The 57,156-nt window shown below is 56.9% G+C and carries 53 protein-coding genes, 1 tRNA gene and 1 pseudogene (2 of these 55 running past the window's edge); 19 read left to right on the top strand and 36 right to left on the bottom strand.

What is annotated here, in order from left to right; genetic code table 11:
- The 18 genes from secF to ACTZWX_RS03570 all read right to left on the bottom strand — a co-directional run.
- Positions 1-223, bottom strand: the start of a protein-coding gene (gene secF / locus ACTZWX_RS03485; protein ID WP_444712753.1) for a protein translocase subunit SecF. Its footprint begins 731 nt before the window's first position; 223 of the gene's 954 nt are visible here — the first part of the coding sequence; the start codon lies at positions 221-223; its stop codon lies off the left edge, out of view.
- Positions 216-2,090: a protein translocase subunit SecD gene (secD, locus tag ACTZWX_RS03490; protein WP_444712754.1), complete on the bottom strand. Its 1,875-nt coding sequence runs from the start codon at positions 2,088-2,090 to the stop codon at positions 216-218. Before secD ends, secF begins: the two co-directional genes overlap by 8 nt.
- Before the next feature lie 93 nt (positions 2,091-2,183).
- Positions 2,184-2,546 (bottom strand): preprotein translocase subunit YajC, encoded by a 363-nt coding sequence (yajC, locus tag ACTZWX_RS03495; protein ID WP_444712755.1) that lies wholly within the window; start codon positions 2,544-2,546, stop codon positions 2,184-2,186.
- A 43-nt stretch (positions 2,547-2,589) separates the two neighbouring features.
- Positions 2,590-3,711 (bottom strand): tRNA guanosine(34) transglycosylase Tgt, encoded by a 1,122-nt coding sequence (gene tgt / locus ACTZWX_RS03500; protein WP_444712848.1) that lies wholly within the window; start codon positions 3,709-3,711, stop codon positions 2,590-2,592.
- A gap of 14 nt (positions 3,712-3,725) precedes the next feature.
- Positions 3,726-4,811: a tRNA preQ1(34) S-adenosylmethionine ribosyltransferase-isomerase QueA gene (gene queA / locus ACTZWX_RS03505; RefSeq protein WP_444712756.1), complete on the bottom strand. Its 1,086-nt coding sequence runs from the start codon at positions 4,809-4,811 to the stop codon at positions 3,726-3,728.
- Positions 4,812-4,851: 40 nt separating this feature from the next.
- Positions 4,852-4,938, bottom strand: a tRNA-Leu gene (locus ACTZWX_RS03510).
- An 82-nt stretch (positions 4,939-5,020) separates the two neighbouring features.
- Entirely contained in the window at positions 5,021-6,268 is a 1,248-nt protein-coding gene (gene flgL / locus ACTZWX_RS03515) for a flagellar hook-associated protein FlgL (protein WP_444712757.1), read from the bottom strand.
- A gap of 16 nt (positions 6,269-6,284) precedes the next feature.
- A complete protein-coding gene (flgK, locus tag ACTZWX_RS03520) occupies positions 6,285-8,315 on the bottom strand; it encodes a flagellar hook-associated protein FlgK (RefSeq protein ID WP_444712758.1) in 2,031 nt (676 codons plus the stop codon).
- 6 nt (positions 8,316-8,321) lie between these two features.
- Positions 8,322-9,317 carry a flagellar assembly peptidoglycan hydrolase FlgJ gene (gene flgJ, locus ACTZWX_RS03525; protein WP_444712759.1) on the bottom strand — a complete coding sequence of 332 codons (996 nt, stop codon included), beginning with the start codon at positions 9,315-9,317 and terminating at the stop codon, positions 8,322-8,324.
- An 8-nt stretch (positions 9,318-9,325) separates the two neighbouring features.
- Positions 9,326-10,420, bottom strand: a complete 1,095-nt coding sequence (locus tag ACTZWX_RS03530) for a flagellar basal body P-ring protein FlgI (protein ID WP_061332137.1) — start codon at positions 10,418-10,420, stop codon at positions 9,326-9,328.
- Positions 10,417-11,118, bottom strand: coding sequence for a flagellar basal body L-ring protein FlgH (gene flgH / locus ACTZWX_RS03535; protein WP_444712760.1), 702 nt, complete (start codon positions 11,116-11,118; stop codon positions 10,417-10,419). Before flgH ends, ACTZWX_RS03530 begins: the two co-directional genes overlap by 4 nt.
- Positions 11,119-11,121: 3 nt before the next feature.
- On the bottom strand, positions 11,122-11,910 hold the full coding sequence (gene flgG / locus ACTZWX_RS03540; RefSeq protein WP_444712761.1) for a flagellar basal-body rod protein FlgG: 789 nt from the start codon (positions 11,908-11,910) through the stop codon (positions 11,122-11,124).
- Between the two features lie 78 nt (positions 11,911-11,988).
- Positions 11,989-12,741, bottom strand: coding sequence for a flagellar basal body rod protein FlgF (locus ACTZWX_RS03545; RefSeq protein ID WP_444712762.1), 753 nt, complete (start codon positions 12,739-12,741; stop codon positions 11,989-11,991).
- Positions 12,742-12,814: 73 nt separating this feature from the next.
- A complete protein-coding gene (locus ACTZWX_RS03550) occupies positions 12,815-14,716 on the bottom strand; it encodes a flagellar hook protein FlgE (protein ID WP_152438291.1) in 1,902 nt (633 codons plus the stop codon).
- A gap of 28 nt (positions 14,717-14,744) precedes the next feature.
- Positions 14,745-15,422: a flagellar hook assembly protein FlgD gene (locus ACTZWX_RS03555; protein ID WP_072677156.1), complete on the bottom strand. Its 678-nt coding sequence runs from the start codon at positions 15,420-15,422 to the stop codon at positions 14,745-14,747.
- Between the two features lie 17 nt (positions 15,423-15,439).
- The gene (gene flgC / locus ACTZWX_RS03560) at positions 15,440-15,892 is read right to left on the bottom strand and encodes a flagellar basal body rod protein FlgC (protein ID WP_072677155.1); all 453 of its coding nucleotides are present in this window, start codon (positions 15,890-15,892) and stop codon (positions 15,440-15,442) included.
- A gap of 32 nt (positions 15,893-15,924) precedes the next feature.
- Positions 15,925-16,323 (bottom strand): flagellar basal body rod protein FlgB, encoded by a 399-nt coding sequence (gene flgB / locus ACTZWX_RS03565; protein WP_444712763.1) that lies wholly within the window; start codon positions 16,321-16,323, stop codon positions 15,925-15,927.
- 234 nt (positions 16,324-16,557) lie between these two features.
- Entirely contained in the window at positions 16,558-17,133 is a 576-nt protein-coding gene (locus ACTZWX_RS03570; RefSeq protein WP_444712764.1) for a nitroreductase family protein, read from the bottom strand.
- Positions 17,134-17,309: 176 nt separating this feature from the next.
- Between ACTZWX_RS03570 and ACTZWX_RS03575 the strand changes: the two genes are divergently transcribed.
- Positions 17,310-18,749, top strand: coding sequence for an adenylate/guanylate cyclase domain-containing protein (locus ACTZWX_RS03575; protein WP_444712765.1), 1,440 nt, complete (start codon positions 17,310-17,312; stop codon positions 18,747-18,749).
- Here ACTZWX_RS03575 and queF read toward each other — a convergent pair whose 3' ends face one another.
- Genes queF through ACTZWX_RS03590 form a run of 3 tightly spaced genes read right to left on the bottom strand, consistent with a single transcriptional unit; the run spans position 18,750 to position 21,307 of the window.
- On the bottom strand, positions 18,750-19,568 hold the full coding sequence (gene queF, locus ACTZWX_RS03580) for an NADPH-dependent 7-cyano-7-deazaguanine reductase QueF (RefSeq protein ID WP_444712766.1): 819 nt from the start codon (positions 19,566-19,568) through the stop codon (positions 18,750-18,752). It lies immediately after the preceding gene.
- A gap of 18 nt (positions 19,569-19,586) precedes the next feature.
- A complete protein-coding gene (locus tag ACTZWX_RS03585; RefSeq protein WP_342630553.1) occupies positions 19,587-20,360 on the bottom strand; it encodes an ABC transporter permease in 774 nt (257 codons plus the stop codon).
- Positions 20,357-21,307, bottom strand: coding sequence for an ABC transporter ATP-binding protein (locus ACTZWX_RS03590; RefSeq protein WP_444712767.1), 951 nt, complete (start codon positions 21,305-21,307; stop codon positions 20,357-20,359). The genes ACTZWX_RS03585 and ACTZWX_RS03590 overlap by 4 nt, the downstream gene beginning before the upstream one ends.
- 253 nt (positions 21,308-21,560) lie before the next feature.
- Here ACTZWX_RS03590 and ACTZWX_RS03595 point away from each other — a divergent pair, with 253 nt between their 5' ends.
- A complete protein-coding gene (locus tag ACTZWX_RS03595) occupies positions 21,561-22,679 on the top strand; it encodes an organic solvent ABC transporter permease (protein WP_444712768.1) in 1,119 nt (372 codons plus the stop codon).
- On the opposite strand, the gene ACTZWX_RS03600 is transcribed toward ACTZWX_RS03595, so the two are convergent.
- From ACTZWX_RS03600 to ACTZWX_RS03610, 3 genes are all read right to left on the bottom strand, one after another.
- Positions 22,669-23,976 carry an HD-GYP domain-containing protein gene (locus tag ACTZWX_RS03600; protein WP_444712769.1) on the bottom strand — a complete coding sequence of 436 codons (1,308 nt, stop codon included), beginning with the start codon at positions 23,974-23,976 and terminating at the stop codon, positions 22,669-22,671. The genes ACTZWX_RS03595 and ACTZWX_RS03600 overlap by 11 nt on opposite strands.
- Before the next feature lie 177 nt (positions 23,977-24,153).
- A complete protein-coding gene (locus ACTZWX_RS03605) occupies positions 24,154-24,750 on the bottom strand; it encodes a hypothetical protein (RefSeq protein WP_444712770.1) in 597 nt (198 codons plus the stop codon).
- A 73-nt stretch (positions 24,751-24,823) separates the two neighbouring features.
- A complete protein-coding gene (locus tag ACTZWX_RS03610) occupies positions 24,824-25,102 on the bottom strand; it encodes a PilZ domain-containing protein (RefSeq protein WP_152438299.1) in 279 nt (92 codons plus the stop codon).
- Between the two features lie 180 nt (positions 25,103-25,282).
- Between ACTZWX_RS03610 and ACTZWX_RS03615 the strand changes: the two genes are divergently transcribed.
- Together ACTZWX_RS03615 and ACTZWX_RS03620 are read left to right on the top strand one after the other, a co-directional pair.
- Positions 25,283-26,296 carry a Fe(3+) ABC transporter substrate-binding protein gene (locus tag ACTZWX_RS03615; RefSeq protein ID WP_444712771.1) on the top strand — a complete coding sequence of 338 codons (1,014 nt, stop codon included), beginning with the start codon at positions 25,283-25,285 and terminating at the stop codon, positions 26,294-26,296.
- A 180-nt stretch (positions 26,297-26,476) separates the two neighbouring features.
- On the top strand, positions 26,477-28,165 hold the full coding sequence (locus ACTZWX_RS03620; RefSeq protein ID WP_444712772.1) for an ABC transporter permease: 1,689 nt from the start codon (positions 26,477-26,479) through the stop codon (positions 28,163-28,165).
- Positions 28,166-28,252: 87 nt separating this feature from the next.
- Here the strand turns inward: ACTZWX_RS03620 and ACTZWX_RS03625 are convergent, their stop codons facing one another.
- Positions 28,253-29,920 carry an AMP-binding protein gene (locus ACTZWX_RS03625; RefSeq protein WP_444712773.1) on the bottom strand — a complete coding sequence of 556 codons (1,668 nt, stop codon included), beginning with the start codon at positions 29,918-29,920 and terminating at the stop codon, positions 28,253-28,255.
- A 252-nt stretch (positions 29,921-30,172) separates the two neighbouring features.
- Here ACTZWX_RS03625 and ACTZWX_RS03630 point away from each other — a divergent pair, with 252 nt between their 5' ends.
- From ACTZWX_RS03630 to ACTZWX_RS03640, 3 genes are all read left to right on the top strand, one after another.
- On the top strand, positions 30,173-31,147 hold the full coding sequence (locus ACTZWX_RS03630; RefSeq protein ID WP_152438302.1) for an ABC transporter substrate-binding protein: 975 nt from the start codon (positions 30,173-30,175) through the stop codon (positions 31,145-31,147).
- Between the two features lie 66 nt (positions 31,148-31,213).
- Entirely contained in the window at positions 31,214-32,116 is a 903-nt protein-coding gene (locus ACTZWX_RS03635) for an ABC transporter permease (protein WP_444712774.1), read from the top strand.
- 9 nt (positions 32,117-32,125) lie between these two features.
- On the top strand, positions 32,126-32,920 hold the full coding sequence (locus tag ACTZWX_RS03640) for an ABC transporter ATP-binding protein (RefSeq protein ID WP_061332101.1): 795 nt from the start codon (positions 32,126-32,128) through the stop codon (positions 32,918-32,920).
- A gap of 65 nt (positions 32,921-32,985) precedes the next feature.
- On the opposite strand, the gene ACTZWX_RS03645 is transcribed toward ACTZWX_RS03640, so the two are convergent.
- A complete protein-coding gene (locus ACTZWX_RS03645) occupies positions 32,986-33,795 on the bottom strand; it encodes a DUF6160 family protein (protein WP_444712775.1) in 810 nt (269 codons plus the stop codon).
- A gap of 573 nt (positions 33,796-34,368) precedes the next feature.
- Between ACTZWX_RS03645 and ACTZWX_RS03650 the strand changes: the two genes are divergently transcribed.
- The 8 genes and pseudogenes from ACTZWX_RS03650 (at position 34,369) to ACTZWX_RS03685 (ending at position 41,846) form a co-directional block, all read left to right on the top strand.
- Entirely contained in the window at positions 34,369-36,507 is a 2,139-nt protein-coding gene (locus tag ACTZWX_RS03650) for an adenosylcobalamin-dependent ribonucleoside-diphosphate reductase (protein ID WP_444712849.1), read from the top strand.
- A gap of 30 nt (positions 36,508-36,537) precedes the next feature.
- Positions 36,538-37,236, top strand: coding sequence for a TSCPD domain-containing protein (locus ACTZWX_RS03655; protein WP_444712776.1), 699 nt, complete (start codon positions 36,538-36,540; stop codon positions 37,234-37,236).
- 169 nt (positions 37,237-37,405) lie between these two features.
- A complete protein-coding gene (locus ACTZWX_RS03660; RefSeq protein WP_444712777.1) occupies positions 37,406-38,296 on the top strand; it encodes a glycosyltransferase family 2 protein in 891 nt (296 codons plus the stop codon).
- A gap of 40 nt (positions 38,297-38,336) precedes the next feature.
- Positions 38,337-38,612 (top strand): annotated as a pseudogene (locus ACTZWX_RS03665) (hypothetical protein); the annotation flags it as partial.
- A gap of 180 nt (positions 38,613-38,792) precedes the next feature.
- Entirely contained in the window at positions 38,793-39,164 is a 372-nt protein-coding gene (locus ACTZWX_RS03670) for a hypothetical protein (RefSeq protein ID WP_444712854.1), read from the top strand.
- Positions 39,165-39,268: 104 nt separating this feature from the next.
- Positions 39,269-40,267, top strand: coding sequence for a serine hydrolase domain-containing protein (locus ACTZWX_RS03675; protein ID WP_444712778.1), 999 nt, complete (start codon positions 39,269-39,271; stop codon positions 40,265-40,267).
- A gap of 3 nt (positions 40,268-40,270) precedes the next feature.
- A complete protein-coding gene (locus ACTZWX_RS03680) occupies positions 40,271-41,182 on the top strand; it encodes a histone deacetylase family protein (protein WP_444712779.1) in 912 nt (303 codons plus the stop codon).
- Between the two features lie 178 nt (positions 41,183-41,360).
- Entirely contained in the window at positions 41,361-41,846 is a 486-nt protein-coding gene (locus ACTZWX_RS03685) for a GNAT family N-acetyltransferase (protein WP_444712780.1), read from the top strand.
- Positions 41,847-41,898: 52 nt separating this feature from the next.
- On the opposite strand, the gene ACTZWX_RS03690 is transcribed toward ACTZWX_RS03685, so the two are convergent.
- Together ACTZWX_RS03690 and ACTZWX_RS03695 are read right to left on the bottom strand one after the other, a co-directional pair.
- Positions 41,899-42,777 (bottom strand): metal-dependent hydrolase, encoded by an 879-nt coding sequence (locus tag ACTZWX_RS03690; protein ID WP_444712781.1) that lies wholly within the window; start codon positions 42,775-42,777, stop codon positions 41,899-41,901.
- A gap of 126 nt (positions 42,778-42,903) precedes the next feature.
- Entirely contained in the window at positions 42,904-44,958 is a 2,055-nt protein-coding gene (locus tag ACTZWX_RS03695; protein ID WP_444712782.1) for a dehydrogenase, read from the bottom strand.
- Positions 44,959-45,105: 147 nt separating this feature from the next.
- On the opposite strand from ACTZWX_RS03695, the gene ACTZWX_RS03700 reads away from it, so the two are divergent.
- Positions 45,106-46,125, top strand: coding sequence for a class I fructose-bisphosphate aldolase (locus ACTZWX_RS03700; protein ID WP_444712783.1), 1,020 nt, complete (start codon positions 45,106-45,108; stop codon positions 46,123-46,125).
- A 6-nt stretch (positions 46,126-46,131) separates the two neighbouring features.
- Here ACTZWX_RS03700 and ACTZWX_RS03705 read toward each other — a convergent pair whose 3' ends face one another.
- The 8 genes from ACTZWX_RS03705 to ACTZWX_RS03740 all read right to left on the bottom strand — a co-directional run bounded on the left by ACTZWX_RS03705 (position 46,132) and on the right by ACTZWX_RS03740 (position 54,727).
- Entirely contained in the window at positions 46,132-46,716 is a 585-nt protein-coding gene (locus ACTZWX_RS03705) for a hypothetical protein (protein WP_444712784.1), read from the bottom strand.
- 95 nt (positions 46,717-46,811) lie between these two features.
- The gene (locus ACTZWX_RS03710; RefSeq protein WP_444712785.1) at positions 46,812-47,789 is read right to left on the bottom strand and encodes a tRNA dihydrouridine synthase; all 978 of its coding nucleotides are present in this window, start codon (positions 47,787-47,789) and stop codon (positions 46,812-46,814) included.
- Positions 47,790-47,920: 131 nt separating this feature from the next.
- Positions 47,921-50,092, bottom strand: a complete 2,172-nt coding sequence (gene katG / locus ACTZWX_RS03715; RefSeq protein ID WP_444712786.1) for a catalase/peroxidase HPI — start codon at positions 50,090-50,092, stop codon at positions 47,921-47,923.
- A 387-nt stretch (positions 50,093-50,479) separates the two neighbouring features.
- Positions 50,480-50,698 carry a DUF2835 domain-containing protein gene (locus tag ACTZWX_RS03720; RefSeq protein WP_374814861.1) on the bottom strand — a complete coding sequence of 73 codons (219 nt, stop codon included), beginning with the start codon at positions 50,696-50,698 and terminating at the stop codon, positions 50,480-50,482.
- 13 nt (positions 50,699-50,711) lie between these two features.
- Positions 50,712-52,604, bottom strand: a complete 1,893-nt coding sequence (gene htpG / locus ACTZWX_RS03725) for a molecular chaperone HtpG (protein WP_444712787.1) — start codon at positions 52,602-52,604, stop codon at positions 50,712-50,714.
- A 462-nt stretch (positions 52,605-53,066) separates the two neighbouring features.
- On the bottom strand, positions 53,067-53,501 hold the full coding sequence (locus tag ACTZWX_RS03730; protein WP_058090563.1) for a PaaI family thioesterase: 435 nt from the start codon (positions 53,499-53,501) through the stop codon (positions 53,067-53,069).
- Positions 53,498-53,968 carry a PaaI family thioesterase gene (locus tag ACTZWX_RS03735; RefSeq protein WP_072677116.1) on the bottom strand — a complete coding sequence of 157 codons (471 nt, stop codon included), beginning with the start codon at positions 53,966-53,968 and terminating at the stop codon, positions 53,498-53,500. The genes ACTZWX_RS03730 and ACTZWX_RS03735 overlap by 4 nt, the downstream gene beginning before the upstream one ends.
- 18 nt (positions 53,969-53,986) lie before the next feature.
- A complete protein-coding gene (locus ACTZWX_RS03740; RefSeq protein WP_342630580.1) occupies positions 53,987-54,727 on the bottom strand; it encodes a DUF599 domain-containing protein in 741 nt (246 codons plus the stop codon).
- A 229-nt stretch (positions 54,728-54,956) separates the two neighbouring features.
- On the opposite strand from ACTZWX_RS03740, the gene ACTZWX_RS03745 reads away from it, so the two are divergent.
- The 3 genes from ACTZWX_RS03745 to ACTZWX_RS03755 all read left to right on the top strand — a co-directional run.
- The gene (locus ACTZWX_RS03745) at positions 54,957-56,192 is read left to right on the top strand and encodes a M48 family metalloprotease (protein WP_444712850.1); all 1,236 of its coding nucleotides are present in this window, start codon (positions 54,957-54,959) and stop codon (positions 56,190-56,192) included.
- A gap of 161 nt (positions 56,193-56,353) precedes the next feature.
- Positions 56,354-56,899: a hypothetical protein gene (locus ACTZWX_RS03750; RefSeq protein ID WP_058090560.1), complete on the top strand. Its 546-nt coding sequence runs from the start codon at positions 56,354-56,356 to the stop codon at positions 56,897-56,899.
- A protein-coding gene (locus ACTZWX_RS03755; RefSeq protein ID WP_444712788.1) for an iron-containing alcohol dehydrogenase crosses the window boundary here: on the top strand, positions 56,899-57,156 show its 5' end (the start). Its footprint extends 930 nt past the window's final position; the window shows 258 of its 1,188 coding nt (coding positions 1-258); the start codon lies at positions 56,899-56,901; its stop codon lies off the right edge, out of view. The genes ACTZWX_RS03750 and ACTZWX_RS03755 overlap by 1 nt, the downstream gene beginning before the upstream one ends.

The raw sequence follows: 57,156 nt of genomic DNA on the forward strand, positions 1-57,156 counted from the left end.
ACTGCTCGTAGCCAGCCTCGGTCAGTTGTGCCCGAATGTCGTCAAGGCCCGGCGCCTCCGCGTATTCCAGCTCAACAGAGGTACCGCCGGTGAAATCCATACCGAAGTTCAGGCCGCGAACACCCAACAGAGCAAGGGAAACCACCACAAGCGTGATAGAAAGCACGGAAGCAATCTTCCGCAACCCCATGAAATCGAATGGTTGTTTCTGTGCATCAGCCATTAGCCAGCTTCCCCCCGATCGACAATTTCTCGACCCTACGGCCGCCGTAGACAACATTTACAATGGCGCGACTGACCACCAGAGAACAGAACATCGAGGTCAGAATGCCGATGCTCAGTGTTACCGCGAACCCCTTGACCGGCCCGGAACCCATGGCAAACAGAATCACAGCGACCAACAGAGTGGTTATGTTGGCATCAAAGATCGAGACAAAGGCCCGACTGTAACCAGAATTAATCGCACTTTGTGGTGGCACTCCGGCTTTGAGTTCTTCCTTTATCCTCTCGAAAATCAGGACATTGGCGTCAACTGCCATACCCACTGTCAGTACGATACCGGCAATACCCGGCAAGGTAAGTGTGGCGGAAAGAATAGACATACAAGCCAGCAGTAACATCAGGTTAAGAGTCAGCGTAATATTCGCCACCACCCCGAAACCTCGATAGAAAACCAGCATGTAAATCAGTACCAGGGCGAAACCAAAGGCAACAGAGGCCACACCTGCGTCAATGTTCTTCTGCCCGAGACTTGGCCCGATGGTGCGCTCCTGCACAAAGTACATGGGCGCCGCCAGTGCACCTGCCCGCAACAGTAGCGCAAGTTCTGCAGCTTCCGGAATTGAATCCAGGCCAGTGATACGGAAGCTGCTACCCAGTGCCGACTGCACGGTTGCCAGACTGATCAGGCCCTTTTCCACGACCCGCTTTTCAACTTCCTGAATCTCACCGTCGACTTCCTGAGCTTCAGTTTCGGTACGGAACTCAATGAACAGCACCGCCATTCGGCGACCCACGTTGTTGCGGGTGGCACGATTCATCAGGTCACCACCAACCGAATCCATGGTGATGTTTACCTGCGGCTGACCATTCTCATCGAAGGCCTGCTGGGCATTGGCCACATTATTACCCGTGGCAATTACATCACGCTCCAGGCGAGCAGTCCGCTGCGGGTTGTCACGAAAAGCAAACTGCTCGGTTTCTGCTCCCGGGGTATCCTGGCGGGCCTCCATCCGGAATTCCAGGTTGGCTGTTGCACCCAGAACCCGCTTAGCCTGGGCAGTATCCTGAACCCCCGGCAGCTCAACAATAATACGATCTGCGCCCTGGCGCTGAACCAGCGGCTCAGCCACACCCAGTTCGTTGACACGATTCCGGATGGTGGTGAGATTCTGTTCCAAGGCGTACTCCTGGATATTCTTCACTTCAGCTTCGGACAGGGTCAGCGCCAACAGGAATTCACCTTCGCTGGTGCTTTCATTGAGCAAGAACTCGTTGTACTGCCGGCGAATCAGATCAAAGGCGGCACTGCGAGACTCAGAATCCCGGAAACTGAGAACAATCTCGCGGTTGCCTTCAACGTCTCCACCCCGGTACCGAATGCGCTCATCCCGAAGCTCTCTTTTAATCTGCCCTGAAAACGCCTCGAGACGCTGGTTAACGGCGGTCTCCATATCGACTTCCAGCAGAAAATGAACACCACCACGCAAGTCAAGGCCAAGCTTCATCGGGCCTGCGCCGAGGCTACGCAGCCATCCGGGCGTCGACGGCGCCATGTTCAGTGCCACCAGGTAATCGTTACCCAGGGCAGCCTGCACTACCGGGCGAGCCCGAAGTTGTGCGTCAGAACTGTTTAGGCGAATCAGTGCGTTGCGGTCTTCAAGAGAACTTTCCTTGACGTCGATACCGCGGCTTTCGAGGGCGCCAAGCGCTCGGTCCAGCACGCGCTGGTCTACCTCGGTACTGCCACGGGCGCCGGTTACCTGTATGGCGAAATCATCAGGAAAGAAGTTCGGTAACGCGTAAATGAACCCGATGACCAGTGCGACCACAACGACCAGGTTCTTCCAGAGAGGATACTTGTTCAGCATGAGAATCCTTCGAGCCAGCTATGGCGCCGGCCTTGGTGTTTCAGCAAGTCAACACAAAACGGGCGACCAAAGGCCGCCCTGCGCACAACCGGCTCAGATATCTTTCAGTGTGCCCTTGGGCAGTGCAGCGGCCACCGCCACTTTCTGGACCTTGATCTCTACGTTGTCGGCTACTTCCAGCACAATGAAGTCGTCCGCCACCTTGGTGATACGGCCGGCAACACCACCGGAAGTCACCACTTCGTCACCTTTGTTCAGGCCGGACATCAGCGCTTTATGCTCTTTCGCACGCTTGGACTGCGGACGCCAGATCAGGAAATAGAAAATCAGGATAAAGCCGGCGAAGAAGATGATCTGACCCATCACGCTCATACCCTGGGCACCGGCATCCTGCGCCATGGCAAGTGCAGGCATCAGTGACAGCAGACCAGCGATGAGCAGTTTGATTGATTTCATTCAGATTCTCCGTTTATTGACTAATATTGAGTTAAAAAATTGATCAGGATTCGCCCATAGGCGGCACGGTTTCGCCACGTAAGGCATAGAATTCGCTTATAAAGTCGGACAATGTACCTGCTTCAATGGCCCCACGCAATCCACTCATCAGGTTCTGATAGAAGCGCAGATTGTGGATGGTGTTGAGCTGCGCACCCAGCATTTCGCCACACTTGTCCAGATGGTGCAGATAGCTCTTTGAGAAATTCTGACAGGTATAACAGTCGCAACGTTCATCCAACGGTCCGGTGTCGTGACGATTCTTCGCGTTACGAATCTTGACGATGCCGGTGGACGTGAACAGGTAACCATTTCGGGCATTTCGGGTGGGCATCACGCAGTCGAACATATCGACGCCCCGGCGCACGGCTTCAACGATGTCCTCCGGACGACCAACGCCCATAAGATACCGGGGTTTGTCTGCCGGCATCCTCGGAGGCAAATGATCCAGAATGCGAATCATGTCTTCTTTGGGCTCCCCGACCGACAGCCCGCCGATGGCATAGCCGTCAAACCCGATATCGGTCAGCACTTGCAGGGATTGGTCCCGCAACGGTTCATACATACCACCCTGGACAATGCCAAACAGCGCTGCCGGATTGCCATCATGGGCCTTTTTACTCCGCTCGGCCCAACGCAGGGACAATTCCATGGACTCCTTTGCCTGCTTCTCGGTGGCAGGATACGGCGTACATTCATCAAAGATCATGACAATGTCAGAGCCGAGGTCACGCTGTACCTGGATGGCTATTTCCGGCGACAGCTCCACCTTTGAACCGTCGACCGGAGAGCGGAAAGTCACGCCCTGCTCGGTAATCTTGCGCATCTCGCCCAGGCTGAACACCTGAAAGCCGCCGGAATCCGTCAGTATTGGCCCTTGCCACTGGGTAAAATCATGCAAGTCGCCGTGCGCCTTGACCACCTCAGTGCCCGGGCGCAGCATCAGGTGAAACGTGTTACCCAGAATAATTTCAGCACCGATCGCCTCAATATCCCGTGGCAACATTCCTTTAACAGTGCCATAGGTACCGACTGGCATGAAAGCGGGCGTTTCAACCGTTCCACGGGGGAAAGTCAACCGACCCCGGCGGGCCCTGCCGTCTTCGCCCAGCTTTTCGAACGACATAAAACAGCAATTGCTCACAAGGATTCTCCACTGGATTCATTCTGGTCCGCCCCGGCCAGCATGCCCCGGCTTGGCTCCTGAGCGGTCAGGAACATGGCGTCACCGTAACTGAAAAAACGATACCGCTGTTCAACCGCTTCCTGATACGCAGACATAATATTGCGGTAGCCGGCAAAAGCACTGACCAGCATGATTAATGTGGATTCCGGCAAATGGAAATTGGTAATCATGGCGTCAATCGTCTGAAAACGGTAACCAGGGTAGATGAAGATATCGGTTTCACCCCGGAATGTATGCAGACGCCCTCCCCGACTGGCGGACTCAAGCGAACGAACCGACGTAGTGCCAACCGCCACTACCCGTCCACCCCGCGCCCTGGTGCGCTCCACGGCATCCACCGTTTCCTCGGGCACATGGGCCACTTCGCTGTGCATCAGGTGATCTTCGATCTTGTCGACCCGCACCGGCTGAAAGGTTCCCGCACCTACATGAAGAGTTACGTAGGCAAACTCAATGCCTTTACTCTTGAGAACCTCGAGTATTTCGTCGTCGAAATGCAGCCCGGCCGTTGGCGCCGCCACCGCACCCGCCTCCTTGGCGTAGACGGTTTGGTAGCGCTCCCGGTCAGACTGCTCGTCATCCCGCTCCATATAAGGGGGCAACGGCATGTGCCCGATGCGCTCGAGCAAATCAAGAACCGGCTCACGGCCCTCGCATACAAACCGGAAAAGCGCGTCGTCCCGCTCTACCATGCGCAAAGCAGAGCCATCTTCCAGAATGACTTTCTGGCCCTCTTTGAGGGCTTTGGAGGCTCGGGCATGGGCCAGCAATTCAAATTCACCCAACAGGCGCTCCACCAGGATTTCAACACGCCCACCGGTTTCTTTCTGACCGAACAACCGGGCCGGAATAACGCGGGTGTTGTTGAATACCAGTAGATCGCCGGGCTGCAACAGGCCTGGGAGATCCGTGAAGTTCAGGTGTTGGGTCTGGCCGGTAAGGCCTTCGAGTGCCAGCAAGCGGGATGCACTGCGTTGCTTAAGCGGGTATCGGGCGATGAGCTCGTCCGGCAAATCAAAATGAAAATCGGAGACGTTCATGGGCCGGCTATTCACGATGCCGCAAGTTGCGGCCAATAAGTGGTAGCGGCGGGCGGACTCGAACCGCCACGGGTTTTACCCCAACGGATTTTGAATCCGTCGTGTCTACCAATTTCACCACGCCGCCATCGGAGAGTGGGAGGATTATACTGAGCCTGAATCTTAAAGCAACCGGGCGGCGAGTAAAAATCTCTCACCGCCTCAGCCAATTACAGGCGATCGAACAAAGACAGCCTGGAGATCTGCGCAAACGACTGCTGGGCCGCCTGCAACACAAAGCTCTGGAAACTCAGATTACTGATCGCCTCGGCATAATCCACATCCTGCAGCTGCGAACGTATCTCATCGGCGTACAGCCCGGAATCCTCAAGAAATGAAGAAGTAGATTCAATTGCATTCAACCGGCCACCCAGCTCTGTTTGCTTTAAAATGATGGACTCCTGGCCGTTGTCCAGATTGATCAACGATTCCGCGATGAGCGCATCGTACTCGGCGCTGGATTTTGGTGTCGCCTTGTCGATGCTATCGAGGCCTGCGATCAATCTTTCGATGGTGCCAAAGATCGATTGCTTGTCGCTGATCCCCAAGGTGAATTCATCGCCTTCGGCTGCGTCATTAACCGTCAGTCGAATACCCGCCACCACAAACTCTTCACCCGGTACAGCCGGAGAGGGTTGTGTGTTCAGCAGCGTCCCTGTGCGCGGATCTTCCACTTCGACATTCAGATTGCCCGCTCCGTCATCAACCACCCGGACCGTCAAGTCATCCGGAACCGCCGGACTGAACGTGTCCTTCAGATCTTTCGGTGCAATCAGTTCCAATCCGGATACATAACCCTGAGCCGCAACGCCAGTACCGGTGCCATCATCCGAACCGGTAACGGAGACCGCCGAGGGCACGTTCACGAAGATACCCTTGCCATTGTCACTGATGGGCACTGTCACGCCATCATCAATTTCCAGCACCCGCTGGCCCTCGTCACCCTGATATTTCCAGGCACCAAAATCGTCCTTGGCAAACGCCGGAGTACTGCCCTGAAAGCCGCTGAAAATATATTCACCGGACGCGTCCCTGGTGTTGGCGATATTCGCCAGCTGGCCCAGTCGCTCTTTCAGCTCTGCGGAAATGGATTGACGGTCATTGGCAGACAATGAACCGTTACCCGCTTGAACCGTCAGCTCTCTCACCCGCTGGATGATGTCCACCCCGCTGGCCAGGGTGCTCTCTTCCTGTTTGATGCGGTTCTCGGCGAGGCTGGCGTTGCGCTCATAGGTCTCTATCCGCTTGACCTCCTGATTAAGCTTCAGGATGCGGGCAGCAGCTACCGGGTCATCGGAGGGTCTGTTGACCTTTTTACCCGTGGAAATCCGCTCCTGGGTTTTTACCAGGTCGCTATTTACATCCTGCATCCGGCTGATGCCGCCCGAAAAAATCTGCTGAGATGAAATTCGGATCATTTTCGTTTACCTCGCCTTACCGGAAGCTCTGCAACAACGTGTTGAACAGGTCCTGCGCCACCGACATGACTTGCGCCGACGCGTTATAAGCGGCCTGATACTGAATCAGCTTGCCGGCTTCCTCGTCCAGATTCACACCGGAAATGGATTCACGCTGGTTGTTGGATTGCTCCAGCAACGTTTTGCCGGCCTCTTTATCGAGCTGGCTCTGGCGTGTTTTGACGCCAATATCCTCTACCAGGCCCGCATAGCCTTCGGTGAAGCTCTGGCGGCCACCATTCAAGGTGTTTGCGGTACCCAGGGCCGCCAACAGCTCCGCGTTGCGATTGTCTGAGATGCCATTGCTGTTGTAGCCAATGGAGAACACGTCGCCGTTTGCCGGCTCGCCGGTCATTTCAAACTGGTAGCCTTGGTACAGGTCGCCAGCCGTCGGATCGTTACTGAAAATGGTGTTGATCTTTTTAGGATCATAAGGTTGGTCCGCGGGACCCAACGCATCGCCATTAACATCGAATATGGTGTAAGTAACATCGGTGCCATCATTGCTGAACCGGATTTCAAGAGGCCCGTTCGCCAACTCACCCCGGGTTTCAAACCCCGGCAACAAGGCATTGGTGTTCGGGTTACGAACATTCAGCATGGTGCCCTGATTGATCTTCCCGGTTCCCAGGTTGGCATCATCCGAGCTGGCACGGATAGGACTCGCAAAGGCCAGATCTTCTTCCCTCAGAACGTTCAGCTTAATATTCTCAGCGGCATTTCGGCTCGGCTGGATCAGGTACTTGTCGCCCGCATTGAACTGCCCGCCTTCCACCCGAATATTAAAACCAGGCATGGAAATCTCGGACTGCACCGGGTCTGGCAATCGGCCCTGATTGACAGTTTTGCCGGTGGCGGAATCGATCAACTCAAAATTCCTGCCGTCGCCGCTGAACTGCAGCGTCCAGGTTCCCGCCGGTAGCAGGCTGCTATCGGTAATCTCAACCGCCAGCTGGCCATTTTTGGGATCTGCATTGTTAGCGTTGGGCACAACCCTACTGCGCTGGAGCCCGATTTCGTTAACGTCGGTAAAGAAGTTACCGCCCAGATCACCCTCAAGATCCATCCCGATTTCATGCTGATGGTTGATGGACGCAGAAATGGCTACGGCCAACCGCCCCAACTCATCAAACGCGGGTTTCAGGGCCTCCTGATCAAACCGGCGCAGGCCGCCGAGCTTGCCGCCATTGATCTGTTCATCCACCTGCAGGGTGCGGCCACTGGTGGTCAGGGTGAATTCCAGGCGGGTGGGGTCTTCTGCACTGGTGCGGGTAGAAAACTGGGAGGCATTGGCACCGGTCACCAGCGACAGGCCATTGGCGAGCGACACATTCACCTGGCTGCCTTCGGTCTGGGTAACCCGAATGCCCACCAGTTCCGACAACTCCTTGAGCTTCTGATCCCGCTTGTCCATCAGCTCCAGGGGCATCTTGCCCTGGGCCAGGCCCGGAGACTCAGAAATAGCCAGGTTCAGATCGGCGATGCTCTTGAGCAGAGAATTGGCGTCTTTCACGCCTTGCTGCATCTGGGTTTTGACCGATTCCCGTTGCTGGATGAATTCCTGGTTGAGCGCCTGGAAGCGATTCACCACCTGCTGAGCCTCACTCAACACCAGCTGGCGTTGAGGCAGTGAAGCCGGGTCTTCCGCCGCATTCTGCAGGGCCGCAAAGAAATTGTTCAGGGCGTTGTTCAACCCGGTGCTTTCGCCCCCCAGCAGGTTATCCAGCCGGGTAAGCTCAGCGTTCAGTGCATTCTGTTCTCCGAACAGCGTGCTGTCTTCCCGCAACTGCTGGGTCAGGTACTCATCCGCCAGCCGGCGAATGTTGGAAATGGACACCCCACTGCCAATGGTACCGGCACCAGTACGCCGCCCTTCCTGGGTATCGAATTGCACTTCCTGCCGGCTGTAACCGGGTGTGTTTGCATTGGTGATGTTATTGGCGGTGGTGTTCAGCGCTGTCTGATGACTGAGCACCCCGGTCAAACCGATTCCGATCAACCCTGCCATGATGCTTTACTCCCTCGGCACGCCGCTGTTCATGGACAGCGTCATCAGAGAATCCCTGTTCATAATCCGGCGTATCTTGGAACCATACTCCGGATCAGTTGCATAACCGGCTTCCTGAAGCTTGTCTGCAAAGACTTCAGGCTGGTCGGCTGACGACAGCACATCCCGGTACCGGGGGTTGCTGTGAAGGAAATCCACGTAATCCCTGAAGCTCGCCTCGTAATCCGGGTAAGCCCGGAAGTCAGCGCGCTCCTTCATGGGCACACCGCCACGGAATTCGGTGGTGGTGATGGTCACGGCGTCACCGCCCCAGCGGGTATCGGCCTTGATACCGAACAGATTGAAACTGGGCTGGTCGCCATCCCCTTTGATCATGTGGCGCCCCCAACCGGTTTCCAGCGCCGCCTGGGCCACCATCAACCTGGGGTCAATGCCGCTTTCCTTACCGATGCGCTCGGCAAATGGCATCAACTCAGCGACAAAGTGCTCCGGTGATTCAAAGGTCAATGGTAACTCTGCCGCCGTCACGGTTTGCTCGGGCTGCTTCTGTTCGGCCGCCTGAGTCATTTCATCGATGGCCTTCAGCTGCTCTGGCAAGTTGCGGGATATCGCCGGCATACTGCGGTCATAGTCCGCCAGGGTGGCCTTGTGCCCCGCCAGCCGCTCGCCATTACTGGCCATGCCGGGCACATCGCGGCTCAGTTGCCGGACCAGCGCCTCAGCAAGACCTGTTCCACTGCCGCCAGACATGCTTAAACTCACCTGGCTGTCGAACATGTCCCGGTAGAACTCGGATTCGTTGCTGTTGAGGTAATTACCCTCGGCAAAGGCCTCGCCGGCCTTACGCATGGATTTCAGCATTTCCGCCAGAAACAGACTTTCAAACTGGCGCGCCACCTGCTCCAGGGCTGCCTGTTTATCCGATCTCGCCTGGGTCTTCAGGGCGTTCAGCCCACTGAAGTCGGTGTAGATCTCGGCCTGTTGTACGCGATAGTCCTGCATGGCTACACCTAGATCACGATCAGCTCGGCACGCAGAGCGCCGGCTGTTTTCAGGGCTTCAAGCACCGCCATGACATCCCCGGGGGCCGCTCCCACCTGGTTAACGGCCTGAACGATCTCATTAAGTGTGGTGGCAGGGCCAAACTGGAACATTCTGGCTGGGTCTTCCGTCACCGCTATCTGGGTGTTTTGCTGCAACGCAGTGTCACCCTGGGCAAACGGATTGGGCTGCACCACTTCTGGGTTTTCCTGAATCGTCACGGTCAGATTGCCGTGGGTGACCGCCGCCGGGCTGACCCGCACATTCTGGCCAACCACAATGGTGCCGGTGCGGCTGTTAATGACCACCCGCGCGGCCTCTTCAGCCGGCTCCACTTCAATGTTCTCGAGAATCGACAGGAAGCTGACCCGCTGCGACGGGTCCCGCGGTGCCCGCACAGAAATCGCAGTGGCATCGTGTGCATAGGCCATATCCGGCCCAAGCGTATCGTTGATGGCTTCCACTACCCGGCGGGCGGTGGTGAAGTCGGCTCTCATCAGGTTGAAGGTTATGGTGTCGCCACGGGTAAACGGCGATTCCACTTCTCGCTCGATGGTGGCACCGTTGGGAATCCGGCCAACACTGGGCACGTTCACCGTAATCCGGGAGCCGTCCTGCCCCTGGGCACCGAAGCCACCCACCACCAGGCTGCCCTGCGCCATGGCATACACCTGGCCATCAGCGCCTTTGAGCGGCGTCATCAGAAGCGTGCCACCCCGCAGGCTGTCTGCGTTACCAATGGAAGACACGGTGATGTCCAGCTCCTGGCCGGATTTGGCAAAAGGCGGCAAAGTGGCACTGACGGTAACCGCCGCCACATTAGCCAGGTTCGGGTTAACGCCATCCGGCAGAGTGATGCCGAACTGATTCATCATGTTGCGGAAGGTCTGGTTGGTGAACGGCGCTTTATCGCCGGTACCGTCCAGGCCCACCACCAGGCCGTAACCGATCAACTGGTTGTTACGGACACCTTTTACCTTGGCCAGATCCTTCAGGCGGTCAGCCATCACCGGAGAGGCACACACTGCCAGCAACGCGAACACAGCAATCATTCGGCGCATCATAGCGGCCACCACTCACTGTTGAAGAACCGCGCCAGCCAGCCCATCTGGTTGGCCTGGTCGAAGTCACCGGTGCCGCCATAGGCGAAGCGGGCATCCGCTACGCGGTTGGAGGCCACGGTATTATCCGGCGCGATATCCTGCGGCCGAACCAGTCCTGTCAGGCGGATATATTCATCGCCATTGGTTAATGACAGCCATTTCTCACCCCGGATACGCAATACGCCATTGGGCAACACTTCTGTTACGGTTACCGTAATGCTGCCAGCCAAACTGTTGCTCTGGTCCGCTTCGGCGGAGCCGCTGAAATCCCGCTCGAAATTGGCCCGGGCGTTCAGCCCGATATTGTTTTTGCCGAAAATACTCGGTTCAGGGAGGCTCAGCTCCTGGTCTTTGGTAATGCTGGTTTCGGCGTTTTTACTGGCACGGGTGGATTCGCGCAGATTAACGGTCAGCACGTCACCTATGTTCAGGGCCTTGGTGTCGCCATAAAGACTGTAGTTACGGGTCGGCTGGAAGATGGCGCCGGAGTCCGGGTCACGCTGCATCATGGCCTGGGCGCGCACCGGTGCGTATGCCGGGTCGTCTGGCAATGCCCGGGGGCGGCTCATGGCGGTACAGCCCTGCAGAACAATCAGCACACCCACCAGTGCCAGGGTGGCGAACCGTTCTTTCTTGAAGGTGTGATGAATGATGTTCATAACTTACCCGATGTTATTGGTAATGAACTGGAGCATCTGATCGGTGGTGGACACCACCTTGGAGTTCATCTCATAGGCCCGCTGGGTGGTGATCATATTGACCAGCTCTTCCACCACTTCGACGTTGGATGACTCAATGGTGCCCTGCTCGATATTTCCCAAACCAGCCAGCCCTGGCTCACCCTCCGCCGGGTCGCCACTGGCATTGGTTTCCCTGAACAGGTTGTTGCCGATGGCCTGCAAGCCCTGGGGGTTGATGAAGTCCACCAGGGTGATCTGGCCAAGGTTGATCGGCGCGGCCTGGTCATCGGTCACCACGGTTACGGTGCCATCCTTACCAATCGTGATATTGGTCGCGTCTTCCGGCACGTTAATGTTGGGTTCCAGCGGGTAGCCATCGGGCGTTACCACATCGCCGTCGGCATTCAACTGGAACTGGCCATCGCGGGTATAGGCGATCTGGCCATCCGGTAGCTCAATCTGGAAGAAGCCACGGCCATTAACAGCCAAGTCCAGGGGCTGATCGGTAATCTGCAGGTTGCCCTGGCTGAACTGCTTGGCCGTGCCAACCACCCTCACCCCGGTACCCAGCTGCAGGCCAGACGGAAGCTCGGTGTTCTCGGTGCTCAGACCACCCGGCTGCCGGTTGATCTGGTACAGGAGATCCTGAAATACCGCCCGGTCACGCTTGAAGCCGGTGGTGTTCACGTTGGCCAGGTTGTTTGAGATGGTGGACATGTTGGTGTCCTGTGCGCTCAACCCGGTTTTGCTGACCCAAAGTGCTGGATGCATTGCTCTACTCCTTACCCGCCGGCTGCAGCGGCGATTCTTTGCCGCTTGTGGCCAATGGATGATCTGTTCTCAGTGTTATCAAAGGTTCTGCAACAGTCGTGCCGCAGCCTCGGAATTCTCGTTGGCAGTCGACATGACCTTCACCTGCATCTCGTACTGACGGGACAACTGCAGGTTGGCAATCATTTCTTCCACAGCATTCACGTTGGAGCTTTCCAGAAAACCAGTGGCGACGCGCATAGCGGCATCCGGCGGCTCCGGGCCATCCAGTGCCGGGTCCGGCTTGCGGCGGATGAATCCATCCAACCCTTTCTCAAGGGTATTGGCGGGCGGGTTCACCAGCTTCAGGCGGTCCACTTCAACCAGCTGATCCGGCGGGCCACCCACGGGCACAATAGAAATGGTGCCGTCTGCCCCCACCTGCAGGTTGTCAAAGGGCGGCAGAGCCACGGGGCCACCGTTACCCAACACCAGCTCACCGCTGGCAAGGCGAACCAGGCCGTTCACATCCACCTGGAGGCTGCCGCTGCGGGTAAACACCTCTTCACCCAGATCGTTCTGCACTGCCAGCCAGCCATCGCCTTCCACCGCAACATCCAGTTTGCGACCGGTGTCCATCAGGGCGCCGGCGGACAAATCGGTACCGGGGCGCTCGGTCATGGCGTAGGCGCGGGTGGGATGGTGTTCACCAAACACAGGCATACTGCGGGCCTGGGCAAAATCCTTTTTGAAGCCGATGGTGTTCACGTTTGCCAGGTTATTGGCATGGGCACGCTGGGCCAGCATGTTCTGCTTGGCGCCAGACATTCCAATATAAAGGGCTTTGTCCATGGGCAAACTCCTGCCGGAATTTTGACTGTTTCCGGTCATCCTGCAGGAGTCATGCCATGTTTATGGAAGGGCTTTACCGGAGGTTGATGATGGTCTGGGTGACCGCATCGGAGGTTTCAATGGTCTTGGCGTTAGCCTGGTAATTGCGCTGGGCAATGATCAGGTTAACCAGCTCTGCGGAGAGGTCCACGTTGGACTCTTCCACCGAGCTTGCCTTGATGGAACCCAGGGTGCCGGTGTCTGGCGCACCGATAATCGGCTGGCCAGACTCAAAGGTTTCTACCCAAGTGGTCTCACCCACCGGCGACAACCCATTGGTGTTGTTGAATGACGCCAACGCCACCTGGCCCAGGGACTTGGATTGCCCGTTGGTATACCGGGCAAAGATCACCCCCTGGTCAGACACGTCCAGGCCAGACAAACGGCCGGTGCTGTAGCCGTTCTGGCGCTGGTCGTTAACACCGAAGTTGGCGCCGTACTGGGTAGTGTTCCCGAGGTCCACCACGAAGGCCGAGGTAGTCGGCGGCTCGGGAATCGGTGTCACCACCTCTTCACCGGGCAGTGGTGGGCCATCGGCACCATTCGGTTCGCCATTCGGGTCTTTCGGAATCCAGTCGGTAACCACAATCTCACCGTTCGGGTCACCGTTGATGGACTGCAAGGTGCCATCTTCGTTGAAGCGTGCTGTGTACGGAGATGTGTCTGTACCGGCCACCAGCTCACCATCAATCTGCAAATAGACCGACCACTCACTGACACCCACGCCGTTACCAGGCGAAGGATTCTTGACGAAGAACTGGGTCAGCTCGTGAGAATTACCCAGGCTGTCAAAAATGGTGGTTGAGGTGGCGTGGTTGTAGGTTCTCTGGTCCAGGGGATTGAAGGAATTGGTAATCCGTAGGTCGCCGCCAGCGAACGCATCGGCAATCTCGCTGCTCGCGCCAACCGGAAGAATATCCTGAACCGTGCGGTCAGACTGAATATTCACATCGCCCTGGAACACCTCAAGCGGCTGGTTTACACCGGCATCGGTGCTGGCGAAACTGATACCCACATTTGAGCCACGGTTGTCAATAATCCGGATATCGCTTCCACCATCAACCAGGGAGGCAGACAGGCTTGTGGCGCTCGAGGCGTTGATGGCGTCTACAAGCCCCTGCAATGAACTGACCCCGCTGAGTGAGATAGGCACATTCTGGCCATCCAGCTCTATCCGGAATTCAGTATCGCCAGCCGCCAACGCATCTTCCAGATCGGTAATTGAGAATTCCTGACCAAGGGTGACCGCCGTGGTGGCAGACGCCGACAACCCGCGCTGCTGATTGATGATGCCCGCGGCGTCTCTCGCGGTGGAACCAGCAGGAATGGTGATGTCCGGGGAGTTGGTGCCGTCCGAGTAGGCGACACGGAAGACATCGTCTACGGTCAGATCACCCATGGAAACCGTCTGGAAGTCCACTACCCGGCTTTCCAGCACAGATTGCCGGGAGTCCAGGTTCAGATCGGATCGCAGATTGGTGGTACGGCGTGGCGCCAGGTTGTCAGTCTCGATCTGCAGATCACCCCGAATACCAGACAGGTTGCCGTCGTCATCCGCGGTAAAACCCTGAACCCGCATGTTCTGGTTGTTGGTGACGAACCCGTCTTTATCGATACCGAACTGGCCGGCCCGGGAATAACGGATTTCACCGTTGTTGTTCAGGATAAAGAAACCATCACCGCTGATGGCCATGTCCAGGCCGTTATCAGTGAAGCTGATGTTACCCTGGCCGAAGGACTGCTTGACGTCCTGAACGCGCACGCCATCACCGATCGGATTAGTGCCGCCGCTCAGAAAGCCGCTGGCGTACAGATCGCCAAACTGCACCTTGCTGCCTTTAAAGCCCACCGTACTGGCGTTGGCAATGTTGTTGCCGGTGACATCCAGATCAACCGAGGCCGCCCGAAGGCCGCTCAAACCTGTATTAAATGCCATGACTTATACCTCCTGGTCTGACACCGGATCAGTTAATTTGTTTTACATCGGACAGGGCAATGGAACCCATACCGGCAAGATTGAGAGTAATGGAACCGCCCTTGCCCAGGGACACACTGTCCACATTGGCGCTAACCATGGTACCGAGTTGTTCAGGGCCGGACGGATAAGATCCCTGCGCGACAATCTGGTACGGTCCAGGCGGCAAAGGATTGCCGTTGCCGTCCTCGCCATCCCAACGGAACGACACCACACCGGCCTGGCTGCTGCCCATATCAATCTGGCGCACCAGCTCACCGCTCTGGTTCATCACCGACAACCGCAGCCCACCGGTAGACGCTGGCACTTCGATGGTTCCGGTAATCTCGCCATCATTACCCAGAATGCCCACACTGGAAGGCGCAAGAACGGTCTTGCCAACCATTGCAGAGGCCTGCAGCGCCTGACTGGAACGGAACTGTCCGGCCACATCCTCAACGGTGCCCGACAGGTTCTGCATTTCTTCCAGGGAGCTGAACTGCGCCAACTGGGAGATAAAATCGCCGTTGTCCTGGGGCTCTAACGGGTTCTGGTTTTTAAGCTGGGCGAGCATTAATTCCATGAAAGCGTCTTTGCCAAGCTCGCTGCCGCCCCGGGCCTTGTCGTCCTGATTGATCCGATACTGGCTCAGTACGTCTGAGGCCGAAGCCGAATTCACTGCACTCATGACTCACTCCTCACTATTTACTGCTGACCCAGCGTCAGGATTCGTTGCATCATGGACTTGGCAGTGTTCATGACGTCCACGTTCATCTGGAAACTGCGGGAGGAAGACATCATGTCTGCCATTTCCTCAACGACATTCACGTTCGGGTAGAACACGTAACCGTCTTCATTGGCAGCAGGGTGGTTAGGCTCGTAGCGCATCTGCAACTCTGCATCGCTTTCGAGAATCCCCTCAACCCGCACACCGGCACCGGGACCTTCGTTCAGGCTGGTGCCGAAACTCTGCTGCTGGTCCGGATTCAGCATGGCCTGCTGAATGGCGGCAAAGACCGGTTTGCGTGCCCGGTAAGCATTCTCTGTGCTGGAACTGGCAGTCTCGGCGTTCGCAATATTTGAAGCCGTAGTATTCAGCCGCAGGGATTGTGCGGTCATGCCGGAACCGGCGATGTCAAAAATGTTGCCCAGTGACATGGCAATCTCCTCAAATCGTAAATGACTGCGGCTTACTCACCCTTCAGGGCTTTGGTCAATCCGGAAAACTTGCTGCTCAAAAACTGGAAGCTGGCCTGGTAGTCCATGGCATTGCGCATGAAGCGACTCTGCTCTTCCTGGGCATCCACGGTATTGCCGTCGACAGACGGCTGTTGCGGATTGCGGTATAGCAGTTCACCGTCACTACCCGGGCTGGAAGTGTCCATGTGGCCATGATGCGTGGTCGCCATCTGCAGACCACTGACAGATTCCTGCGCCTTCTGCATCATCGCGCGAAAATCGATATCCCTGGCCTTGTAGCCCGGGGTATCGGCATTGGCCAGGTTATTGGCGAGTACTTCCGCGCGCTGCACCCTGGCCTGGAGTGCGTGCTCGTGAATACCCAGTGCCCTATCAAATGTAATTGCCATGACTGCCTCCGGAATTCTGCACCGGCACCGCTTGAACGGCGGCTTGCCGGATTTGCGTTCTGAAAGAGTTAAAGCAAAGGTGGTGCCAGTTTCATGGAGCGCTTGGGCGACAGGGCTTGCGGAGGAGCATGATCAGAAAGTGAGCGGCAACAGGGTGGAGTTTCGGGCAAAGGCGGCAAACCGTTTCCCTTGGCGGATAAACGGATTGCCGCTATCAGGATCACATCTGGACGGTTACCAGCCCTCCTGGCGACCGGGACCGCGCCATGCCTTTACAAAAGCCTTGGTCTCAGGGCGCGGCACAGACGGTTTTTCAACAGACACCGTTCCGGTATACAGGAAACCAACAACCGACTCCCCCGGCTCCAGGCCCAACCCATCAAGAACCTCGGGATGATAAGCCACGCCCCCGGTACGCCACATCGCGCCATAACCGGCATCCCGCAGGGCAAGCCCCAGGAAGCTCATGCCCACTGCGGCAGACATCAACTGTTCAACCTCGGGCACTTTCGGGTGGGATTGTGGCGCTGCAATGCCCACAATCACCATTGGCGCTCGAAGAGGCGCGCGCCGGGCTTTCTCGATTTCCTGCTCACTGGCAGTTTCAGGGCACGCGCTGGCAAACAGTTCGCCCAGGGCGTGCCGGGCTTCTCCCTCCACCACAAGGTAGCGCCATGGCCTTAGCAGGGCATGGTCAGGCGCCCTGGCGGCGCACTGAAATGCCACATCCACTATGTGGCGGGGCGGTGCCGGCTCTTCTAAACGGGGTTCGGATGCTCTCTCAAGCAGGAAACGGGTTACGGACGTCATACTGGCTCACCGAATTGTGGGTTACACTTAATACTGTTAATCTTTAGTAGTAACTACACATAGAAAAATAACTACCAACAACGATAACGTGTTCGGCGGCATACAATGAGTGACCAACAAGCTTTTCGCAACCGCAGGGCCCTGTATTCCTGCCACCGGGAAGACTCGGTTTTGACATGATGAGCGCACAGGCCGATTTGCGCAATGTCGCCAACAGCGCGGGTAAACTCGCTTCCGCGGACATCCACGACCACACCGTGGCCATTCCGCCCATGCCGGATTATAACGGCCGAATCATCGCCTACACCGCAACGGCCGCGATTATTGTCGCCGGAATCCTCCAGGGCGTATTTCAGCAATGGCTACTATGGTTTGTGGCCGGCGCACTTACCTGGCCGCACATCGCCCATTTGCTGACCCGGCGTACGTTTCTTCGCCGCTCACCACGAATCCGGCAGAAGATGCTGTTTCTGGACTGCGTTATTGGTGGCACCTTCATCGGACTTATCGGCCTGATTGCCATTCCCTCGGTGTCCATATTGTTAATGCTGATGTTCAGTTGTCTGATTGTTGGCGGTATCCGCCAGTGGCTGTTCGGCACCGTACTCATGCTCGCCTCACTTGCGGCGTCTGCAGCCACCTTCGGCGTTGCCGACAGCCTGCAGTCGCCGCTGCTGACCAGCATTGTGGCCCTGGCCTCTACCGGCGTCTATATCTGCGTAACCGCCTACTACTCCCACCAACAGGCCCGCACACTGTTGTTGGCAAAAACCCAGATCCAGAACCAACGTGAACAGTCTATCGCGCTCTCCCACAAGCTATCCAAATACCTGTCGCCGCAGGTCTGGCAATCCATCTTTACCGGCGAGCGTGACGTTCGGCTGGAAACCCAGCGCAAAAAACTGGCCGTATTCTTCTCCGACATCAAGGGCTTCACCGAACTGTCTGAGGAAATGGAACCCGAAGCCCTGACCGAACTGCTCAATCACTACTTCAATGAAATGTCGGAAGTCGCTCTCCGATACGGTGGCACCATCGACAAATTCGTCGGCGATTCCATCATGATCTTTTTTGGCGACCCTACCAGCCGTGGCCAACGGGAAGACGCCTTTGCTTGTGTGTCCATGGCCATCGACATGCGCAAGCATATGAAGATCATGCGCCAGAAATGGCGGAGCCAGGGCATCAAAACCCCGCTTGAGATCCGTATGGGTATCAGCACCGGATACACCACGGTGGGCAACTTCGGTGCCGAAAACCGGATGGACTACACCATCATCGGCAAGGAAGTGAACCTGGCCAGCCGGCTGGAAAGCCTCGCAGAACCTGGCGAGATTCTGGTGTCCTACGAGACCTTCTCTCTGATCAAAGACCGCATCATGTGCCGGGACAAAGGCGAGATCACAGTGAAGGGCTTCGGTAAGCCGGTACCCATTTACGAAGTGGTGGACTTCCGCCGGGATATGGGCCCGAACCGCAGCTTCCTGGAACATGAACACAGCGGCTTTGCCATGTACCTGGACTCCGACAAGATCACCGAAAGGGAACGCAGAGAGGTACTCGCTGCCCTTGAAGACGCAGCCGACAGGCTGCGTCAGGAAGACGATGCCGACTAACTACTGCCGGACCAACCTCGGTCCGGCATCACCCCCTGCACGGGTGCTGCGCCACGGGTTGATATCCAGCCCTCCCCGCCGCGTGTAACGGGCACAAACCATCAATTCTGTTGGCTGGCAACGGGCCATCAAATCCGTAAACACGGTTTCCACGCAATGCTCATGGAAATCCTGCTTCTGGCGAAAACTGACCACATAACGCAGCAAACCAGCACGATCTATCTTCGGGCCGGTATAACGAATGAACACGCTGGCCCAGTCAGGCTGGCCAGTGACCGGGCAATTGCTTTTCAGCAAGTGGGAACACAGCTGCTCGCTGACCACTTCCTCGCCTGCGCTGAGTGAATCCGCCGAGTATTCGTAAACCACATCGTCTACCGGCTCGTCATCAATCAGCTCATAGCCCTGCGGCCGACCTTCCGCAGGGGCAGATTCGTCGACACTGAACAGCCGCACAGCCACGGCGGCGCCACAGGCGCTGGACAGGTCGGCGGTAATGGTCTCGGCAACCTGATCCGCCGATGAGAACACCGCCTGGTTCAGGGAATTCAGATAGAGCTTCAGGGATTTACTTTCGATAATCGACGGCGACGCCGCCGGAAAGCGGATCTCCCCCCAGGCAACTGCTGGCACGCCGCCCGGGCGCAACCAGGAGATCTCCCACGCCTGCCAGAGGTCCTCACCAAACCACGGCCAGCGGCCATCCTCCAGCCCGATACGGCGGCGGTTTTCCTCACGGGCAACCGGGAACAACAGAGACGGATCGTACTGATCCGGATAGTCGCTGGCCTTTCCCAGCGGCGCATTGTGCAAAGCCATAGTTTTTCCTGAAACCTGTCAGTGGCGGATACCCTTGCCCCGGGCAAGCATACGCAATGCAATGGTCGCCAAAAGGACAATGAAAACCAGAATCATACCAAGGGAGACAAACGGATTAACGTCCGAAACACCCAGTATTCCAAAGCGGAAACCATTCACCATATACAGTATAGGGTTGGCCATCGACACGCCTTGCCAGAACCCCGGCAACATATCGATGCTGTAGAACACCCCACCAAGATACGTCAGCGGTGTCAGCACAAACGTGGGCACAATGGAAATATCATCAAACTTGGTCGCCAGCATCGCATTGATAAAGCCACCCAGGGAAAACAACGCCGATGTCAGGAATACCGTCACTACCACCATGGGCAGGCTGTGAATCGATAACCGGGTAAAAGCAAGAGACAGCAAGGTAACCACCAGGCCAATACTCAGCCCCCGGGCCATACCGCCCGCCACGTAACCGGCCAGGATAGTCCAGTTGGGAACCGGCGACACCAGAAGCTCCTCAATACTGCGCTGAAACTTCATGGAAAAAAACGACGACACCACGTTGGCGTAGGAGTTGGTGATCACCGCCATCATGATCAGCCCCGGCACAATGAACTGCATATAGTCGTACCCGCCCATTTCACCAATGCGCGAGCCGATCAGGTTGCCGAAGATAATAAAATACAGCGTCATGGTGACCGCAGGCGGCAACAGAGTCTGGGGCCATATCCGGGTAAACCGGCGAATCTCCCGGAGTACGATGGTGTAAAACGCGGTCCACAGTGCCTGTAACGTCACGCCTTCACCTCCGCCTGCCGGTTGGTCTCACGGGCGTTGTCTTCCACCATGCGCACAAACAACTCCTCCAGCCGGTTGGCTTTGGTACGCATACTGATCACTTTGATGCCCTTCTTTTCCAGTTCAACAAAGAGGGCATTCAGGCCCTGCCCTTTGACCACCTCGGCCTCCAGTGCTCCGTCGTCGTTGAGTTCGCAATGAAATCCTTCGAGCTCCGGGGCGGCATCAACCGGCTGCTCAAGATCCAGCACGAAGGTTTCCACACTCAGCTGTTTCAGCAGTTCACGCTTGCTGGTGTGCCGGATAATCTCGCCATGATCAATGATCGCAATATTGCGGCAAAGCGCCTCGGCTTCTTCAAGATAATGGGTGGTCAGAATGATGGTGGTGCCCTGGCGGTTCATCTCTTCCAGGAACTGCCACATGGAGCGACGCAGCTCAATATCAACGCCGGCGGTGGGCTCATCGAGAATCAGCAGGCGTGGTTCATGGACCAGCGCACGGGCAATCATCAGCCGCCGCTTCATGCCGCCAGACAGCATCCGCGACGGGGTGTCGCGCTTGTCCCACAAGCCCAGTTTCCGGAGGTACTTCTCCGCCGAGATCCTGGCCTGCTTGAGTGGAATGCCGTAGTAACCGGCCTGGGTGGTGACTATGTCGAAGACCTTTTCAAACTGGTTGAAATTGAACTCCTGCGGCACCACGCCAAGGTTCAGCTTTGCGGCGGACAGATCGGTATCGATGTCATGGCCAAACACCCTCACCCGGCCACCGGATTTGTTCACCAACGAAGACACGATGCCCAGAGTGGTGGATTTTCCGGCGCCATTCGGGCCCAGAAGTGCGAAAAAATCGCCTTCCTGTACCTGCAGATCAATCCCCTTAAGCGCCTGAAAGCCACTGCTGTAGCTTTTGACCAGCCCTTGAATTTCCAATGCGTAGGTCATAACCAAACCGTTATCTGAGAGGAACGTGTGCCGAAACCGGCAAATAGGTAGAGAGCTATGTGATTGTGGCTATCTGACGAAAATCAAGGGGGTGAGCACAACCAGGCAGACCACTGGCAAACGCAGAAACTGCGACAGGTTTCCCGATATACCTCTGCCGCCCTCCCTATAATGCTGTTACAACAACTTACAAAAAGCCTGGCGCCCGGCATCGGATGCGCCAGGCCAACGCGAAGGGATTGTACGACACACTATGAGATTCGTTCACCTCACCCGCCTGCTCTTACCTTTTTCCGCTGCATTTGTTCTGGCCGGCTGCCTGGACAGCGGTGGCAGTTCCGGCTCAGACGACACCAGTACCGGGCGCGTGCACTTTCTGGGGGTTAGTGGTCTCGGTTACCAAACCGCCAGCCAGACCGGCACAACGGACCATCAGGGCCAGTTCCGCTACTATCCCGGCGAAACCTTGTCGTTCAACGTTGGCAATCTGCCCATTGTCTCTGACGTTCCGGCACGGGAATACGTAACCTTTCTCGAATTTCTGCCAGAGACCCGGGGCGCCCTCAACACCCCCGGCGTAAATGACGAGGAACTTCGGGACCACACCATCAGCGAACAACAGCAGCTCAACAACATCACCCTGCTAAATATGACGCGGTTCCTGATGGCCCTGAACTGGACAGAGAATGTACCTGAAGGCTCAGGCATTGATATTCGCACCAGAGTGATTGACCAGCTCAACGCAGCGCTAAGCGACCCTGACCTGCCGAATGCCGTGGACTTTAACGTCAACCAGGCGGAGTTTACCGCGGAAGACTCACCAGCCAATCTGCTACTGGCGCAGATCTGCTTCTACCCGGAAGACGACGAACTTTGCTCCGCCCCACCCACAGACGACGACATCAACAACGCACCGCCACGGCCGGAAAACGACGACGACATTGATCCGGACACCGACTACCGGGAAGACCTGGAAAACCTGCGTAACCGGATTCTCCAGGCCGTAAGGACCCTGGAAGATGCAGACAACGAACGGGCCCGAACCTATCTACGCCGGGAGTTGAATGCCATCACCCGGGAAATCGGGCGCCGCTATTACCTGGCGGACCATAAAGCCAACCATGACGCCAGCGACACCGAAATCACGACGGTTTCCATCCGCAAGATCGGCGGGGAGCCTGAATTAGCTCAGTTGGAGGCAATCAGCAAACGGGCGCAGGATGTCGTTGTCCATTCCTGGAGCTGGCAAGACGCAGACGTAGACTACTTTGTGGCTGGGCCCAGTGGCGGGGAATCGGAGCTGCTGATCAACTTCAGACCAGGCAACACCTACCGCTGGGTGCGCAAGCAATTGCGGGTAGTTATCGATTGATCAGACTGTTCAGCGACCACCGGGATTCGCCACCGGTAACATCGTAAAGGGCTGGGTCCAGCCCCTCTGTTCCGTGGGGCAGGCAGTCCCGCACTGTCAGCGCTTCCGACGCCGGACGGGATTGGTTGAATTTCGCTAAATCAATAATCTTTGCTGACTTCAGAGGCTGGCAATCCGGGCCTTGCATCACCATCACCCGGGGCCACAAACGACGCTCCGGCGAATGGGAAACCACCACACCCCGCTGGCCGTCAGACAGCTCCACCAGTGAACCGGTCGGGTATATACCAATGGCCTGAATAAACGCCTCAACCAGGTCCTCCTGGAATTCGATATTGCGCATGTCGTACAGCAGGGAAACCGCTTTGGCGGGGGTTAACGGCTGTTGATCATCACGGGGCGCCGTCATCGATTCGAAAAACTCAGCGATGCCAGCCACCTTGGCCAGCAGCGGAATGCGGTCGCCACGGATCCCCTGCGGGAAACCGGAACCGTTGTGACGTTCCCGATGCCCCTGAACCACACTCATCACCGCACGTGACAAGCCGGCGTGTTCAAGCAGTTTCACGCCCCGGGTTACGTAGCTACGATATTCCGCGTATTCCTCCGGCCCGAGTTGATGCTCGCGCATCAGCAGATCTTTCGGCAGCTCGGTCTTGCCCACCTGAGACAACAAACAACCGGTGCCAAGATGATTCAGCAGGCCCTCATTCAGACCAAGCTGACGACCACAGACCAACGCCCAAACGGCGGTATTGATCGCATGGCGATAGATGTAATCGTCATACTGTCGGGTACGGCTCAGCCACAACAACGCATCCGGCTGGCGGGCAACACTTGCCACCATTTTACGGGCCACCTCGGCAGCCGGCCTAAGATCCGGCATCTGGCCAGAATGCGCTGTCGCGAATGTCTCCTTAAGCGCTTTCTCAGCATCCGCCAGCAAACGGCGGGAAGCCTTTACTTCTCTCTTGAGCGTGGTGGAGGTCTGGTAGGTGACTGGCTCACGAATACTCAACGGAGCCAGTTGCAGCTCCTCCCGGCCGTTAGTACGGCTGGTGGACGCCTTACGGAATGATTTGCCCGTCTCTTTGCTCAGGGCGACAGAATCCCGGCTCTCAGCCACATCGACCATTACCCACTTGCAGTGGGAAACCAGCGCCCGAATGTCGTTCTGTGAGCGGATATAGAAGCCCTGGATGGGGAACGGGGTCTGATGCCACGGCAGATCCAGGTCAGACACGAACATGCCGACCTCCAGATCATGAACCGCGATTTTCTTCTGCTGGACTCCCACCGCACACCTCAGAAAACTGGACTATTGGATACAAACCAGTTTGCCACTCTGGTTGAAAGACACCATTACAGTTTGGCATCCAGACACCACAGAAAGGAAACAAGGCGTAACGCAAGTTATCAAACCGCAACGAAATGTAGCATCGTGAACGGCATCACAGGGCGAATGCCACACTCGTCAGTCTTCTTTGCACTCATTTTCGTTGAACGATGGCAGGCGGGCGCTGAGCGTGCCCCTGGGAACTTTTCTGGCGTGAACGGTATAAGCAACCGACGACGGACGCAGGTAATCCATGTTTACCTCGTCATCACCCCGCTTAACCACTACAGACTCCGGCCGGCAGCTCACCAGCAGGCCGAAACTCGACCCAATATCGGCGACACCCTGCAGGGGCGCTCCCCGCTCAACCGCTACACACACATCCATGCCAGTAGCCGGCTGGCCAGTGGCTGCGATTCGGTCTTTCCCGGGCTCACCACAGGCCCTGATCCCCTCGGCACAGGCGCCGCTATCACTGTGGTTCTGGTCAGTGATACGCCACACTCTTTCGCTGCACTGGGTTTCCAGCCGGATAGGCGTCGCCTTGTTGTTGGCCAGCCACCATCCGGGGTATTCAGCACTTTGCCAGGACACCCTCACCTGGCGGGTTTCGCCTGCGGAGGTCTCGGCCGGGAACATCGCATAGTGTGTGTAGTAACTGGCGCAACCGTTCAAAACAAGCAATGAACACAACACCACCACTAACCCGGAACGCCCTGAAAAAGCGAAAGTCATCAGTAAAGCCATCCTTTCAAAACTCAGACTCGAAGACTTCCATTATCGGGATTGGGCGGGGACATTCCACGGACTATTCATCATTCTGGTCAAACTGCAGGCCAAAACCGTCGTTGGTCTGCCGTACCACCACCATATCCAGTATGGGTGCCGGCACCGGTAAACCCTGCACCTGCACGGTTACCTTGTCACCTAATTGCGGCGAAAAAGGCTCGTCGTTGAGCACGATGAATACGCCTCCGTCCGAGATATCGCGGGTTGAAAACACGAATTCACCAAACTGTTCGTGTACCACCTTAACTTTCGCACTCAAAGCGGTGCGGCTGTGCACTCTGCGATCGTTGTCTACCATACCCCGGGAACCCTGTTTTTGGCTTGTTTTTTATAGTGTTATCAAGCATAACACCATTTTTACACAAATATCCCTCCAGCGTTATTGACCCAAACCGCGATAGCAATGAGAATAGTTGTCGTTTTTAACTGCCTGTGAGTTTATCTATCAGGTGAGCCAAATAAAAGGAAGGAAAACATTATGCGAATGAAACTAGCCGCTGCTGTTGCCATCGCCCTGACCGCCACACCGATGGCTGCCACCGCCGATGGCGAAGTAAACATCTATTCCTACCGCCAGGCTTATCTGCTGGAGCCGCTGTTGAATGCCTTTACCGATGAAACCGGCATCAAGACCAACGTTGTCTTCGCCAAGCAGGGTCTGGCAGAACGTCTGGAACGTGAAGGTCGTAACAGCCCGGCCGACGTGGTAATGACGGTCGACATCTCCCGCATCAACGAGCTGGTTGAAAAAAACTTGGTCGCGGAAGTAGACAGCGACACCATTAACAAGAACATTCCGGAAAACCTGCGCCACCCGGACGGCAAGTGGTTTGCACTGACCACCCGTGGCCGCCTGATTTTCACCTCCAAAGACCGGGTTGAAGAAGGCGAAATCAGCACCTACGAAGACCTGACCGATGCAAAATGGAAAGGCCGCATCTGCACCCGTAGCGGCAAACACCCGTACAACATAGCGCTGGTGTCTTCCATGATCGCCCATAATGGCGAAGAAAAAGCTCAGGAGTGGCTCCAAGGCGTTAAAGACAACCTGGCACGCAAGCCCCAAGGCGGTGATCGTGACCAGATCAAAGCCATCGCCGAAGGCGTGTGCGACGTTGCCTTGGGCAACAGCTACTACTACGGCAACATGCTGATGGACGAAAACCAGCGCCCGACCGCCGAACAGGTTAACCTGGTGTTCCCGAACGCAAACGATCGTGGCACCCACGTGAACATCAGTGGTATCTCCCTGACCCAGAGCTCACCGAACAAGGCCAACGCCATCAAGCTGATTGAGTTCCTGTCCTCACCGAACGCACAGCGCATCTACGCCGAGGCCAACTCTGAGTATCCGGCAAACCCGGAAGTTAAACCGACTGGCCTGGTTGCTGAGTGGGGCGAAATGAACCCGGACACCCTGTCGCTGCAGGAAATCGCCAACAACCGCAACGCAGCCGTTCGCCTGATTGATCGCGTCGACTACGACGGTTAACCGGAGCGGCTAGCCAACTGGCGCCGACTTCAGGCCCATATCAGAAAGGGTACCAGCAGCAAGTTGGTACCCTTTTTCGTGTCTGTTTCAGAGACAGAAATGACCCCCGTCATTGCAGTGAGCCCCCTCAGTATCTAAAATCGCAATTCTTCTCGTCACCACTTCCATAACGGGACAAGCATGACCGAGGTCGTTTCCAGTGCCAATCCGGGGCTTTCGCAACCACTTCTGGCCAAACGCACCTCAAAACGATGGATGATCAGTGCCCTGATCACCACGGCCATTGTCGCTTTACCGGTCTTCTCTGTGCTTTACCTAGCCTTGTTCCCTGATGAGAACATCTGGCCACACCTGATGGACACCACCCTGCCCCGCTACCTCACAACCACCATCAAGCTGATGATTGGCGTGGGCATTCTCACATTGATCATCGGGCTGTCCACCGCCTGGGCGGTGACCATGTGCGATTTCCCGGGGCGAAAATTCTTCGAGTGGGCCCTGCTGCTGCCCTTTGCGGTGCCGGCCTACGTGATTGCCTACGTTTATACCAGCCTGCTCGACTACGCAGGGCCGGTCCAGAAAGCCCTACGGGAATGGTTTGGCTGGCAAAGCGCCGCAGACTACTGGTTCCCGGAAATTCGCAGCCTGGAAGGCGCGGTCCTGATGATCGGCCTGGTGCTCTACCCCTACGTTTACCTATTGGGCCGCGCCGCCTTCATGGAGCAGTCACCGTCGCTGTTTGCGGTCAGCCGCAGCCTTGGCCATTCGGCCATCAGTACGTTTTTCCGGGTAGTATTGCCCATTGCCCGCCCCGCCATCGCGGTAGGCTTGTCACTGGTACTGATGGAAACCCTGAACGACTTCGGCACCGTCGACTTCTTTGCCGTGCAAACCCTCACACTGGGCCTGTTCGATACCTGGATGAACCTGGGCAACCTGGGCGGCGCGGCCCAGATTGCCACCACCATGCTGATGTTCGTGGTGATACTGGTGACACTGGAGCGTTACTCCCGCCGGCGCCAGCAACAGTTTGCCGCACGCGATAACCGCGACCCCATCCACCGCTTTACCATGTCTTTTCCGCGGCAGATGATTTGCCTGGCCGTATGCGCCGTCCCACTGGTGTTCGGATTCATTATTCCGGGCGCCACGCTTGGCTACTACGCCTGGGAATACTTTGATGAAAGCTGGAACCCGAGCTTCATTCGCAACACCTTCAACAGCCTGTTTCTGTCCGGCACCGCTGCCCTCACTACCCTGCTGATTGGCGTCACCCTCGCGTACAGCCGCCGCCTTCACAACACCCAGGGCATGCAAGTACTGATGCGTCTTTCCAGCCTGGGCTACGCCATGCCCGGCGCCGTGCTTGCGGTTGGCGTTATTATTCCCCTGGCCGGCTTCGACAACTGGCTTGATGGCCTGATGCGGGATTACTTTGGTTTCAGCACCGGCCTGCTGTTAAGCGGCACTGCCTTTGCCCTGGTGTTTGCCTACACTGTTCGTTTTTTGGCGGTTTCCGCCGGCAGTGTGGAAAGCGCCCTGCAAAAAGTCACGCCCAGCATGGACATGGCCTCGCGCTCACTGGGGCACACACCCGGTAAAACCCTGGTGAATGTGCACCTGCCCATGCTCAGGGGCACCCTGGTGACCGCAGCCCTGGTGGTGTTTGTAGACTGCATGAAAGAACTGCCCGCCACCCTGATACTGCGCCCATTTAACTACGAAACCCTGGCCACCTATGTGTACCAGTTTGCTTCGGATGAGCAGTTGTACCACAGCGCACTGCCCTCCCTGATTATCGTGCTGGCAGGCATCATACCGATCATTCTGATGAGCCAGTCCATCTCCAATTCCAGAACCATGACCTGATTTAGGCGGGCCCAGTTGCGGATTCAGAAACAAGAAGGCCCGGCAAATTGCCGGGCCTTCTTGTTCACCGCGTAGAGCGTTCTGCAATTACTGCCAGATGACCGGCTGCTTCTTCGCGTACCAGCTATCCACTTTCTCCTGGTAAGCGTCTTCAACCACGTTACGCTTGAGCTTCAGCGTCGGGGTCAGGAAACTGTTCTCGATGGACCACTCATCGCTGACCACAGTGATGAACGCCAGTTGCTCGTGGGGATCAACGGTTTTGTTCACGTCTTTGATCAGCTGAGTAAAGCTCTCTTCAATTTCCTTTCGGAAGTTTTCATCGGCCATCTTCGGGCGAATCTCCTCACCCAGCAGCACCAGGGCATGGGGCTGGGTCTGGTTGGCACCAGACACACACACCATCTCGATGGCGTCATGGGACATCAGGCGATTCTCAATCGGCGCAGGGGCAATGTACTTGCCTTTGCTGGTCTTGAAGATCTCCTTGATGCGGCCGGTCAGCTTCAGGCGGCCCATCTCGTCGATTTCGCCCTTGTCGCCAGTCTTCAGGAAGCCATCTTCGGTAAAGGTTTCCTTGGTTTTCTCTTCGTCCTTGTAGTAACCCATCATGGTGGCCGGGCTCTTCACCAACACTTCGCCCTGCTCGCTGATTTTCACCTCAACACCTGGCAGCGCCTCGCCCACGTAACCGGTACGGGTACGGCCCGGCTTGTTCATGTGCGAGTAGGCGAAGTTCTCAGACATGCCGTAGCCTTCCAGCAGCTCCAGGCCCAGGTTGCGGTACCAGTCCAGCACATCGTTGGACAGCGGCGCGGAGCCGGAGCCCGCCAGCTTGACCTTGTCCAGGCCCAGGCCTTTGAGAACCTTCTTCTTGATCAGCTTGTTGACCAGCGGAATCTTCAGCAACCGCTCCAGCTTCTGCTTGGGCACCTTCTGCAATACGCCGTGCTGGAACTTCACCCACAGGCGAGGCACCGACAGGAACAGCGTAGGCTGCGCGCGCTGCAGATCCTGAACAAAGGTATCCAGGGACTCGGCAAAGTACAGATGGAAGCCAGAATACAGGGAACCCAGCTCCACAAACGTACGCTCGAATACGTGGGCCAGCGGCAGATACGACAACATCCGTTCCTCAGGGCCAACACCCAGAGTCTGGATACCGCCTGCAGCAGCAAACGCCATGTTCTGGAAGCTCAGCATGACGCCTTTCGGACGGCCGGTGCTGCCGGAGGTATAAACAATCGTCGCCAGCTCTTCCGGATCACGATGCACCTGGCCTTCCAGCGGCGGGTACTTGGCCACGATGTCGTCCCAGGTCTCGAAATCGTTGGGCGGGCTCAGGGGGTAGGAAATGCAACGCACGGAATCTGGAACACCCGGCTTCATGCTGTCCCAGTCGTCCAGCTTGCCCACAAACAGAACCTCGCATTCGGCGTGGTTCAGGATGTAGTTGACGGTATCCGCATTCAGGGTCGGGTACAGGGGTACGGAAATATGGCCGGCCAACCAGATCGCCCAGTCGGTCATGATCCATTGCGCGCAGTTCTTCGAAATAAGACCAATACGGCTCTTTTCCGGCAGGTTAAGGGACTTCAGGTAGGATGCCATCCTGCGGGCTTCATCAATTGCCCGGCCCCAGGTGTATTCAACCACCTTGCCGTTGCCAATCGGCTGAGTCATGTAAGGGGAATCAGCTTTCGTGGCTTCCCAGTGGTACAGCATATCGAGGGGAAGTTTGTTTGTTGTGTCCATGGACCTTCCTAGTTTGTCTTTATAGTTGGGGGGTATCGTATTATTAGACTTTCGTAGCCTATTTCAACACACACCTGCACGTCAAAACGTGACAAAACCAAAATATCTGCATTTCAGACAAATGCGCAATAGCAACTGATAAAGTATCGCCCATCCCTACCCCGAAACCTATATCCCTGTGGTAAACTTGCGCACTTTCATTTTTCCGCCCCGGCAAACGGGGACATCAGTCACTGACTCGGAGATGGGCATATGGCCAAGAAGACCTTGCGCACCCTGATCGGCGCTTCGCTGCTGGCAGCAGCAAGCCTGGTTCAGGCTGAAGAAACCCGTGTAGTTGCCATCACGCAGATTGTTGAGCACCCGGCACTGGATGCCGCTCATGAAGGCATCAAAGATGAACTGGCCGAGCGCGGCTACCGCGTGGGTGAAAACCTTCGCCTGATGCACGAAAGCGCCCAGGGCAACTCAGCGATTGCCTCCCAGATTGCCCGCAAGTTTGTGGGTGAAAGCCCGGACGTGATTGTTGCCATCGCTACCCCGTCTGCCCAGACCGTAGCAGCCGCAGCCCGCAACATTCCGGTTGTCTTCTCAGCAGTGACAGACCCGGTGGCGGCCAAACTGGTCCAGAGCCTTGAGACACCGGGCGCCAATATCACAGGCGTAAGCGACATGCTGCCTATTGAGAAGCATTTGGACATGCTCCAGCGCATCATGCCGGATGCCAAGCGCATCGGCACCGTTTACAACCCCGGTGAAGCGAATGCCGCCGCCCTGATTGATCTGCTTGAAGAGCGCCTGGCGGCCCGCGACATGCAACTGGTTAAAGGTGCTGCCACCAAGACCTCTGAAGTGCTGGGTGCGGCCCGCTCGCTGGTCGGCAAGGTAGATGCCATCTACCTGACCACCGACAACACCGTGATCAGTGCTGCCGAAGCGGTGATTTCCGTTGGCGAGCGGTCCAAGATTCCGGTATTCGCGGCAGACACCGCCACTGTTGAGCGTGGCGCGGTTGCCGCTCTCGGTTTCAACTACTACAACCACGGCCGCCAGACCGGCGCCATGGTTGTGCGCATTCTGGAAGGTGCCGGCACCGCCGACATGCCCGTTGAAACCATGGAAGAGCTGGACCTTTACGTAAACCCGGCCGCCGGTGAGCGCATGGGTATTACCCTGTCCGAAGACCTCATCCAGGACGCAAAAGAAGTCGTCAAAAGCGACAAGTAACGCCTGACCAACACGGGCGGACCCCACAAGGGCCCGCCCGTTTTCTTTCACGGTGATTAACTACCCATGCTCAGTGAAATTGCATTCTACGGTGCTCTTGAAACCGGCCTGATCTATGGCCTGGTTGCCTTTGGTATTTACCTCTCTTTCCGTGTTCTCGACTTCCCCGACCTGACAGTGGACGGCAGCTTCCCCCTGGGTGCAGCCGTAGCCGCCGTTCTGATCCTGGAAGGCTGGAACCCGTGGGTTGCCACCGGCTTGGCCGCGTTGGCGGGCATGGCGGCAGGCGCTGTGACGGCTCTCCTAAACGTCAAGCTCAACATCCTGAACCTTCTGGCGTCCATCCTGACCATGATCGCGCTGTACTCGGTGAACCTACGCATCATGGGCCGGCCTAATATCGCACTGTTGTCAGAAGAAACGGTACTGACACCCTGGTATTCCCTTGGTCTGGAGTTCCATCAGGTGCCCGTCATTCTGTTCCTGATCGTTGTCGCGGTTTCGTTGGTGCTCCTGTGGCGCTTCATGAAATCGGAAACCGGCCTGGCCATGCGCGCTACTGGCTCCAACGCTCGCATGGCAAGGGCTCAGGGCATCGCCACTGGCGGAATGATCATCCTGGGTGTGGCCCTGTCTAACGGTCTGGTTGGTCTGGCCGGTGCTCTGTTCGCCCAGAGCCAGGGGGCTGCCGATGTTACGATGGGTGTAGGCGTGATTGTTATTGGTCTGGCGTCCCTGATTGGCGGTGAGGCTGTGCTAACCCCCTCTACTGTTATGCGTGCCCTGCTGGCCTGCGTGATCGGCGCCATCATTTACCGTCTGGCGATAGCCTTTGCACTGAATGCAGACGTACTTGGTCTGCAGGCCCAGGATCTGAACCTGATTACCGCGGTACTCGTTACCCTGGCGATTGTTCTGCCGGGCGTTCGCACCAATCTCACTAACCGCTTCAGCCGCAATAAAGCCTGAGGAGGCACTATGATCAGCGCGACCGATCTACGGCTTACCTTCGGCAAGGGTACGCCACTGGAAAACCCGGCACTGCGGGGCATGAGCCTGACCGTAAACCAGGGTGAGTTTGTGACCGTTATCGGCAGTAACGGGGCCGGCAAATCCACCTTCCTGAACGCCCTCTCGGGCGAGGTGATGGTGGACAGCGGCCAGATTATTGTCGACAACCAGGACGTTACCCGCCTGCCCACCCACAAACGGGCCTCGCGAGTGGCACGGGTGTTCCAGGACCCTCTCGCGGGCACCTGTGAGAACCTGTCCATCGAGGAAAACCTGGCACTGGCCATCAAGCGTGGCCAGCGCCGTGGCCTCACCACAGCGGTGAAAGGCAAGTACCTGCCGCAATTCCGGGACAGCCTCGCCACGTTGAAGCTGGGCCTGGAGAACCGCCTGGGCGACAAGATGGGCCTGCTCTCCGGTGGCCAGCGCCAGGCCGTCAGCCTGCTGATGGCCAGCCTGACGCCTTCCAGCATCCTGTTGCTGGACGAGCACACCGCCGCCCTGGACCCGAAAACCGCCAACTTTGTTCTGGAGCTCACGCAAAAGATCATTGAAGAACAGAAGCTGACCGCCCTGATGGTCACCCACAGCATGAAACAAGCGCTGGAGGTGGGCAGCCGAACAGTCATGCTGCACCAGGGCCAGGTGGTGTTCGACATTGCCGGTAAAGACCGTGAAGGACTGGAAGTAAAAGACCTACTCGGCCTGTTTGAGAAACAGCGCGGGCTGGAAGTGGACGACGACAGCCTGTTACTGGGCTAAGCCATTTCCGCAATAGATAACGGGGCCACGAAGGCCCCGTTTTTTATTACACACAGCGAAAGCCGTTAATGGCCGTAAATGCGCATCGAGGTATTGGTTATGGCCAGGTCATCCAGCATGACCGAACCAACCGAGGTGCCACCAATTAACACGCCACCTATGCTCAGGTCAGCCCGGAAGCTGTCCATCTCTATGGCGAGAACTTCGGTACCGGCGGCATTGGCGCCCTTGAAGATATCCAGATCCACATTGGCGAACAGCCGCAAGGGCTGGGGTGCCTGCAGATCATAATCCGCCCCGGTGAGCCGGAGATCCCGGATACCCATGGCCAGGAATGGAATATCAAAGTCCAGGTCATCAATGGCGAAATCCGTTAACAGCCTCAGGGTATCCGTGGCGGTATCCACCCGGATGGTGCCAGAGCCAATCAGCATATCCATCTGGAAGTTATCCATAATGGTGGTGCTGCCATCGATGCCGGTCAGGTCCCAGGCCCCGGTGGTGATGCGCATATCCACAGCCCCGAAGGTCATCGGGAGAATGTTGATGATGGCATCGCCGTCATTGGCAATGTCGATATTGATCCGAACGTTGTCCAGCTTGTCGCTGGGCCCGGCTCCCGTCAGGTTAAAGCCCAGTTCCGGAAACAGGTCGATACGGTTGGCACCACCCACAGAGATATCGTTAATCACCAACGATCCCTCATCCGTGTAGATAAACCGATCAATATTCAGCCGGGTTTCCAGCTCAATAGTGACACCCGCCTGACCGGTGATGTTACCCATCGAGATTTCATCCAACGGCTGGAACGCCATGGCGGCAGGGGCGGCCCCCGCAACACACAGCCCTAGCATGGTAGATTTCAGGCCTTTCATTGTTCTTTTCCTTTTATAGTAGTTATCACTTCCTGTGGGCCACTGCGGTGTTACGACGCCACCCTCATACTCTACCGACACGTCGCATCTCGATACGTGCAGACATCACAAAAACTTGCGCATCACAACAATTTTCACTGAACGCTTTTTAACCACAACATCTAGTGATTCCCCCGAAACCGCGCTGAACGCCCGCACAGCAGGGATTTTGCGCGTTGCAAGTATTCTTCCATTGATTTTCTTTGCACTCAAAGCTCATTCAATAGTTGCTCTCTTATTCACAGACCACTATATCCTGTTATACTTCACGAACAAGAAGCCCATATATAGGGCAAATAACAACCACACAGCCCGCCGCGCGGGCGCCGGGAAAGCTGGCAAAAGCAACTCCGACAGCAAGATAAAGGCAATCCACCGGCTCTGAACAGGCGGCACCTTCCGCCAGGCAAATACCACATCTAGTGTTTTTGACCAAAAACAGGCCGGCAGTAAGAACGCAACACCATTAAAAAAGGGGCATGGCGCCGGGGACGGCACCATCAAAACGAGACATACTGGAAACCGAGGGTGGCAATGAACGCTAAGGCACAGGCAGTGATCACAACGATTCCCATGCAGGAAGCGTCGCTTGATATCTGGCACAGCAAATACCAGCTGAAGACCAAAACAGGCGAAGCGGTCGACAAAGACATCAACGCGACTTACGAGCGCGTTGCCAAGGCCTTGTCGGAAGTGGAGAACAAGAATGTACGCAACAAGTACATGAAGGAGTTTCTCTGGGCACTGCAAAACGGTGCCATTCCGGCTGGCCGGATCACCTCCAACGCCGGTGCGGAAGCCCACAAGCCTGCCACCTCCACCATCAACTGCACGGTATCCGGCAGTATCCAGGATTCCATGAACGACATCCTGGAAAAAAACCACGAAGCGGGCCTTACCCTCAAGGCCGGTTGTGGTATCGGTTATGAGTTCTCTACCCTGCGCCCCCGCGGTGCCTACGTCGCTGGTGCCGGCGCCACCACCTCTGGCCCGCTGTCGTTCATGGATATCTTCGACCGCATGTGCTTCACCGTGTCTTCTGCCGGTGGCCGCCGCGGTGCCCAGATGGCCACCTTCGATGTACACCACCCCGACGTCATCGAATTCATCCAGGCCAAGCGTGAAGACGGCCGCCTGCGCCAGTTCAACCTGTCTCTGCTGATCACCGAAGACTTCATCGAAGCCGTACGCAACGGTGACGACTGGCACCTCTCCTTCCCTGTCACCAAGAAGGAAGTGGAAGACGAAGGCCTGGACCTGAACAACGCCGAGCAGTTCCTGTACCGCGATTTCCCGGTTCAGGACGGCTATGTGGTAAATGAAGAAGGCAAGGTGGCCTGCCGCATCTACAAGACGGTGAAAGCCCAGTTCATCTGGGACACCATCATGACCAGCACCTACGACTACGCCGAGCCGGGCTTCATCCTGATCGACAAAGTCAACCAAATGAACAACAACTGGTTCTGCGAAGACATCCGCGCCACCAACCCCTGTGGCGAGCAGCCCCTGCCCCCTTACGGCAGCTGTCTGCTGGGCTCCGTGAACCTGACCAAGTTCGTGGACTACCCGTTCACCGACAAAGCCAGCTTCAACTACGAAAAGTACCGCAAGGTAGTGGGCATCTTCACCCGCATGCTGGACAACGTGGTAGAAATCAACGGCCTGCCGCTGGCCGAGCAGCGCCACGAAATCACCTACAAGCGCCGCCACGGCATGGGCATCCTGGGCCTGGGTTCCACCCTCGCCATGCTGCGCATGCCCTACGGCTCTGACGATTCCGTGCAGTTCACCGAAGACGTGGTTCGGGAAATGGCCGTGGAAGGCTGGCGCCAGTCCCTGGCCCTGGCTGAAGAGAAAGGCCCGGCGCCCATCATGGAAGACGAGTTTGAAATCACCCCCAAGATGATGAACAAGTGCCCGGACCTGGCCAAAGACGGCTACAAAGTGGGCGACATCCTCAAGGGCAAATTGCTGCACGCCAAGTACAGCCGCTACATGCAGCAGATTGGCCACGTAGAGCCGGAACTGGTGAAAAAGCTGGCCGAAAAGGGTGGCCGTTTTACCCACCACACGTCCATCGCGCCCACCGGCACCATCAGCCTGTCGCTGGCCAACAACGCCAGTAACGGCATTGAGCCAAGCTTCTCGCACCACTACGCCCGGAACATCATCCGTGAAGGCCGTAAAACCAAAGAGAAAGTGGACGTGTTCAGCTTCGAGCTGCTGGCCTACCGCCACCTGGTTAACCCTGGCGCCATGCCCTTCTCCGAAGAAGAAGACAAAAAGCTGCCCAGTTACTTCACCACCTCCGATGACGTAACCCCCACGCAGCACGTAGACATTCAGGCAGCGGCACAGAAATGGGTAGATTCCTCCATTTCCAAAACCGCCAATGTTCCTACAGACTTCGCATATCAGGACTTCAAAGGCATTTACCTGTACGCCTACGACAAGGGCCTGAAAGGCTGCACCACCTTCCGCTTCAACCCGGAAGCCTTCCAGGGCGTACTGGTTAAAGAGAAAGACCTTGAAAACACCCTGTACGAATTCACCCTGGACGATGGCAGCAAAGTGACCCTCAAGGGCAACGAACAGGTAGAGTACGACGGCGAAACCCACACCGCCGCCAACCTGTTTGATGCGCTTAAAGAAGGCACTTACGGTAAATATTGATCCCGGGAACCGACAGACAGGACAACGAACATGACAGTGAAAATCAGCAACAAGATTGTCGGCTACCGAGTCAAGAAAGCCGACACGGAAACCCCGAACGAGCACCAGGCACCGGTGACGGCTGAAACCAAGCCGGTGGAGATGAACGAATACATTGAACGGCCGGACTTCTTGCTAGGCACCACCTACAAGATCAAACCGCCGGTGGCCGAGCACGCGATGTACATTACTATCAATGACATCCTGCTGAACGAAGGCACCGACCACGAAAGCCGGCAACCGTACGAAGTGTTCATCAATTCCAAATCCATGGAACACTTCCAGTGGGTTATCGCCCTCACCCGCGTAATCTCTGCGGTATTCCGCAAAGGTGGCGACGTAACCTTCCTGGTGGAAGAGCTGCGCAGCGTGTACGACCCCAACGGCGGCTACTTCAAGAAAGGCGGCGTGTTCATGCCGTCACTGGTTGCCGAAATCGGCGCCGTGATCGAGAAGCACCTGAAGGCCATCGGCCTGCTGGAAAGCGACGAGCTGAGCGAAACCACCAAGCGCATTCTCGCCGAGAAACGCGCCGAGTTCGAAGCCAGCCAGAACAAAGCTACCAACGACGACAGCGGCAGCGACTACCCCGCCAACGCCACCATGTGCGGCAAATGCAGCACCAAAGCGGTGATTGTGATGGACGGCTGCGCCACCTGCCTGTCTTGCGGCGACAGCAAGTGCGGTTGAGGTGATTGACCGCTGAGTGACGAAAAGGCCTGGTTGCGGAAGCTGCCGGGCCTTTTTGTTCAGGAGGGGCAATGTTTGTGAAGCGTCGTTATTGGTGGATCCGCCTTCCGATCAAACATAGTTTGGCCCGATAGCATTTTTTGTGTCCTTCTGCAGGTCAGGAACCCTAGTGACGGCTTCAAAACCACTGGTGAGCATCATCACCCCCACCTTCAACCGGGAGCGCACCATCACACAGGCTGTCGAGTCTGTGTTGGCCCAGTCTTACCCCCATTGGGAGCTGATCATCATCGATGATGGCTCCCGAGATAGCACCCGTGAAAAGCTGGCCAGCTATCTGGATGATCGTCGTATTCAGTACCATTTTCAGGAGAATCAGGGCCAGAGCATCGCCCGGAATCTGGCGCTTCAGTACGCCCGGGGAGAGCTAATATGTTTTCTCGATTCCGATGACCTGTGGGTGCCGGAGAAGCTGGAACGGCAAGTGGCGCTGATGGAGGCTCACTCGGACGTGGACGTGCTTCACAGTGATGAAATCATGATCGATGAACAGGGCCGCGAGTTGTCCCGCAAGAATATGCGCCGATACTCGGGCCGGATTGCCCGCCAGATGTTGGTGGACAACAGCGTGAGCATCAACACGGTAATGGCGCGGAGAAAGTGTTTCGATGCCATGGGCGGGTTTTCTGGCCGTAACGGCGTTGCCGACGACTACGATATCTGGTTGCGTTTTTCAGCCCGTTTTACGTTCCTGTATGTCCCCGAGTATTGGGGCTATTACCGGGTGATGGCAGATCAGATTTCCAGCGACAAGCAACGTCGCTTTGCGGCGAACGAGTCGATTATTCGGGATTTTATTGAGGAATACGGGAACACACTCAAACCCTGGGAAATCCGTTGGGGCCTGGCCCGTTTCTACTGCCGCAAAGCCCGTTATTTTGCTTCGGCCGGGAAGCCATCCACCGCCTGGGGCGCGATTGTCCGGGCCTTTCGGTATGCACCGCTGGATTCGGTGGTGTGGCGGGGCCTTTATCGGGTTATCTTCCCTCCGCCGCAGTGAGACGGAAGTTTAACGTTTTTCGGGAACAGTGGGGTAGGTCATGGCCACTATAAGATTGATCGCTTTAATTTTTTGGATTTTACCTGTCGCCGGATTGGCAGAGACTGAATCGGACTTCTATTTGTGCTCGTCGTTCGTGGAAACCTCTACAGTTGGTGAACAGACAGCTTTCGGTTGGCCGGTTGAGATCAAATTAACAGCGGTTGGGTCCAGGAATTTTGAGGCATACACGGAAGCCAATGTCGGAACCGTTCTCCGCATTATGGTTGGCAGTCGTGAGTTTTCGCGGGCAACAATAAGGGCGCCAATTTCAACGGGAAGTATTCAACGGGCATTCGAATCCGAGGATGGTGCTACAGCTTGGCAACGAAGGTTGGCTGGCAAGCTTCCCGCAGCCCCATGCGGTGCAACGGACTCAGATAGAACTAGCCAGCTGGTCCCGGGCCAGACACATGCCGGCGGCCCAACTCCCGAACACTTCCTTAATAGCAGTTCGATGATACTGGAGATTCGCTATTGCGAATGCCAGGCCACAGAGCCCGATGGCAGTCCTTCGGAACTTCGCCCGGAATTTCTGGAACGTTCTCACCTCTTGCGGGTAGGTCTTGCCGATGAAGGCCGGGGGTACGCGTCTTCACCGGAACTGACTATTGGCTTCAAGTTAACTCCATTGCCGGAATCCCCTGGGGCATTCGCCTTCAACTTTGCCGGCCATTATGCGGCAGGAAATCAGAGCAGCACCGGTAGCGGAGAAGTGTTGCTAAGGGGCGACCAGTGGATCAATCTCTTCGGTTCAAACCGTGAAGGTGAGCAAGGCACGCAGTTCAGTGACGATGCCGTGAGGTTGGTTGAAGGGGGCGATTCCTGAGGCGAAATCAAATAACGGAAGTGAGCCCCTTCTAATCTTGTAGCGTACAGTCGTTATCCAGCTATGATTTTCACGTTTACATCAACGAAGGGTATCCCAACACTATGCAGAGGTTATCCAGGTGGGCTCGAACGTTTCTGATCCTCGTTATCCCCTCACTTTCCCAAGCACAGCCCACAGATTGGCAAGCCCAGGTCGAGCAAGAAGCCGCACAACTTGATCGCCTGCACACCCTGATCGTTACCCATCAGGGCGAAGAAATTCTGGCACTGGATTTACGGGGCCAGGGTCTGGATACGCCCGTTAACATCAAGTCTTTGTCTAAAACGGTGCTGTCTGCACTGGTGGGTATGGGTATCAAAAACGATGTACTCGAGGGTCCCGATCAGCCTGTGATAGAAGCCTTGGGCAACCGGGTGCCAGCGTCGGCCACCGAGGGTGTTGAGCGCATTACCCTTGGGCACCTGTTGTCTTTACAGGCGGGTCTACAACGTACCTCTGGGGCTAACTATGGGCCTTGGGTTGCCAGTAGTAACTGGGTCAGCCATGTGCTTACCCGGCCGTTCGTGGATGAGCCAGGCGGGCGCATGCTGTATTCCTCTGGCAGCAGTCACCTGCTCTCAGCCGCACTCACCGAAAGCTCTGGTCGCAGCACCCTATCCCTGGCCCGGGAGTGGCTGGGGGAACCTCTGGGCGTAGATATCCCACCCTGGGACCGCGATCCGCAAGGAGTATACTTCGGCGGTAACAATATGCTGCTCTCACCCCGTGATCTGGTAAAAATCGGCGAGCTGTATCGAAATAACGGGCGTGTGGGCGACCAACAATTATTCCCGGAGAACTGGGTCCGTGAATCCTGGACCGGTCGCGGCGAATCCGCTTACACTGATGATCCCTATGGCTACGGCTGGTTCCTGCGGCCCATGGCGGGTGAGATGGGGTATTACGGGCGCGGTTTTGGCGGCCAGGTGCTCTATGTAGTGCCGACCCTGGCACTGACCGTGGTGATGACCTCAGACCCTACCCCACCCTCGCCGGGGTCCCGTTACCTGCGGCGCCAGTTCCAGTTAATTGAAGACCACATTATTCCGGCACTGCCCTAGCGAATGACCATACCCATTGTCCATCACCCGGATTACAGCTTTCCTTTCCCGCAGAAGCACCGCTTCCCCATGGAAAAGTTCGGTCTTCTGGCGGAATACATGCGTTCCACGGGGCTGCTTACACGCAGCAACAGCTTTCGCCCAGCGCCTTGCCGCCAGGGCTGGCTCACACAAACCCATTGCCCGGACTACCTGGCCCGTTTCGCTCAGGGCCGACTGACGGCGCGGGAACAACGACAAGTGAACCTGCCGTGGAGCACCGGCCTGGTGCGACGTACGTTTCTGGCGCCCTCCGGCACCGTGCTTGCAGCGCAACTGGCCCTGCAACACGGCATTGCCTGCCACCTTGCTGGCGGTACCCATCACGCCCATTTCGATTACGCCTCGGGGTTCTGCATCCTCAATGACCTGGCGATTGCCGCCAACGTGCTGCTTGGGCAGGAAGGTATCAGCAGAGTGCTGATCTTTGATGTGGATGTGCATCAGGGAGATGGCACCGCAGCCCTGCTCGCCAACAAACCAGGGGCATTCACCTGTTCCATCCACTGCGAACGTAATTTCCCCTTTGAAAAACAAATCAGTGATCTGGACGTGGCGCTGCCCGATGGCATGGGTGATGAAGACTATCTGACGGTTGTTCACGAAACCCTGCAACACGCCCTGGCGCAATCCAGACCAGACATCGTGCTCTACGATGCCGGCGTGGATGTCTACCAGGGCGATCCACTCGGCAAGCTCAATATATCGGAGCAAGGTATTCGGCAGCGGGACCGGCTAGTGCTGGGGGAACTCAAGCGCCGGGGTATTCCTGCAGCCACGGTGATTGGCGGTGGTTACGATGACAACCGGGTCAATCTCGCGAAACGGCATGGGATTGTGGCCGAAGAGGCCTGCAGCGTGTTCGGCTTGGATTGATTGTCCGCGCCGACCAGACTCCACTGGCCCCATCAGCCCCTTTGACAAGCTGTAGACAAGGCGCTTGACTCAGGCAATTCTAAGGCTGGATTTTCCTGCGGTTGTCGGTATGCTGACTGGAGTAGCGGGTTTATGGGTTATTAACCCGCGCTCCAACACAGGTACACACTGAGTCATCATGAGCACAATCACGTCGATCACTATCCGCAAGTACCGTATCCAGGATTTGAGCCCGGTGGTTCGCCTGTTTACCGATTCCGTGCACGAACTCACGGCGGGCGCCTATGATGAGACCCAGCGGTTCGCCTGGGCCTCCCGCACGCCACACCTGGATACCTGGCGGCAAAGGCTGGAATCGCTGGAAACTCTGGTGGCGGAAGAAGGCCAGGACCTAGCCGGGTTTATCTCCTACGATGACGACGGCACCATTGATCTGGTATTTACCGCCCCCAACTATGCCCGCCGTGGCATAGCCTCCACCCTGTACCACGAGGCTGAGCAACAGCTGATTGCCAAGGGCGCAAAGGAGCTGAAAACCGAAGCCAGCGTGGTGGCCAAGCCCTTCTTTGAACGCCACGGTTTTGAAGTGGTGGATGAACAGCGGGTGACGGTTCGCGGTGCCCAGTTCCTGCGCTACAACATGCGCAAGGCCCTAACGGCGTAATCAGGCGGGCAGCCTTTGCGGCTGCCCCCTCGACGAATGCAAGTGGTGCTGCTCAGCCTTGAAGTGACGCCGGCAACCAACGCTTCTTGGCCTTCTCCACCAGATCCCGGGCATCGTTGTCCCAGGGGTGGAAGTTCGGGCTGTAATACTTCAGGTAGGACGGAATCAGTTTGCGGAAGACCCCCGGCTTGCCCCACATGTAGTTCAGGCCCTTGGCCCAGGATTTCAGGTTGCCTAGCTGGCCATCGGCTTTCATCAGTTGTATCAGGTGAATGCTGCTGAACAACGGAAACATCACGCTGACAAACATCATTTCCGTAACGCGGATGAACTCGCTGCCGCCCACGCTTTTATAGACATCAAATGCCACGGCCTTATGTTCGGACTCCTCAATGGCATGCCAGGCCCAGACCGGTGCGATTCGCGGGTCCATCTCATCCAGGGCATCGTATTTGAGCAGGAATTCTTCGGCCATCAGGGCAGTAAAATGCTCCACTGCCACGGTGTGAGCCAGCTGTCTCTCCGGTGTGAAGCGCTTACGCATCCAGTTCATAAACCACTGCACTTCCCGCTCCAACCGGCTGAGGTTAACCCCCCGCTCCTCGAGGAAACCGTTCATCATTTTATGCTCTTTCGAGTGGTGAGCTTCCTGGCCGATGAACGCGCGAATCGCTTTTTTCAGTTCAGGGTCGGTAATCTGGCTCTGGTAGTGGCGAACAGTATCAATAAAGAATCTCTCTCCCGGCGGGAAGCTGGCAGACAACGCCGCCAGCAAAAGAGTTTTCGCCGGGTCGTTGTCCCACCAGTACCTTGGCAGGTCTTCCGAAAACTCGAAATCCGGGCTGCGTACTTCCGGTAGAAATCCAGGGGGCGTTGCGGTCCGGTAGGCTGCATTGCTGGTTTTCTTGATCTGTGACACTGGCGCGTTCATGGCAGAACTCTCCCGAAGCCATTCGTTTGTTGCGTAGTCAACAGGCTACGCTGCTCCGGGAGTGGGCGGCAGGTGTTTGTGGGCCAAAATCCACCGTTACCCACACTCTTCAGGCCTTTGCCTGGTTCAGGCCGGTTCGGTGGCGTGGGCGGCCAAGGTGCGCACTCTCTCGAAATCTTCCTCGGTAAACACCCCGTTAACACCGGATACAGCGGCCAGCTCCATGCCGTGTTTCAGGCCCAGTTTGTATATTTCCCGTACCTTTTCCCATTCAATGTTCCGGCCCAGGGTGAAATTCTCGAACCTTGCCTCCAGCGCCAGCACAATGGTTTCTGCCAGGCAGGCGTAAGCGATACCCTTGGGCAGGCCGATGTCTTTCATTTTTACGATGCCAGGCAGTTTGATCTCTCCAGATTCAATCACCAGCACATCAGGCCGCTTGGCCACGTCTTCTGCGGGGATATCCAGGGGCCTGGCCACGTCTGTGATCACGCAGCCGGGTTTCACTTGCATGATGTCCAGAATACGTTTACCGGCGCCGGAGGTGGCAGTGACCACCATGTCCATTTCACCCAGGTCACGGTTGGTGGTAGCGGCCACATGCACGATGGCGCCTGGGGTTTCCTGTTCAATGCTTTCTTTGAGGGATAACAACTTGGCGGCTTCCGGCGCCACCAGGTAGATTTCATCCACGGCCTTGGCCAACAACCGAGCGCAGACAGAGCCGATAGCGCCAGTGGCGCCTACAACCATGGCTTTGCCGGCCATCTTCCCGCTCTTGCCAATGCTGACACGGCCAATCCTCTTCGCCGCATCGTGGGCCGCCCAAAGTGCGCCCGAGGCGCTGTAGCTGTTGCCGGTGGTGATGGGCAGCGGTGCCCGCTTGGCCACGGTGATCCCCGCATCACCCACTACCTTGGTGAACGCCCCAAGCCCCATGATCTGGGCGCCCAGTTTCTTCGCCAGATTCGCCGCCGCCAGCAATCGGCCGTAAGTGAATTCCGGGTCGTGGGCCATGATTTCCCTGGGGGTGCCGCCTACGGTGATCAGCCAGCCTTCTACCTCATCCCCGGTGGGCGACTGAATACCGGACACCTTTGAGTAAACAAACGGTGGGGTGTAGGCAATGGCTTTTTCCACCAGGTTCATCACTCCAGGCGGCGATACACTGGCCACCCAATCCAGCGGCGGGGTTTTGGTCAGGTATTGCTGAGACAACGGATGAATCACAAAGGCAAAGCGGTTAATCCGACGGTAGCCGTTCGGGTACAGGATGCGGGGCTCTACCCCCAACTGTTCAATCACGTGCAGAAAATCATCCGCACCCAGTTGCTCCGGTGTGCGAGACAGAGCCGCACTGATCATTGCCTCCATCACGTTGACTCCCACAGGGCGGCCTTCCAGCCAGGGGCTGTAATCCACCACCATAGCCACGCGCCGGGAGCGGAACCAGTCCAGGGCGGATGCGCTGACTCTGGAGGTAATCACAGTTTTGCCATCCAGCTCTTTCTCTGAAAAAACCTCAAGATCACCTATGGCGCCGACAATCACATGGCAGTCCCTCACGGCTTCATGCAACGTGCCGCTGATCAGCTTCTCCCCCATTCGGTACAGCGGGGTGCGATGCAGGCGCTCGATCACCTTGACCGCACTGGGGCTGAACATCACCGGTGCTGTTAGCCTGGTATAGCCTTCGAGCTGGTTCAGGGAAGTAAGCAGCCGGGGCACGCCAAAGTCCAGGTAGGGGTCGGCGAAGAACAGGTTGTCGGTATGCTCAGACAAGGCCTTGGCAATGCGGAATCCGGCCTGTCCATTGAGGAACAACACCCGAGCATTATCGAAAAAGTGGCCCAGCTCGGTCTGGGTATGGCGAACCGCCCATTCCTGGAGGATGCCCCGCAAGCCTGCCCCGGTGGTAATCGGTTTGTCTGGTACGCAGGCTTCCAGCCTGGCGGTATCCGGGTGTTCAAGCTGCTCACGGCCCACCTGGTAGTGGTCGTGCATCATGCTCAGGCCGATGGCATCAGCCTGCGCGCGAATCGAATCGAGAACGGCCTCGGCCCGATCAAGATTGCCATCGGTGCCCACTCGCACCACACGAAACGTATGGCCCAGAAATTCGGTTTCCAGCTCATAGTCGTACTCAGACGATCCCTGGCTGACGCTGACGACGGTTTTCATGGCGGGCTCCAGTTTGATCTTGTTATACCTTAAGTCTAGAACCTGCGATGCGTTCCCGCCTTAGCCCAGATCAAATAACAGTCGGGCTTTTTGAGACTACACTGAATAAATCTCGACCACTGCAGAATCAGCAACCAAGGAGGAGCCATGAGCGTTAAACAGGAGCTGTTAGCCACCATTGCCGACCTGGTCCAACCGGGCAAAGGTATTCTCGCGGCAGATGAGAGCGCCCCAACCATTGCCAAACGGTTCAAGGCGGTGGGCGTTGAATCCACGGAAGCCACCCGGCGCGAATACCGCAGCATCATCTTTTCCACGCCAAAGCTTGGAACGCACGTAAGCGGCGTTATTCTGTACGAGGAAACGCTGGAGCAACTGAGCCTGGATGATGTTGCTATCCCCAAGCTGCTGGCCAGACAGGGCATTGTTCCTGGCATCAAGGTGGACCAGGGCAAAGGCCCGCTGGTGAATTCGCCGGGGGATGAAATCACCTATGGGCTGGATGGACTTGGCACGCGCCTGGAGCACTACAAATCCATGGGCGCGCGCTTTGCCAAGTGGCGGGATGTGTTCCATATCTCCGACACCCTGCCCTCGTTCCAGGCGATCAGATCCAATGCCGAGGTGCTGGCCCGCTACGCCGCAGTGTGCCAGTCCATGGGCATAGTGCCGATTGTGGAACCCGAGGTTCTGATAGATGGCAACCACAGCATCGAACGCGCGGCGGAAGTCAGTGAAGATGTGCTGCTGGAAGTGTTCAAGGCACTTCACCGCCACCGCGTAGATCTGGAAACCATGGTGCTGAAACCCAGTATGGTGACACCGGGCAAAGAAACGGGCAAAGCCAGCCCGGAACAGGTTGCCGAAGCCACCCTGAGCGTGTTCCGGCGGGTGGTGCCGGCGGCTGTACCGGGCATATTTTTCCTGTCCGGTGGCCAAACCCCGGAGGAATCCACGGAGAACCTGAACGCCCTGAACAGCATGGGTTACCACCCCTGGGAGCTCAGCTTTTCCTACGGCCGGGCCTTGCAGGAGCCAGCGCAGAAAGCCTGGGCCGGTAAGCTTGACAATGCCGACAAAGCCCAGGCGGCCATGAAAAAACGGGCCAGGCTCAATGGCCTGGCCCGTTCCGGCAGTTACTCTCCAGAGCTGGAGAGCTCTGACTAAAGCGCTTCAGTTACAGCCGCTGATGCAACCGGCCGCACCATTGAATGCCATGGTGCGGCCACTGAGGGGCACATGTACGGCCGCAGACACCAGTTCGGTGAACCGGGCCGTGCGCGTGCCGGCTACCACCTTGCCGTTCTCGGTAGCGACTTCATTCAGCTTGGCGGCGAAGAACGCGGGCATCTCGCTGCCAGTCACGATGGTTGATTTCTTTTTCAAGGCGATATCAACGGTATTGGACTGGGGCAAGCTGGAAACCGAGGTCTCCGGATTGCCACAGCTCCCCTGATTGGTTTTGTCGATTCGCTGGTCGCCTACGTGGTCCCCATGCATGTGGGACACCAGGATAACGTCGATATTACCCAGGCGGGGGTCGTCCGGGCCGGCCACCGTGCGGCCGGCATCGTACAGAATGCGGGTGCCGTTCGGGTCTTCAAAGATCAGTGCGCGATCGCGGCTACAGAATTCACCGTCGTGGCTGCCCAATGGGTTAACTTTGACCACAGCGTCGTCGGCCTGGGCTAAAGCGGTCAAAGCCAACCCCGCCGCCATTAACAGACCAAGGGGCAAGTGGCGTTTCTTTGTTTTCATCGTGCCATCCCTCTCGTTTTTCAAAACCGAAAAGACTTACGTCAACCACACTGATTCGTACCAGTGTAGTAGAGGGGGAAAGCTCGGGGGGTGAGTCAGGCAGCGTTGGTGCGCTGGGTGGGTAAGTCTACCGGCTGGCCCAGGCAAGCCAGCATGGGCGCCACGTCCCGGAGCTTCCGAGCCTGGGGCCAAAGCGCCTCGGCTTCGGCAAAGCCCTGGCGCAGGTAATTGAGCCATTGCTTGATGCGACCGGTCACGTATTTGTCTTCCAGGCGGGTTTGCAGGGCTGCCGCATATTCACGCACCAGGGCAACCGCTTCCGGCCAGGCCATGGGTTCGATAGAGTCACCCTGCTGTGAGGCTTTAATCTGTGCCGCCAGGTCTGGCCGGGCAATGAGGCCACGGCCAATCATCACGTCGTCACAACCAGAGACTTTGCGGCAGCGCCAGTAGTCTTCCACTGTCCAGATTTCGCCGTTGGCGATGACGTGGCTTTGGACCGCTTCGCGCACTTTGGCAATCTCTTCCCAGTAGGCGGGCGGTTTGTAGCCATCGACTTTACTGCGGGCGTGGATCACGATCTCCGATGCCCCGGCGGCTTCCAGTGCCTGGCCACAGGCCACACCCATGGAGCGGTCGTCGTAGCCCAGGCGCATCTTGGCGGTTACCGGAATATTGGCAGGTACTGCTTTGCGCACAGCCGCTGTGATGTCGTACATCAACTCCGGCTCCCGCATCAGCACGCAACCACCCTTATGCTTGTTGACGGTTTTGGCGGGGCAGCCAAAATTGATATCCACCTGCCCTGCTCCCAGTTCAGCGGCCTTGGCACCATGGCGGCCCATCATTTCGGCGTTTGAACCCAGTAACTGCACGGCCACGGGTGTGCCCACTTCGGTCAGCGCGTTGTTGTGAAGTTCCGGGGCGTACTTGTAGAAAATCCGGGGCGGCAACATGCCGTGGGTCACGCGAATAAATTCCGTCACGCACCGGTCAATTCCGCCGATCTTGGTCAGGGTTTCACGGATGGGTGCGTCGACCAGCCCTTCCATCGGGGCAAGGATGATTCGCATGAAGGCTCCAGATATTGAGAAAAAGATCAATGACGGCTGATCAAAAGTCAGGCGGAGCGGATTGTAAGGAATTCGGGGGCAAATAGGTAGCCGGGCATCCCGAAACAGAATGCCCGGCTGGTTACTGCAGCTTACTTCTTCACGTCGAAGCGGTCTGCGTTCATTACCTTGGTCCAGGCGGCTACGAAGTCTTTCACGAACTTGGCTTCGTTGTCGTCCTGGGCGTACAGCTCTGCGTAGGCACGCAGGATGGAGTTGGAACCGAACACCAGGTCAACACGGGTCGCGGTAAACTTGGTGTTGCCGCTCTTGCGATCCACGATGTTGTAGGAGTTCTTGCCAGTGGGCTCCCAACGGTTGGCCATGTCGGTCAGGTTCACGAAGAAGTCGTTGGTCAGTTGGCCAACGCGATCTGTGAACACGCCGTGCTTGGTGCCACCGTAGTTGGTGCCCAGCACCCGCATACCGCCCAGCAGAACCGTCATCTCCGGCGCAGTCAGGCCCATCAGCTGGGCACGGTCCAGAAGCATCTCTTCCGGTTTGACTACATAGTCTTTCTTCTGCCAGTTACGGAAGCCATCAGACAGCGGTTCCAGCGGCTCGAACGATGCCGCATCGGTCATCGCGTCGGTGGCATCACCACGGCCTTTCAGGAAGGGAACGTGGACTTCGTGACCAGCAGCTTTCGCCGCCATCTCGATACCCAGGTTACCACCCAGCACAATCACGTCAGCAATGCTGGCGCCTGTGTCTGCCGAGATCTGCTCGTAGACCTTGAGCACCTTGTCGAGACGATCGGGCTCATTGCCTTCCCAGTCTTTCTGGGGAGCCAGACGGATCCGGGCACCATTGGCACCACCACGCATGTCCGAGCCACGGTACGTACGAGCGCTGTCCCAGGCGGTGCAAACCATTTCGTTCAGGCTGAGGCCGGCTGCAGCAATTTTCTCTTTGACCGCTTCTTCGATGTAGTTGGTCTCGCCCTGAGGAACCGGATCCTGCCAGATCAGGTCTTCAGCCGGTACGTCCGGACCGATGTAACGGGCCTTCGGACCCATGTCACGGTGCGTCAGCTTGAACCAGGCGCGGGCGAAGCAGTCGTTGAAGTAGTCCGGATCCGCCATGAACTTCTCGCAGATGGCACGGTACTTCGGATCAACCTTCATGGCCATGTCGGCGTCCGTCATCATCGGCTTGACGCGTTTGGACGGATCACTCGCGTCGACTGGCATATCCTCTTCTTTAATGTCGATCGGCTCCCACTGGTTTGCACCAGCCGGGCTCTTGGTCAACTGCCAGTCGTAACCGAACAGCAGATCGAAATAACCCATGTCGAATTTGGTCGGGTTGGTGGTCCAGGCGCCCTCGATGCCGGAAGTAATGGCATTGGTGGCCTTGCCCTGCATGTTGGGATTGATCCAACCGAAGCCCTGATGCTCTACGTCTGCTGCTTCCGGCTCTGGCCCAAGCGCATCCGCATCGCCGTTACCGTGCGCTTTACCCACGGTGTGGCCACCGGCGGTCAGTGCAGCGGTTTCTTCGTCGTTCATGGCCATACGGGCGAACGTTTCGCGAACCTGCTCGCCGGTCTTGAGAGGATCGGGATTGCCGTTTACCCCCTCTGGGTTCACGTAAATCAAGCCCATTTGAACCGCGGCCAGCGGGTTTTCCATGGTGTTTGGCTTATCTACGCTCTCGTAGCGGCTGTCAGAAGGCGCCAGCCACTCTTTCTCTGCGCCCCAGTAGATGTCTTTCTCGGGGTGCCAAATGTCCTGACGGCCATAGGAGAAGCCAAAGGTTTTGAAGCCCATGGACTCATAGGCAATGTTACCGGCAAGGATAAACAGGTCGGCCCAGCTTACCTTGTTGCCATACTTCTTCTTGATCGGCCACAGCAGGCGGCGAGCCTTATCAAGGTTGCCGTTATCGGGCCAGGAATTCAGAGGAGCAAAACGCTGGTTGCCGGTGCCACCGCCTCCACGGCCATCGGCCAACCGGTAGGTGCCTGCCGCGTGCCACGCCATACGAATCATCAGACCGCCATAGTGACCCCAATCTGCCGGCCACCAATCCTCGCTGTTGGTCATCAGCTCGTGCATGTCCTTTTCGAGCGCTTCGTAATCGAGTTTTTTGACTTCTTCGCGGTAGTCGAAGTCTTCGCCCATCGGGTTTGTCTTGCTGTCGTGCTGGTGCAGGATGTCCAGATTCAGGTTCTCCGGCCACCAGGCCGCCACATTGCCCTGCTCCTGCGTATTGGACCCGTGCATGACCGGGCACTTACCACCACTATTATTCTCAGACATCGTATTCTCCTGTTTCTGCGTCATTGGCAAAAAAGCATTTCACGATCAAGGGCATCACTAAATATAGATCATTCACAGGCCGCTGCTTGAATGTTTACTACCGCCTGTATAGTGAATCCCTATGGACTTCCCGCAGCCCGGGCAAAGCGACAGAACGATCACTGGGCGATTGCGTAATCCTGATAGTAGTCCACCAGAATCCCGAGCAAGTCCTTCCATGCTACCGGTGCAAATTCGATTGACACTGACACGGCGCAACTCCTTGATTGCGAGAACACCTTCACCTTATCGCGGGGGAGCGACCAACAGACAATTAATTAAAAATAAGCTTTTGAAAGTTTTTCATTATCGATAAAGGCGCAGGAAGGTCAGCCTTGAAGGCGGGCGTTACAAACGCTCGATCGAGGCAAACTTGCCCTGATCGTCAAACAGAATGCGGAAACTGCCCTGAATGCCGTCTTTAAGGAAGAAACGAGAAAGGATACGGGCCGGGAAACGGACAGAGCGTCCGTCCCGGGCCGTGGTGCAAACATCGGTGGCAACGCCCTGATAGAGCTTGATCCACTCATCAGGGCTGATGCTGATGTCCACAATAATCTGCTGCATGGTCAGTGCCGGCTCAGTTAGCCAGCTCCAGCAGCAGGCGGTTCAGGCGGCTGACATAGGCGCCGGGGTCTTTCAGTTGCTCGCCACTGGCCAGGGTGGCCTGGTCGAACAACACCGCAGACAACTCGCCGAAGCGCTCATCTTTGGATTCCTGCTCCAGGCGCTGCACCAGAGGATGGTCCACATTGATTTCAAAGATCGGCTTGCTGTCTGGCACCTTCTGGCCGGCGGCTTCCATGATCTTCTTCATCTGCGCGCCCATATCGAACTGACCGGTCACCAGGCAGGCAGGTGAATCGGTCAGGCGGTTGGTGACCCGCACTTCCTGCACCCGGTCTTCCAGTGCCTTCTGAATGCGCTCGATCAGGTCCTTGTGCTCCTTGGCGGCCTCTTCCTGGTGCTTCTTGTCTTCCTCGGTTTCCACTTCACCGAGATCAAGGTCACCTCGGGCGACGTCCTGGAACTGCTTGCTGTCGTACTCGTTGAGGTAGCCCATCATCCACTCGTCGATGCGGTCAGACAGGATCAGAACCTCAATACCCTTCTTGCGGAACACTTCCAGGTGCGGGCTGCTCTTCGCGGCCATGAAGTTGTCGGCGGTGATGTAATAGATCTTGCTCTGCCCTTCTTTCATCCGAGCGATGTAGTCATCCAGGGAAACGTTCTGGGTTGACTCACCGGTATGGGTGGAAGCAAAGCGCAACAGCCCCGCGATCTTTTCACGGTTGCTGAAGTCTTCTGCCGGGCCCTCTTTCAGAACAGTGCCGAACTCGTTCCAGAAGTCCTGGTATTCGTCGCCGTCTTTCTTGGCCAGCTTGGATAGCATATCCAGAACCCGCTTGGTCAAGGCCGTGCGGATGCTTTCTACCGTGCTGTCGTTCTGCAGAATCTCCCGGGACACGTTCAGGGACAGATCATTGGAATCGATCACACCCTTGGTGAAGCGCAGGTACAACGGCAGGAACTGCTCGGCGTCGTCCATGATGAACACACGCTGAACGTACAGCTTCAGGCCACGGGGCGCTTCCCGGTTGTACAGATCGAACGGGGCACGCTTGGGAATGTACAGCAGGCTGGTGTAGTCCAGCTTGCCTTCCACTTTGTTGTGGGACCAGGTCAGCGGGTCTTCGAAATCGTGGCCGATGTGCTTGTAGAATTCTTTGTACTCTTCGTCCTTGATCTCATTACGGGGTAAGGTCCACAGGGCGGTGGCGTCGTTGACGGTTTCCTCTTCGCCCTTCTTGTCCTCTTCCTCGGCCTCGGCTTTCATCACCACCGGGAAGGAGATGTGATCAGAGTACTTCTTGACCAGGCTGCGCAGTTTCCAGCCATCGGCGAATTCCTTGGCGTCGGATTTCAGGTGCAGAACAATCTCGGTGCCGCGCTGCTCGCGGGTCACCGGCTCGATGGTGAACTCGCCATCGCCTTTGGATTCCCAGTGTACCCCTTCTGCTGCCGGTGCGCCGGCACGGCGGGTGAATACGTCGACTTTGTCGGCAACAATAAAGGCGGAGTAAAAGCCCACGCCGAACTGGCCGATCAGCTTGCTGTCTTTTTTCTCGTCACCAGACAGTTGCTTGAGAAATTCGGCGGTGCCAGAACGGGCGATGGTGCCGAGGTTGGCGATGACGTCGTCGCGGGTCATGCCAATGCCGTTGTCGGCCAGGGTAATGGTGCCGGCGTCTTTGTCGTAATCCAGGCGGATTTTGAGGTCGGAGTCGCCTTCGTAGAGTTTGTCGTCTTTCAGGGCGGCGAAGCGGAGCTTGTCTTCGGCGTCTGAGGCGTTTGAGATAAGCTCACGAAGGAAGATTTCCTTGTTCGAGTACAGAGAGTGGATCATCAAGTGAAGCAGTTGCTTCACTTCGGTCTGGAATCCTAGCGTCTCTTTGTTTGTTTCTACCGTCATGGCTGTGTTTTTCTCCTGCTCGGGTTTTAACTTTTGTGGAGCGGCCCGGGCCGGTAGGTTCTTCCAAAACACGCTGTGAATACGTCCATGTACGCTCTGCTCCGCCATCCATGGCTCCGCAAGGTTTTGGAAGAACCTACCGGCCCAGCCCACCCGACGTTTGAGTTAGGCCAGTTCAAGCACGATGTCTGGGCGAGCGGGTGGAGATGGCTTTCCGGAACCGTGCGGAGCCATGGGTGAAGAGCGAAAGCTCTTCACGGGCTGGCCATGGACGGCCAGCCCAGGACCCGCAGTGCGCCGCAGGAGCAATAAGCCCTGCGGGGCGGAGCCCGAGCCGCACAGGGACGTCTCGAGGCGTGTTTCGAAAAGCCATCCCCACCCGCTTGCCTGCACCAATGCTGAAATTTCTTGAACCAGAGATGGGGGGTCGACCGGGGCATTTCAACCCCAGTCAGAACCAATTCAGTCTTCGAGGAGAAAGTGTGCCCGGGCCGTAGCGATGGGCTGGGAACGGGACTTTTGCCAGGCGGAGATCATCACATTGGCAACCCGGTTGCCCTGGCGGGTCAGGCGGCATTCGGCGTAGGTTTCGCGGTTAAGGCCGGCACGCAGGTAATCCAGGGAAAAGTCGACGATTCTCGGCATCCGCAGTGTGTCCTGGGACATGATCAGGTAAATGGCTGCCGACATTTCCATGAAGCCACCAATCACCCCACCGTGAATCGCCGGCAAAATCGGATTGCCCAGGTTCTCTTCCTTTTTTGGCAACCGGAAAATCAGGTCGTCTCCGAAGCGGTCGCATTGCAAGCCAATCCAGGTGGCGTAAGGAATGCTCTCCAGCATGCGGGAGAAGTCGCCGGTTTGTTGGGTGTATTTGAGGATTTCCGGGTCGGTCATTCCTCGCCTCCGGTGATCAGGTCTCGGTAGGATTTCGGGGTGGCTTCTTTGCCGATTCTCATGAACGTGCCAACACAGTTGGCAATCGTCTCACCGCCCTCCTGATAGGCCTCGCAGCGGGTGAAGATGATGTTTTTGGTGATCTTGTAGGTCTCGGCCCGGGCGTAGACAGGTTTGTGGGGTTCGGCCGGGCGCATGTAGTCCACCCGCAAATCCAGGGTCGGGCAAAGTTCGAAGTCTTCCAGGGCACAGATCATGACTGACCCGGAGGCGGTGTCCATAAGGGTCGTAATGGCACCACCGTGGATGACGCCGGTGTCCGGGTTACCAATGATCTTGTCGCTGTACGGCAGTTCCATGACCAGATAACCCTCGCCCGCTTCCTTTGCACTCAGGCCCAGTTCACAGGCCTGGTTGAGGGTGTTCACAAACCGGTTAACCCGGTTAATTCGGGTTTCATCGTTCATTCAGGGATGTCCTGCAATTCAGCTTTTCGGGGTGGTTTCTGCAGCCTGCTTACCGGGCACGGGTTCTTCGAACACTTTCCCGGCACGCAGGGCAGCCAACGCATCAGACTGGAATTCCCGACGGTAGAGTACGACAACCACCAGGGTAGAAGCCGCTATAAACACCATGGGATGGATAAACCAGGCCACCACGGCCAGGGCGTAATAATAGGACCGCAACCCGAGGTTAAACGCGTCCCCTGCCAGGTTGCAGATGTTGCCGGCACTGCGGGCAAAGGCCTCCCGGGCGGCGGGGCTGGTTTTGGTGTCGTCCGGTAGGGGCGCGCTGCCTATCATCACCGCCACAAAGTTGTACATGCGCATGGACCAGGTGAACTTGAAGAAGGCATACACAAACACCACCAGCAACACTACCAACCGCAGCTCCCAGATTTCCCGGGTCGGTACGGCGCTGAAAGGCATGGTGGCGAACACTTCCATGGCTTCACGGGTGTAGCCGAGTGCAGTGATGATACCAGCCAGTATCAGCAGGCAGCTGGATGCGAAGAAGGCGCCATTGCGCTCGAGGTTACCAACCACGGAAGCGTCCGATATCCGGTTCTCCCGCTTGAGCATTACCCGCATCCAGTCTTCACGATACATATCCAGCGTGTTCGAGAGGCAGGCGCGAGTGCTTGCCCGATTTCGGGAATACCAGGTGTAGCCTACCCAGCACACCAGAAACCAGAACAAAGCGATGAGTTCCAGGTAATAGCCCATGCGTGGTTATCTATCCGTTGTAACGTATATGGCAGAGAAGATGCGTGTCAATGATACGCGAAGGTGCATGAACCGGCCACAACCCGGGTGGTCTGACACTAAAACACCGGTCGTACTGTGCTATATAATGAATCACTCAAATCAACAATTGCGCGTCCACGGAATCGGGCGCCCAAAGGAGTCGGATGTGAACCCCGGACAAATTCTGAGACTGACGTTACTCTCGTTTATGTTCCTTGCCATTGCAGGCTGTGCCGTAAACCCGGTCACCGGCAAAAAGCAGCTGTCTTTGATTCCTGAAAGCCAGGAATTGGCGCTCGGGGCCGAGCACTACACCCCAACCCAGCAAACCCAAGGTGGGCAGTTTTATCTGGACCCGGAATTGACAGTCTATGTTCGCGAAGTCGGCATGAAGCTGGCCCGGGTTAGTGATCGCCCCGATTTGCCGTACGAGTTTGTGGTACTCAATAGCAGCGTACCCAATGCCTGGGCCTTGCCTGGTGGCAAGATCGCCATCAACCGGGGCCTGCTGGTCAAGTTTGAGGACGAAGCTCAGTTAGCCGCTGTGATGGGGCATGAGATTGTCCACGCTGCGGCGCGGCACAGCGTGCAACGCATGCAACAGGGCATGCTGATCAGCGCTGGCGTAGCCGGCCTTGGTTTTGCGTTGTCTGATAACGAATGGGCCGGGCTGATCATGGGCGGCGCGGCCGTGGGCGCCCAGCTGGCCCTGGCACAGTACAGCCAGGGTGATGAACTGGAATCCGACCACTACGGCATTCGTTACATGAAAGCCGCCGGTTACGACCCTCAGGCAGCGGTTGAGCTGCAAGAGCTGTTTCTGGAATTATCCCAGGGCCGGCAGAGCAGTTGGCTGGACGGCATGTTCGCCACCCACCCGCCTTCAGCCAGGCGGGTTCGGGAGAACCAGGCCCTGGCCTCAGAGCTGGGAACCGGTGGCTTCCGGGGCCGCGACATTTACCAACGGCGCATTGCCCTGCTGAAAGAACTCCAGCCCGCCTATGACGCCCACGACAAAGCCATGGAACTGGCATCCAACGGCGATATTAACGCGGCCCTTGATTCCATCAACAAGGCAATCGAGCAGGAACCGCGCGAGGCCATGTTCTTCGCCCTCAGAGGGCGTATCTATAAAGAGCAGAAGCAGATGGAGAAAGCCCAGGCGGATTTCGACAAGGCGGTGTCGCTGTACCCTGAGATGTTCCAGTACCAGCTCTACAACGGCCTGAACTCACTGGCCATGAATAATCTGGACAAAGCCCGTGGACACCTTGAGAGGGCCAATCAGGTGGTGCCCACCTCCATTGCCTATCTGCGGCTTGGCGATATTGCCAGCCGTCAGAACCGTCGGAATGACGCCATTGGGCATTACTCGAAAGCCGCCGAAGCCGGTGGCGATGTGGGTGAGGAAGCCAAAAGGAAACTAGCCGACCTATCCCAATAGCAAACACCTGGCGGGGATAAAAACCGGGGGCTTAACGCTCCCGGTTTTTTTATGGCTAAAGCATTTGCCACGCTGACGCAAAAAAGCCGTCACAGATTGCATTGACATTTAGAGCAATAACTCTAAAAATCAGTCAAACAAACAACAATCGGATGGCGATCATGCTCGTAAAGCGACTTCAACCGATGATTTCCCACGCAAGGCGGTCCTATGTGGAACTGATGTTCCAGGTGATGGGCCGGGCCCTGCAGGCGATCAGCGAAGTAGACGAACAAACCCGAAACGAAACTCGCGCCCTGCCCGAAGGATTTCTGTTCGAGATGCAGGTGATGCCCAATGGCCCCAAGCTGATCGTTGAGCACACCGGAGATGGCAAACTGCATTTCCACGGCGACAGTGCTCCCCGGCCGGTGGACCTTTCCATTCAGTTCAAGCATATGGCCCATGCATTCCTGGTACTGTCCTTCCAGGAAAAGACCTCGGTGGCCTTTGCCAACGACCGCATGCTGGTAGATGGTGATGTCAGTTACGCCGTGCGTATGACCCGTGTGCTCAACCGCCTGGAGTCATTCATCCTACCCAAGCTGGTCGCGCAGCGAGCGGTCAAGGAATACCCGGCCAACCTGCATCTGCCTGAAAAACTGATCAGCGGAGCCCGCATCTACCTGAAAGTCGCCACCAACTTTGTCGAGACAGTGAGAGCATAATGACCAACAAATACTACGAGTTCTTCTGCCCGGTAAAAGTGATTGCCGGCAAAGCCGCCCTGGAACACATTCCGTTTGAATTGACCGGCCTGGCAGCCAAGCGCCCGATGATTGTTACCGATAAGGGTGTTCGGGCGGCAGGCCTGCTTGACCCTGTGATTGCCGCTTGCGAAGAAAGCGGACTGGAAATCGTCTCTATTTATGACGACGTACCCCCGGATTCATCCACAACGGTGGTTCGCGATATCGCCACGGTT

Origin of the sequence: Marinobacter sp. NSM (genome assembly GCF_052380025.1) — a bacterium.
In the GTDB taxonomy this organism is placed as follows: domain Bacteria; phylum Pseudomonadota; class Gammaproteobacteria; order Pseudomonadales; family Oleiphilaceae; genus Marinobacter.

Excerpts from the sequence above, each read along its gene's own strand:
- secD (WP_444712754.1), bottom strand. The coding sequence starts at position 2,090 with ATGCTGAACAAGTATCCTCTCTGGAAGAACCTGGTCGTTGTGGTCGCA.
- yajC (WP_444712755.1), bottom strand. The coding sequence starts at position 2,546 with ATGAAATCAATCAAACTGCTCATCGCTGGTCTGCTGTCACTGATGCCT.
- tgt (WP_444712848.1), bottom strand. The coding sequence starts at position 3,711 with ATGTCGTTCGAAAAGCTGGGCGAAGACGGCAGGGCCCGCCGGGGTCGG.
- queA (WP_444712756.1), bottom strand. The coding sequence starts at position 4,811 with ATGAACGTCTCCGATTTTCATTTTGATTTGCCGGACGAGCTCATCGCC.
- flgL (WP_444712757.1), bottom strand. The coding sequence starts at position 6,268 with ATGATCCGAATTTCATCTCAGCAGATTTTTTCGGGCGGCATCAGCCGG.
- flgK (WP_444712758.1), bottom strand. The coding sequence starts at position 8,315 with ATGGCAGGGTTGATCGGAATCGGTTTGACCGGGGTGCTCAGTCATCAG.
- flgJ (WP_444712759.1), bottom strand. The coding sequence starts at position 9,317 with ATGCAGGACTATCGCGTACAACAGGCCGAGATCTACACCGACTTCAGT.
- ACTZWX_RS03530 (WP_061332137.1), bottom strand. The coding sequence starts at position 10,420 with ATGATGCGCCGAATGATTGCTGTGTTCGCGTTGCTGGCAGTGTGTGCC.
- flgH (WP_444712760.1), bottom strand. The coding sequence starts at position 11,118 with ATGAACATCATTCATCACACCTTCAAGAAAGAACGGTTCGCCACCCTG.
- flgG (WP_444712761.1), bottom strand. The coding sequence starts at position 11,910 with ATGCATCCAGCACTTTGGGTCAGCAAAACCGGGTTGAGCGCACAGGAC.
- ACTZWX_RS03545 (WP_444712762.1), bottom strand. The coding sequence starts at position 12,741 with ATGGACAAAGCCCTTTATATTGGAATGTCTGGCGCCAAGCAGAACATG.
- ACTZWX_RS03550 (WP_152438291.1), bottom strand. The coding sequence starts at position 14,716 with ATGGCATTTAATACAGGTTTGAGCGGCCTTCGGGCGGCCTCGGTTGAT.
- ACTZWX_RS03555 (WP_072677156.1), bottom strand. The coding sequence starts at position 15,422 with ATGAGTGCAGTGAATTCGGCTTCGGCCTCAGACGTACTGAGCCAGTAT.
- flgC (WP_072677155.1), bottom strand. The coding sequence starts at position 15,892 with ATGTCACTGGGCAACATTTTTGACATCGCCGGTTCCGGCATGACCGCA.
- flgB (WP_444712763.1), bottom strand. The coding sequence starts at position 16,323 with ATGGCAATTACATTTGATAGGGCACTGGGTATTCACGAGCACGCACTC.
- ACTZWX_RS03570 (WP_444712764.1), bottom strand. The coding sequence starts at position 17,133 with ATGACGTCCGTAACCCGTTTCCTGCTTGAGAGAGCATCCGAACCCCGT.
- ACTZWX_RS03575 (WP_444712765.1), top strand. The coding sequence starts at position 17,310 with ATGATGAGCGCACAGGCCGATTTGCGCAATGTCGCCAACAGCGCGGGT.
- queF (WP_444712766.1), bottom strand. The coding sequence starts at position 19,568 with ATGGCTTTGCACAATGCGCCGCTGGGAAAGGCCAGCGACTATCCGGAT.
- ACTZWX_RS03590 (WP_444712767.1), bottom strand. The coding sequence starts at position 21,307 with ATGACCTACGCATTGGAAATTCAAGGGCTGGTCAAAAGCTACAGCAGT.
- ACTZWX_RS03595 (WP_444712768.1), top strand. The coding sequence starts at position 21,561 with ATGAGATTCGTTCACCTCACCCGCCTGCTCTTACCTTTTTCCGCTGCA.
- ACTZWX_RS03605 (WP_444712770.1), bottom strand. The coding sequence starts at position 24,750 with ATGACTTTCGCTTTTTCAGGGCGTTCCGGGTTAGTGGTGGTGTTGTGT.
- ACTZWX_RS03610 (WP_152438299.1), bottom strand. The coding sequence starts at position 25,102 with ATGGTAGACAACGATCGCAGAGTGCACAGCCGCACCGCTTTGAGTGCG.
- ACTZWX_RS03615 (WP_444712771.1), top strand. The coding sequence starts at position 25,283 with ATGCGAATGAAACTAGCCGCTGCTGTTGCCATCGCCCTGACCGCCACA.
- ACTZWX_RS03620 (WP_444712772.1), top strand. The coding sequence starts at position 26,477 with ATGACCGAGGTCGTTTCCAGTGCCAATCCGGGGCTTTCGCAACCACTT.
- ACTZWX_RS03625 (WP_444712773.1), bottom strand. The coding sequence starts at position 29,920 with ATGGACACAACAAACAAACTTCCCCTCGATATGCTGTACCACTGGGAA.
- ACTZWX_RS03630 (WP_152438302.1), top strand. The coding sequence starts at position 30,173 with ATGGCCAAGAAGACCTTGCGCACCCTGATCGGCGCTTCGCTGCTGGCA.
- ACTZWX_RS03635 (WP_444712774.1), top strand. The coding sequence starts at position 31,214 with ATGCTCAGTGAAATTGCATTCTACGGTGCTCTTGAAACCGGCCTGATC.
- ACTZWX_RS03640 (WP_061332101.1), top strand. The coding sequence starts at position 32,126 with ATGATCAGCGCGACCGATCTACGGCTTACCTTCGGCAAGGGTACGCCA.
- ACTZWX_RS03645 (WP_444712775.1), bottom strand. The coding sequence starts at position 33,795 with ATGAAAGGCCTGAAATCTACCATGCTAGGGCTGTGTGTTGCGGGGGCC.
- ACTZWX_RS03650 (WP_444712849.1), top strand. The coding sequence starts at position 34,369 with ATGAACGCTAAGGCACAGGCAGTGATCACAACGATTCCCATGCAGGAA.
- ACTZWX_RS03655 (WP_444712776.1), top strand. The coding sequence starts at position 36,538 with ATGACAGTGAAAATCAGCAACAAGATTGTCGGCTACCGAGTCAAGAAA.
- ACTZWX_RS03670 (WP_444712854.1), top strand. The coding sequence starts at position 38,793 with ATGATACTGGAGATTCGCTATTGCGAATGCCAGGCCACAGAGCCCGAT.
- ACTZWX_RS03675 (WP_444712778.1), top strand. The coding sequence starts at position 39,269 with ATGCAGAGGTTATCCAGGTGGGCTCGAACGTTTCTGATCCTCGTTATC.
- ACTZWX_RS03680 (WP_444712779.1), top strand. The coding sequence starts at position 40,271 with ATGACCATACCCATTGTCCATCACCCGGATTACAGCTTTCCTTTCCCG.
- ACTZWX_RS03685 (WP_444712780.1), top strand. The coding sequence starts at position 41,361 with ATGAGCACAATCACGTCGATCACTATCCGCAAGTACCGTATCCAGGAT.
- ACTZWX_RS03690 (WP_444712781.1), bottom strand. The coding sequence starts at position 42,777 with ATGAACGCGCCAGTGTCACAGATCAAGAAAACCAGCAATGCAGCCTAC.
- ACTZWX_RS03695 (WP_444712782.1), bottom strand. The coding sequence starts at position 44,958 with ATGAAAACCGTCGTCAGCGTCAGCCAGGGATCGTCTGAGTACGACTAT.
- ACTZWX_RS03700 (WP_444712783.1), top strand. The coding sequence starts at position 45,106 with ATGAGCGTTAAACAGGAGCTGTTAGCCACCATTGCCGACCTGGTCCAA.
- ACTZWX_RS03705 (WP_444712784.1), bottom strand. The coding sequence starts at position 46,716 with ATGAAAACAAAGAAACGCCACTTGCCCCTTGGTCTGTTAATGGCGGCG.
- ACTZWX_RS03710 (WP_444712785.1), bottom strand. The coding sequence starts at position 47,789 with ATGCGAATCATCCTTGCCCCGATGGAAGGGCTGGTCGACGCACCCATC.
- katG (WP_444712786.1), bottom strand. The coding sequence starts at position 50,092 with ATGTCTGAGAATAATAGTGGTGGTAAGTGCCCGGTCATGCACGGGTCC.
- ACTZWX_RS03720 (WP_374814861.1), bottom strand. The coding sequence starts at position 50,698 with ATGCAGCAGATTATTGTGGACATCAGCATCAGCCCTGATGAGTGGATC.
- htpG (WP_444712787.1), bottom strand. The coding sequence starts at position 52,604 with ATGACGGTAGAAACAAACAAAGAGACGCTAGGATTCCAGACCGAAGTG.
- ACTZWX_RS03730 (WP_058090563.1), bottom strand. The coding sequence starts at position 53,501 with ATGACCGACCCGGAAATCCTCAAATACACCCAACAAACCGGCGACTTC.
- ACTZWX_RS03735 (WP_072677116.1), bottom strand. The coding sequence starts at position 53,968 with ATGAACGATGAAACCCGAATTAACCGGGTTAACCGGTTTGTGAACACC.
- ACTZWX_RS03740 (WP_342630580.1), bottom strand. The coding sequence starts at position 54,727 with ATGGGCTATTACCTGGAACTCATCGCTTTGTTCTGGTTTCTGGTGTGC.
- ACTZWX_RS03745 (WP_444712850.1), top strand. The coding sequence starts at position 54,957 with ATGTTCCTTGCCATTGCAGGCTGTGCCGTAAACCCGGTCACCGGCAAA.
- ACTZWX_RS03750 (WP_058090560.1), top strand. The coding sequence starts at position 56,354 with ATGCTCGTAAAGCGACTTCAACCGATGATTTCCCACGCAAGGCGGTCC.